The sequence below is a fragment of the Sanguibacter sp. Leaf3 genome (assembly GCF_001425965.1).
In the GTDB taxonomy this organism is placed as follows: domain Bacteria; phylum Actinomycetota; class Actinomycetes; order Actinomycetales; family Cellulomonadaceae; genus Sanguibacter; species Sanguibacter inulinus.
Genome location: NZ_LMRH01000003.1, coordinates 397,024 through 454,694, shown reverse-complemented (window position 1 = coordinate 454,694; position 57,671 = coordinate 397,024). Strand labels below are relative to the sequence as shown.

Here is a 57,671-nt window from a genome sequence, read left to right as displayed (position 1 = left end):
CTCCTCCTTGGCTCAGGATCCTCACGACCGCATGTTCTGCCTTGGAGAACGCATGACGGGCCGTAACTCCGCACACGCGAATCCGGAGCCCTCTCACAGCTGAGTTGCGAGAGGACCGCGCAGTTTGCCCGATTGCAGCCCCGAACGCCCAGTCTCCAGCCAAGTCGAGTACGACCCAACGCACAAGTGTGATCAGGACTAGCCTCCGGCTGACTTGTTGCGTATGATCCAGCCATGACGAGTGCGCCCAAACCGATATCGGCTATTGACCTATTTTGCGGGGCAGGCGGCCTGTCGCTTGGGCTAAAGCAAGCCGGAATCGAGGTTGCCGCAGGCTTCGATTTCGACGAATCCTGCAGGTTCCCGTACGAGGCAAATATTGGCGCACGCTTTGTGCATGCAGACATCGCAGAGGTCACCGCGGAGCACCTCGAGGAGATCTGGGATGGGGCTGAGACGCGTCTTTTGGCTGGCTGCGCCCCCTGCCAGCCATTCTCTAGCCACCGACGCGGCGCCGACACAAGCGAGGAAAGCAACTGGTCCCTCCTTGAACATTTCGGTCGATTGGTCAACGAAACAAAGCCGGAATTCGTAACAATGGAAAACGTCGTGCGTCTAATGCGCATGCCAGTGTTTGAGCAGTTTGTTCAAGGTCTAGAAGAACTAGGCTACACGGTTGATTACCGCACCGTCAATGGTCCACTTTTCGGCCTCGCTCAGACTCGTCGGCGCCTAATATTGGTCGCCTCTCGGCAGGGCGAGATCAATGTCCCAAAAGGCTTGGGAAACGGACCCGCAACGACAGTTCGGGATATTATTTCAGGTCTTCCTGTGCTCGAGAATGGGCAATCCGATCCGACGGACCCACTACACAGGGCGCGGTCGCTTAGTCCTCTCAATTTGAAGCGCATGCGCGCCTCAAAACCTGGCGGAACTTGGCGCGACTGGCCAGAAGCGCTCCTTGCGGCGTGTCACCGGAAGCCATCTGGTCAGAGCTTCCAGTCTTTCTATAGCCGCATGGAGTGGGATCGTCCGGCGCCAACCATTACGACCCAAGCCTACAACTTCGGCACAGGCAGATTTGGCCATCCGGACCAGGACCGGAGTTTAACGCTCCGGGAAGCGGCAATGCTACAAGGCTTCCCGGTCGACTATCAATTTGTGCCCACCGGAAGCAAGCCCACCCTTTCCAAAGTTGGAAAGTTGATTGGAAACGCTGTACCGCCCGCGTTCGGCAGGGCTGTCGGTCAAACTTTCATCAGAGCGCTAGCACAGTCCATCGAGCAGGGGGAACCAACGTGAGTCAACAAATCGAGCCAGAGAAGGTCGATCAGCCTTTTACCTTCTCAGTTGACCTGGCCGTAATTGAATCACTCGGAATAAATCTGTACAGCAATGCGGCAGCGGTCCTGTCGGAACTAGTCGCCAATGCATGGGACGCCGATGCAAACGAGGTCGACATTACGTGGGACGTGGCCAACGGTGAGGTGACCATTGAAGACGATGGCTCCGGCATGACCGCCAAGGAACTCGATGAGAGATACTTGACGGTGGCATATAAGAAGCGCGACAAGGAAGGGCACGTTTCACCAATCCATCAACGACCTTTCATGGGTCGAAAAGGCATTGGGAAGCTTTCCGTTTACTCTCTAGCAAATACAGTCAAGGTCTATTCGGCCAAAGGTGGACTTTCTGCTGGATTCGAGATATCGCTCAAGGCGCTTCGCACACACATCAGAGATAATAGTGGCTACCACCCAAGGCCGATTCCTGTCCCCGAGGACATGCCGGAACGCGGGACGCGGATCGTGCTCAGCGATCTCAACACGAAAAGAGCTGGCGTGACTAAGGCTGCGTTGCGAAAGCGCTTAGCCCGCCGATTCGATGTCCTAAAGTTCAGTGCAACTGATAGCGCACGCTTTGTGATCAAGATCGATGGCGACCCTATCACGTACGCGGATCGCGATGATCTGAAGCGATTGCAGTATATCTGGCACCTCGGCGCTAGCGAGATCCCTGCTACACACACCCCCAACGTGAAACGTTCATGGGTGATTCCTGAATCCGAAACCACGGTTGACATTTCACGTGGCTGGAAGATCGAGGGGTGGTTTGGAACGGTAAGTTCGCCATCGGACCTTGTCGACCAGGGAGACAAGCAGGAGTCTCTTCGAAACATTATCATCTTGGCACGGACGAGACCCATCCAGGAAGGAATTCTTGATCAGCTCGATTTCAACAAATTCTTCGGTAATTATGTCACAGGCCAGATCCGGGCAGAGTTTTTGGACACGGACGATGCCGACGACATTGCCACGAGCGACCGTCAGCGACTCGTCGAGGACGACGAGCGGGTCCAGCTGCTTCTCAAAAAGTTGCGTCAGATGTTCAACGATGCCGGCTCTCAGTGGTCCAAGGAAAGGCCAAAGGAAAAGTTCCGGCAAGCGACAGAAAAGTATCCGACTATTCGAGACTGGGTCGACAAGCGGCCGGATGGCCAGCGCGACGCAGCCAGAAATATGATCGGAACGATCGCATCTCTCCATTTGGACCGCGAAGTGGACCGGCCAGCGCTCTTTAAGGCCGGCGTTCTGGCTTTCGAGAGAATTGCGATTGAGGACACCGGAAAAGAGCTCGAGAAACTTTCGCAGGGACTCACAGCGAGCGACGTACTGCCACTACTCGCAACCTCCAGATCGTACGAAGACGCGCTCTATCTCCAGATTCTGCGTTCCCGGCTCGAGGCGATCGAGCGCCTAGAGCACCTGATCAATAAGGATGAGCTCGAGAAAGTCCTTCAGAAGCACCTCTTTGACAATTTGTGGCTTCTTGATCCCTCCTGGGAGGGAGCGGCGGGCGATTCGGACATGGAAATCGCACTTTCTAGGATCCGTAGCGGTGCACTATTCAGCAAAACCGAGGCTGAGAACCAGAAGCAAGGCCGTATCGACATACAATACAGATCTGCCGCCGGCGTCCACATGATTGTGGAACTGAAAAGATATGGACGGTCCTCGAAAATTGACGATCTTGTTGAGCAAGGAAACAAGTATCACGAGGCACTCAGGGAAGTTCTCGAGAAGCGCCAGCAAGCGCATAGCGGGATTAACGTCGTGTTCGTGCTGGGGCAGAAGCCGAAGGTCGGCTATCTAGGCGATCGAACTGAGTCTCAGTTTATTACCGAGAAGGTTCAGCATATCGATGGTCGCGTCCTCTACTATGACGAGCTGCTTCACAACGCGCAGCAGAGATACCGGGAGTACCGCGAAAAGAAACGCGAATCGACCGCCCTGGATCAGGTTCTGCAGTCGCTGGACGAACTGATCCCGGAGCCTAGTGGCGGCAAGTCCGCTGGTTCTACGGAGGATCAAAAAGGTTCATCTTCCGTATCGACCCCCACCCCGTCGATCATGGCAAAGAAGCGCTAGAGGCGGACTGTCCCAGTCGGCCTCCGCCAATCTTAGGTCCGCGCGGGGGTCGGCTGGGAATCACACGATAACCAATGTTCAGCGAGCGGCAAGGCGTCGCCCGCGGTCGGCCACGCTCCGTAGTTGTACAACGAGCGATGCTCTGATTGCGTGTTCACTTGTCATCAGCCTTCAGGTTTTCGATCGCCGCGTCGCTCTCCGCCGACTCGATGTTCTCCGCGACGGCTGCCTCTTCGTTGACCTCTTCCTCGGAGGCATCGCGAGGTTCGTCGGCGTGCGGGTTGACGTCCTGGTCTTCCTTGAGGTTCACGGGGACCAGGGGTACGGGGTAGCCGCCCTGTCCACCGAATGCGTTGGTCGTCATGGTGTCCTCCTCAGCGTCGTTGCGGATCGGTCCTCTCTCATCCTCGCTGACGGACAGGGTGCTCACATCTCGAGGACGACTCAGTCCTGTGGATGCGGAGCGTCAGGTACGGCAGATGGCGATGCTGCGACACCCGATCGATCCCCGTCCGCTCCCAGCCCACCCACCGCTACGGCACACCGTTGTGCCTACCCCGCATCACCCCCAGTGCTCATCCTCCCCACCCCAGCCCCACGCACATCGCCCCACGTGCTCAATCCCACCCCCACCACCCCTGAGCACCACGCCTCCAGCCGCACGGTGGATTCATCGCACGACACGACGGAGGTGGGAACGATGTACCAGCTGGGACGTGCTCAGACAGCACCGCTCCTCGCTGCCACAGGAGCCATGGCGACCGGGTACTACGCGGTGGGCGCGTGGACGTTGCTCGTCGCGGGGCTCGCGGCCCTCACGACGGGGCGTGTCCTCGCGCGCCGCTGGGCGGGACACTCGTGAGCCGGGGCCTGGGCGCGACCACGCCACGCGTGGTCGCGCTCGTGCCCGCGCACGACGAGGCGGACGCCCTCCCCGCGACCCTCGCGTCGCTGCGGGCCCAGACCCGTCCGGTCGACCGCGTGGTCGTCGTCTCGGACAACAGCACCGACGCGACGGTTGACGTCGCGCGCTCCCTCGGGGCGGACGTCATCTGCACAGTGGAGAACACCGGCCGCAAGGCCGGAGCGCTGAACCAGGCGCTCGCGCGGATCGAGGCGGAGAACGTGCTGGTCCTCGACGCTGACACGTCGATCGCCCCGACCTTCGTGGAGGAGGGGCTGGCGCTGCTCGACGCACGCCCAGCCCTCGGCGCTGTGGGCGGGGTGTTCCGGGGCACGGAGCCGACGTCGGTCCTCGAGCAGCTGCAGCACAACGAGTACGAGCGCTACGCCGTGCAGATCGACGTGACCGGCCGCACCGCGGTGCTCACCGGGACGGCGGCGCTCGTCCGGACGGAAGCCCTCGCTGCTGTCGCCCGGGCTCGCGGCGTGACCCTGCCCGGCCCACCGGGGGCGGTCTACGACCCTGGGGCGATCACGGAGGACTCGGAGCTGACGCTCGCGCTGCGCACGCTCGGGTACGAGCTCGCCTCGCCGCTGAGCATGTCGTGCACCACCGAGCTCATGCCGACGCCCCGTGACCTGCACCGTCAGCGGGTGCGCTGGTACAAGGGCATGCTCGACAACCTACGCGCGTACGGCCTGACGCGGGTCACCGCCCGGTACTACGGGCAGCAGGTCATGCTCGCCGTCAGCACGCTCATGCTCCTGAGCCTCGTACTGATCACAGCCCTGACCCTCGTCACCGGGACCTTCCAGCTGGTGCCGTTCTGGCTGGGCGTCGGCGCGGTGATCGTCACCGAACGACTCGTGACGGTGTGGCGCGGCGGCCCCCGCGGGCGTCTCCTGGCCGCTACTGTGCTGCCGGAGCTCAGCTACGACATGTTCCTCCAGCTCGCGTTCCTGCGGGCGTGCTGGCTCACCGCCACCTCGCGAGACGCCGGGTGGAACCACGTGCACCGGGAGACGCCGCCTCGCCCGACGGCAGAGCAGACGGCCGGCGACCTGGTCGGCTCGACGGTCTGACGGCTACGCCGCTCACCCCTCACACTTCTCGGCCCTTCGACCCGCCCAGGCCCGGCCTGACCCGGCGCCGTCCAGGCCGGTCCTGCGCGGTCCGGACCGGCGCAGTCCGGCCAGCCCACGCCTGCCTGGGAATGATCCCAACATCATGTCGGTATGATGCCAACAGCACGTCGGGAAATTGTTCACTCTCTGGAGGTCTCTGATGTTCCTCGCCCTGCGCGAGCTTGCCTTCGCGCGTACCCGCTTCGGCCTGATGGGTGCCGTGATCGCACTCATCGCGGTCTTGATGGTCCTGCTGTCGGGCCTGTCCTCAGGTCTCGTCGTCGACGGCGTCTCCGGTCTCATGCGGAGCCCTGTCGACGCCGTCGCCTTCTCCGAGGGCACCAAGACCGACTCCGCCTTCACCCGGTCCGAGGTCACGGCCGCCCAGGCGCAGACGTGGGCGGAGCAAGACGACGTCGCCGACGCCGAGCTGCTCGGCACCTCGATCGTCAACGCCAAGAACGACGACGGGTCCGCGCTCGACCTCACGCTGTTCGGCGTGGTGCCCGACGGTTTCGTCGTCCCCGAGGCCGCAGACGGCCGTGGGCTCACCACCCCGGGCGACGCCGTGCTCAGCTCCTCCGCCCGCGACGAGGGCGTGGAGATCGGCGACGTCATCACGCTCGACCGTCTGGGGACGACGCTCACGGTGGTGGGCTTCACCGCTGACCAGCGGACCTTCGGCCACGTCGACATCGCCTTCGTGCCGCTCAGCACCTGGCAGGAGGTCCACGCAGGGACGACGGCTGGTGAGCAGCCCGACCCCGCGGCCTACGACGTCGCGAGCGTCGTCGCGCTGCGCGGCGTGGACGGCCAGACCCCCGACCTCGCCGCGGGTGACGCCGCAGCCGGCACGTCCGCGCGGACCCTCGAGGCCGCCTTCGACTCCTCCCCCGGCTACAGCGCCGAGCTCATGACCATGGAGCTCATCAAGGCCTTCCTCTACGCGATCTCAGCCCTGGTGGTCGGAGCGTTCTTCACGCTCTGGACGGTCCAGCGCACCCGCGAGCTCGCCGTGATGCGCGCCATCGGCGCCTCGACCCGCTTCCTGCTGACCGACGGCGTGCTGCAGGCCGCCATCTTGCTGGTCGTCTCCCTGACCGTCGGCGTGAGCGTCGGCCTCGTCTTCGGCAGCCTCCTGGAAGGCACGGGCATGCCCTTCGCCCTGGAGACCGGCCCGATCCTCACCGGCGCCGGGCTGCTGCTCGGCCTCGGCCTGGCCGGCGCAGCGGTCGCGACCGTCCGCATCGCCTCGATCGACCCCGTCACGGCACTCGGAGAGAACCGATGAAGAGAGAACCGATGACCACCACCACGAACCGCACGCAGACCCGCACCGGTCTGAACCTCACCGACGTCATGCTGACCTACGGCGACGGCGACGACCAGGTGAGCGCCCTCGACCACGTCGACCTGGCTGTCGCGCCGGGTGAGCTCGTCGCGATCGTCGGCCCGTCAGGCGCCGGCAAGTCGAGCCTGCTGGCTGTCGCCGGAGGCCTGACCCAGCCCACCTCAGGGGCCGTGGTCGTCGACGGCACCGACCTCGTCGGACTCTCGTCCCGCGACCTCGCGACCTTCCGCCGCGAGCACGTCGGCTTCGTCTTCCAGTCCGGCAACCTCGTGCCCGCCCTGACCGCCCTCGACCAGCTGCGCCTGGTCGAGAAGATCACCGGCCGACGTGCGGGGACCCCGCCGCTCGAGCTGCTCCGATCCGTCGGCATGGAGCAGCACGCTCACCGCCGACCCGGGCGACTGTCGGGAGGTGAGCGCCAGCGCGTCGGGATCGCCCGTGCCCTGGTCGCCTCCCCCTCGGTGCTCCTCGTCGACGAGCCCACAGCGGCCCTCGACCGGCGACGCAGCCACGAGATCGTCGAGGTGCTCGCCGACCAGACGCACACCTTCGCCGTGGCGACAGTCATGGTCACCCACGACCACGACGTGCTCGAGCACTGCGACCGCGTCCTCGAGATGGTCGACGGTCAGCTCCGACCGCTCTGACCTGGACGAGGTCTCCCCGCTGACGCCTGGCGCCGCTGTGCGCTGGGCGTCAGCGGTCCGGCTCAGGGCCAGCGAGCCAGCGAGCCAGCGAGCCAGCGAGCCAGCGAGCCAGCGAGCCAGCGAGCCAGCGAGCCAGCGAGCCGAGGATAGCGGCGTCAGCCGAGCTCGAGCTCTCGCAGGTACGCATCCAGCACCGCAGCGGCTGCGGTGTAGGACCGTTCGAGGCCGCCGTCGTGCTCGACCCGGCGCGAGGCCGTGTTGAGCAACGCGTTCACCAGCTCGCTCGTGGTCTCCGGGTCCGGGGCTCCGAGCTCGACGAGCGCGTCGACGACAGGCGACAACAGCTGGTCGTGGAACTCCCGCGACCGACGGGCGAGGTCTTCCGACGGCGCCACGTCCGCGAGCGCTCGTGCCAGGGCGTGCTCGCCGTCCGCGACCAGCTCCAGATTCGCGCGGAGGAACGCGAGGATCCGGGTCCGCGGGCTGTCCGCCGCGGCCACCGCTGCGTTGAGCCGCTGCTGCCACCGCGGGAAGGAGTCCGCGACCACCGCGGCGAGCAAGTCATCACGCGACGCGTAGTACTGGTAGACGCTCGACCTGGAGAGCCCGGCCACCGCGCCGACCTCTGCGAGCGACGGCACCCGGCCCGGCTGCGCGGTGAGCAACCCGCGGGCGGCCTCCAGCAGGGCCTGCTCGCGGGCAGCCCTGTGCTCGACGACTGTCGGGGCATCGATCTTGGGCACGCCTTATCTTCTCAGGTCCGGCGGGCCGAGCCGGGAGGACGGCGAACCGCATCGGCCTCGAACACCGCGCCCGTGCCGGGCCGCGAGAGCACCAGTAGGTTCGTCTCATGGGACTACGACTCCAGGCAGACCTGTCGCCAGCGGCATGGATCGTCCGGTCGGCGGTCCCATCGGATCTCCTGGTGACGTGGGGACCAGAGAGCTTCAGCTCCTATGCCCGCCTGCGCTACATCCCCGACCCGGTGAGGCCGGGGCAGGACGAGGCGGACGTGACGCTCCCGGACGACCATGTGAGCGACCAGAGGCAGGCGCGTCGAGCGATCACGTTGCTCTCGAGCTTCACCTCGACACCCGGCCAGGCGTACTTCTGCTGGTGGGACGGTGACCCGGACTGCTCAGCTCCACCGGACCTTCCGCTGGTCACCCTGGAGCATCGTCGGTTCGCCCTGCTCAGCGGACGAGTGACCGATATCGACGCATGGCCGTCCTCATCAGGCGGGTCTCTCCCTGCGTTCGCCTGGCCGGAAGACCGAGCCTGGTGCTTCACGAGCGACGTGGACCCGCACTGGGCCGGGATCGCCGGGAGCGACGAGGCGATCAGCGCCTTGGTCGACGATCCCCACCTCGACGTCGTACGAGCCAGCTTCGGGGAAGCGGCTCCGTCGTACTACTGAGCCGCTCGGGGGCTCAGCGCACCCTTGTCTGACAGCGGGGACGCAGGCGAGCATCGTCGCCTGCCGAGGTACATCCAACGAGCGGAGGGGGCGTCGAACGGTGTCACGGACGGACGATCGGGCCCGCGTCCGCAAAGACGTCGTCCCTGTGGTGGCCGTTGTCGCATCAGTCCTGCTCTGCGTGATCGCGACGACCATCGCGATCGTGGCACCGCTGGCACCCGCACTGGGTTCGTCGTCGGGCAGCCTGTGCCACAACGTCACCGAGCCTGACGAGGTGTACGCCGATCATGGGGAGACGTCCGAGGGGACGACTCCGGAGATGCACCTGTCGATCGTCCCTTACGGACCTGCGTGCACGTGGGTCCTCTCGGACGGGCGCCACGTCACGCGTGATCCGGGGTGGGGATCGACGGTGATCGTCGCCGTCGCCGGCCTCGCGATCATGACCGCGGTCGTGACCTTCGTGTCGGACGCATCGCCCAGGTCACAGGAGACCAACCCGCCACGTTTGCCTTCGACGCCGCCGGCTCGCTGACGACCATGGGCGATGGGCAGTCGCTCACCTACGACGTAGCTCGCCACCAGCACCAGCGGGGCGACGACGTCGACCTTCACCTACGCCGCCCGCGGCAATCGCGCCACCAGCATCACAGACGACGGCCAGACCGCCGACACCATCACCCACACGTACAACCAGGCCAACCAGCTCGCCACCATCACCACCGCAGATCTGACCACCACCGCGTACACCTATGACTCAGCAGGTCTGCGCACCTCAGCCGAGACCACGTCCGGTACGGAAACCGTCGGTGAGCAGTACGCCTGGGACTCGCTCGCTGCGGTCCCACAGCTGCTCACCGACTCCACCCACGCCTACTTTTACGCGGAGACCGGCACACCCCTGGCGCAGTACGACCTCACCACCGGCGAGTCCGGCGACATGGTTGACAACTGCGCCGCCTCATATGCTTGGGGCGGATACACCAGCATGGCCGTCGAGATGGCGATTCCTGGTGCCGGGATGCTCAAAGCAACCCGGCACCTTGGGGATATCAATGAGCTTACCGACGCCACTAAGATTTACGGTCGCGCCGCTTCGGGTCGCGTCGACGATGTGCTCGGCGGACTGTCGAGAGGCAAGAATTCCCATGTTCAGACGGTCGGTTCAGATGCCAAGCTTGGTGAGATTTATTCCGCACTGACCCGTGGGGGTTCACTCCTCAGCAGACCCGGCTACCGCGGCTCGTGGATGCAGCGTACGGACGGCGTGCAGATCGGCATGCGAGAGAGTTCCAGGAGCGGGGGTCGAACGATCGATATCCTATTCCCCGACGGGACCACAAGGAAGGTGCATATCGAATGATACCGGCAGAGTCCGACAGAACGCTCACCGAGGAGTTGCTTTCATATGCAGCCCTTGACTGGGTTGACCCTGGAATGCTCATGACTATCGTCCGAGACGTCTCTGGCGTCCGTGATCCCGATACTCTCCGTGATCTCTCAGTCGGGCTGGTCGCTCGACTGATGGTAGAGGGCATGATCACGGTGGGCGACGTTCTCGAGGACGGCTTCCATGCATGGACCCTGTCGCCTGGCGAAGTGCTGATACGACTGGTCCGCGAGTGGACCGCCGAGCAGGATCCCTTCGCCCCTCCGGGCTCAGTCGCATGGTTCAATGCAACGCCCGCCGGGCAAGTGATCGGCGAGGCGAACTGGGACGCCAAGCAGGAGGACACCTGACGCAGCTGATCGTCAAGATCTCCGAGCAGCCAACCGAGCACACTCTGGCCATGTGCAGCAGGTCGTCGCGGCGCTTCGCAGCTGCCGTGTTGCTGGGAACGGACCTGAACCAATGTCCCTCGTCGGGTCGACTGGCGTCGGCGAAAGCGCTGTCTGAGAGGTCCTGGCAAGGCAGGCAGACGTCGTATCGGCGTCGACACCGACGAGGGGAAGACACGGCACGGCGCGTCTCACAACCATGTCGCGCAAGGGATCGGTGGTGGCTGCGTCGCGAACCTTGGTTGCGAGACGACGCGACGGCGTCGAACGGGATGCTCATCGGCTACGCGCGGATCTCAACCCGTAACCAGAACACCAGCCGCTAGGTGGTCCAGACCGGAGACCAGCGGCATGGTCTCCGGCCTAGCCTGGGAGGGACGCGCCCGAGGCTCGACGCCCTCCCACGTGTCAGGCCGCGATCCGACCGACCAGCTCCGCGAGCGCCTGGTCCCGCGCGAACACCGGGATGACGTCGAGCGGCGCGTCGACCTCGACCCACACCCCGCCGTCATACCGCTCCCCCGTCGCCAGCGACGTCCACGACGCCCCCGCCGGCAGGTACACCCGCCGCACCCTCGCCCCAGCCTCGAGCACCGGCGCCACGAGCAACGAAGGCCCGTACAAGAACTGGTCCGCCACATCCCAAGCCACCGCATCCTCCGGGAAGTCGTGGAACAGCCCCCGCATCACCGGCTGCCCGTCGACGTGCGCAGCCTCCATCAACCCCCGCGTGTACTCCCGCATCTCCTCGCGCAGGTGCACGTACCGCGACAAGATCCCGTACACCTCGTCCCCGTACGACCACAGCTCGTTGTCGGCCCCGGAGTTGCACCGCCGTGACCCGTCAGCCGCAAGCACCTCGTGCGACGGCCCCCGGTCTCCGTGCAGCCGCATCACCGGCATGAAGGTCCCCATCTGGAACCACCGCACCAACAGCTCGTGGAACGCCGGATCGTCGACCCGCCCTCCCCCGAAACCGCCGATGTCCGTGGTGAACCACGGGATCCCCGCGACCCCCATGTGGATCCCGGCCGTGACCTGCCGCCGCATCGACGGGAAGGACGAGTGGATGTCTCCCGACCATACGAGCGCCCCGTACCGCTGCGACCCAGCCCACGCGCAGCGGACCAAGTTCACCGGGTCGGACTGTCCGTCCTCGACCTGTCCGTCATACACAGCCCGTGAGAACAGCTGTGGATAGACGTTCCCCACCTCGAGCACCTGCCCGGCGTAGTACGAGTACGCGCCGAACTCGAAGAAGGCGTACTCCGGCTCGGCCTCGTCGAGCCAGAACAGCTTCACGCCCGGGTAGTTGACGCGCAGCTTCGCCCACAGCCACTCGCGCGCCGCGGGGTTGGTCACGTCGAGGAACCGGCTCGGTCCCTCGAAGCTCATCTGGATGTCCACACCCCGGTTCGACCGCACCAGGTACCCGAGGCGGTCGAGCTCGGCGAAGTTCTCGGACTCGAGGGACACCTGCGGCCAGACCGACACCATGAGCTCGATGCCCATCTGTGCCAGCTCGGCGACCATCGCCTCGGGGTCTGGCCAGAACTCGTCCTCGAACCTGAAGTCGCCCATCTTGGGCCAGTGGAAGAAGTCCGCGACGATCACGTCCATCGGCAGACCGCGCCGGTGGTGCTCGCGCGCCACAGTGAGCAGCTCCTCCTGGGAGGAGTACCGCAGCTTGCACTGCCAGAATCCGAGACCGTGCTCGGGCATCATCGGCGCGTGCCCGGTCGCGGTGGCGTAGTTCCGCGCGATGTCTGCGGGCGTCGCGCCGGCTGTCACCCAGTAGTCGATCTGGGTGGTGGACTCGGCCACCCACTCGGTGCGGTTGGTCGCGAAGGTCGCGCGCCCGATCGCCGGGTTGTGCCAGAGGAACCCGTAGCCCGCGCTCGACATGACAAACGGCACGGACACCTGCGAGTTGCGGTGCGCGAGCTCGACGGTCGAGCCCTTGAGGTCGAGCAGGTCTTGCTGGTACTGCCCCATGCCGTAGAGCTTCTCGTCGCGCGCACCGACCAGCGACACCCGCGCGCGGTGCGTCCCGCCGGGCAGCGCGTCGTAGTCACGAGCCCGCAGCTTGAGCGCCCCGCCGTCTTCCTCCTCCGCGAAGAGCAAGGTTCCACGTGAATCGAAGAACTCGAGCCGGCACCGCGACCGGCTGTATTGGGCCTGCCAGTCGTAGTACTCCCGCGCCGTCGCGACCACACGGATCTCGCCGTGGGTGAGCGTCGCGACGTCGCCGTCGACAGTCACGCTCACCCCGGACGAGGCCTCCTGCGGCAGCAGCGCCCAGTCGGTGTCGGTCACCGGGCCGCCGAGCGCGGCGCGCACGCGCACCGAGTCGGGTCCCCAGGGTTCGACCACGACGGTCTCGCCGCTCCCCCGCCAGACGAGACGGTCGGATTCGATGACGAACGCGTCAGACACGTGAGGTCTCCTTGCTGAGATCTGTGGTCGCACCCGCACCGTCGCGGGAGGTAGGAAGAGGAACCGCATCGGCCGACGCCCGCGGCAGCACGCCCGTCTGCCACACGTACCCGACGATCGCGAAGGCCGGGGCGACGACCCCGAACACGATCCCCAGACCGGGCAGCAGGTAGTACAGCCCGAGCGCGACAGCGAGCACAGCCGCGCACATGAGCGCGAGCACGGGCCGAGCGATCGTCAGCACGGCGCTGCGCCGCAAGATCCGCCCGGGGCTCTCCGCGAAGTGCGCGTGCAGCACGAACACCGTCGAGCTCATGACGAGCAGCAGCAGCGTGAGCAGCCACAGCACGCCCTGGAGCGCGGGCCCGGCGACGCCCATGTCGACGGCCCGGAGCAGCCGGTGGTCGTAGACGACCACCGCCCACCCCGCGGTGAGCACCAGGCCGATGACGTTGGCGCTCACCAGCTCGGAGCGCCACGCGTCGTGGAACTCTCGCCAGATCGACGGGCGGTCGGCCGCGCCGGCCCACCCGTCGGCCTCCATGCGGTCCCGGCGCAGCACGGCGAAGACCGCGGCGGTGGCCGGGTAGGCGCCGAAGACCACGGCGCCGAGCAGCGTGTGGACGATCCACAGCAGCTGGAGGTACGCGAAGCGTAGGCCGGCGTCGCCGATGCGGGTGTGCCACCCGAGGACCCGGTTCATCCCTTCACCGACCCGATCATGACGCCCTTCTCGAAGTACTTCTGCAAGAAGGGGTAGAGGATGATCACCGGCAGCGTGGAGACCACGATCACGCCGTACTTGATCTGGTCCGCGAACTGCTGGCCGTAGCCACCACCCGTGCCACCGGCCCCACCGGCACCGCCCGCGAAGGCGGTGTTCGAGATGAGGATGTCGCGCAGCACGATCTGCAAGGGCTGCTTGTCGTAGTCCCGGATGAAGATCAGACCCGTGAAGAAGTCGTTCCAGTGCTGGACGATGTAGTACAGCATGATGACCGACAAGATCGCCTTCGACAGCGGGATGGCCATCTTGAAGAAGAACTGGAAGTGGTTGGCCCCGTCGAGGGTCGCCGCCTCGTACAGCTCCTCCGGGAGGGAGTTCTCGTAGAACGCCCTCGCGATGATGAGGTTGTACACGTTGAGGGCCGACGGCAGGATGAAGACCCACATGTTGTTGAGCAGGCCGATCTCCTTGTACAGCATGTACGTGGGGATCAGACCGCCGTTGAAGAACATCGTGAAGGCGAAGAACAGCATGAGCGGACGCCGCGCCGCGAAGTCGCGACGCGACAGCGCGTAGGCCGCCGGGATCGTCACGAGCATGTTCACGGCCGTGCCGAGCACCGTGTAGATGAGCGTGTTCTTGTAGCCGTTCCAGATGCGGGCGTCGTTGAGGATCTGCTCGTACCCGAACCAGTTGATGCCCTTGGGGATGAACGACACGTCGCCCGCCTGCACCAGCGCGGGTGCGCTGACCGAGGCGATCATGACGAAGTAGATCGGGTACAGCGTCACGAAGACGATGACCACGAGCGAGACCGTGACGAGGACCGTGAAGGCGATGTCGCCGGGCGTGCGGCTCCGGAGCCGTGTGAGCGTGCTCATGGGTTTCCCTTCACCACAGGCTCGTGTTGGAGACGCGCTTCGCGATCTGGTTGGTGATCACGAGGAACGCGAAGTTGATGGCCGTGTTGAACAGCCCGATCGCCGTCGAATAGCTGAACTGCGAGCCGATGATGCCGATCTTGTACACGTAGGTCGAGATCACCTCGGAGACCGGCAGGTTCAGCGTGTTCTGCATGAGGAAGATCTTCTCGAAGCCCGCGTTGAGCACGCCGCCCATGTTGAGGATCAGCAGCACGACCATCGTCGGCACGAGCGCCGGGAAGTCGATGTGCCGGATCACCTGGAACCTGTTGGCCCCGTCGATCCGCGCCGCCTCGTACAGCTGGGTGTTCACGCCGGCCAGCGCCGCGAGATAGATGATCGAGTTCCACCCGCAGTGCTGCCACACCTCGGAGATCACGTACACCGGCACGAAGGTGCTCGTGCTCCCGAGGAAGTTGACCCCCTCGATGCCGAAGAACCCGAGGAACCGTGTGATGAGCCCCGTGCTCGGCGACAAGAACACCTGCAGCATGCCGACGATCACGACGATCGAGATGAAGTGCGGCAGGTACGTCGCGGTCTGCGTGAAGCGCTTGCGGCGTCGGCTGATCACCTGGTTGACGAGGATCGCGAGGATGATCGGCGCGATGAACCCGAACACCAGCGTGGTGAGGCTGATGGTCGCGGTGTTCCGCATGAGCGTCCAGAACTGGGGCGACTCGAAGAACTTGACGAAGTACTTCAGGCCGACCCACTCACCGCCGGTCAGGCCCTTGGTGAAGTCGAACTCCCGGAACGCCAGCTGGATCCCGTACATGGGCCCGTAGGCGAACAGCGCCGTGAATCCGATGGCGGGGATGAGCATGACCCACAGCTGCCACTGCCGGGAGAAGTGCCGCCTCATCCGGGGGCCAGCCCCGGTCGGCTTCCCGACGACCGTGATCTTCCCTGCCTTCGGGGGCTTGTCGAGCGTCAGTGCCATGACGCGCTCCTACTTCGACGCGATGTAGTCGTCGTAGTACTTCTGGTGCAGCTCGTCGTTCTGCGTCACGCCGAGGCCCTCGAGCTGGGTCACGTAGTCGTCCCACTGCTCTTCGACGCCACCGGAGGTGATCCACTCGGCGAACTTGGGCATGGCCACACCGAAGATCGCGGTGTTGTTGAGCGAGATGGTGCTGAGGTCCTCGGACGACATCTTGATGAACGGTCCGGGCCACACGTTCGCGTCGACGTCGAGGGCGTCGAAGGCGGGCTGGAGCGGCACGGCGTCCTCGACGGCCTCGGCGAGGTCAGCCGGGAGCTCGACCGTCGCGTCTTCGCGGATGTAGAACGCGCCGTTGTCCGCGAGGGACGAGGTCCACTTCCACGTCGACGGGTCGAGGTTCGTGTCAGCGGGCGGCAGCACCTTGTACTCGGTGTCCGAGACCTTCTCGACGTTGGGGCCGATGTCCCCGAAGAGCTCCTGCATGGAGGTGTCTTCGCTGTACAGCTCGTTGACGACGCGCAGCACGGCGTCCTTGTTGGCCGCCTGGGCGGACATCGTCAGGTGGTTGCGCGTGAGGTTCTCGTAGTCGTAGGACCACGACGGCGTCTCCGACTGGCCGGCCTCGGCCATGAGCGGTGCCATCGGCGCGTACTGCTCGTACACCCCGGGACCGAAGCGGTCCGAGCCGGACCAGCCCCACGAGAACCCGACCCGCGCCTCGTCACCCGTGCCGCGAGCGACCGACTGGTACGTCGAGTAGTCCTGCGTGAAGGCCTCTTCGCTGATGAGCCCGGCCTCCCAGCACTGGTTGAGGAAGGCCACGACGTCCTTGTAGCGCTCGTCGACGAAGAAGTTCGCGACCGTGCCGTCCTCGACGAAGATCCCCGAGCCGCCACCGCCCGAGATGGTCATGCCCGTGCTGCCGAGCAGCGCGGTCGGCTGGAAGTACCCGAAGCCCGTGGTGCCCACAGGCGAGAAGTCGAGGGGGATCTCGTCAGCCTGGCCGTTGCCGTTGGGGTCGCCCTCCTTGAAGGCGACGAGCACGTCGAAGAGCTCGTCCCAGGTGGTCGGCGTCTCGAGACCGAGCGTGTCGAGCCACTGCTGGTTGATGTACTGGTGGGTGATCGCCTGCGGCCAGAACCGCTTGTACGAGGGCAGCGAGTAGACCGGGCCCTCGAGGGAGGTGGCCATCGCCTCGGCGCCGTCGACCTCGTCGAACATCGCCTGCACGTTCGGCAGGGCGTCCATGTCGTCGCCGAGGTCTTCGAAGAGCGTGCCGAAGGTCGCGAGGTCGGAGTCGGTGATCGCGTTCGGGCCGATGATGAGGTCGGGCACGTCGCCTGCGGCCAGCAGCGGGTTCTTCTTCTGGTCCCAGTCGGCCGAGACCTCCTCCCAGCGGATCGTCACGTCCGCCTTCTCCTCGAGCTCGGTCACCCACGCCATCTCGCTCATCGGCTTGGTCAGCGGGTGCTTGGTCACGAGGATCGTCACCTCGTTGCCGTCGCCGCCCCCGGCGTCGGAGTCGCCGCCGCCTCCGCAGGCAGACAGGACGAGCGACGCTGTGGCCATGAACGCCACGGTGACCGCGGCCTTCCGCGACCGGGCGCTTCGGTGCTGGGACATGGGTCTCCTCCTTGAGACGCGCGCCGACGCTGGCGCGGGTGGGGGTGCAGCAGGGGTGGTGAGAAGCAGTGCGTGAGAGCAGCAGGTGAGAGCCGTACGAGCAGACGGGCTGTCCTGCGGAGGTGCGGACGTGCGGTGCACGGATGTGGTCCGTGCGGTCACGGAACCGGCCGGGTGGCCGGGCCCTCAGGTGGTCAGGTGGTCAGGTGCGGACGGGGAGCCACACCCGCATCGCGCCCGGAGCAGCGTTGCCCCAGGTCGAGAACGGGATGGCCGGGACGGTGAAGGTCGTGGCGTCAGGGGCCTGGCTTCCGGCCGCCCCCGAGGGGTAGAGCTCGCTCTCGGCCGCGGCCGACGTCACCGTGACGTGCAGCTCGCGCGGTCCAGCCTCGACGGCGGCGTCGCCGGTGAGCACGAGGTCGTCGACGACGGCACCCTCGGGCAGGCTGGCCTGCTCGATGCAGTACACGACGGGTCCTCGCTCGAGAGCGAGGCACCCGCGGATCGCGTCCACCTTGTGGTGACCGCGCGTCCACCGAGGCGAGACGTCGAGCTCGAGCGTGTACGTCGCGCCCTCGACGAGGTCGACATGCGCGTAGCCGTCGTCGCTCGCGGCGACTGCGCCACCCGGCGTAGCGAGCGTGCTCGCCGCCGACCAGCTCGGCACGCGGACGGCGAGCCGGGCGCCAGGCTCGACACGACCGTGCACGGTGATCTCGACGGTCGCCCCTGCCGGGTAGGTCGTCTCGACGCGCAGCACACCGTCGCCGAGGTGCTCGGGCAGGTCGATCTCGGCCGCGGCGATCTGGTGCAGCCACAGCTCGCCGCCGGGCTGGCCGCCCTCGGCGAGGGTGGTCGACGCGACGTAGGACGACATCTGCGCGACGGTCCGGGCGATGTTCGGCGGGCAGCACGCGCAGGCGTACCAGGGGGTGCGCTCGCGCGGGGCGTTCTCCTCGGAGAACCGGTCCGGGCGCTGCTGGAGCGGGTTGGAGTAGAAGAACTTGGTGCCCGTCGCGTCGACCGAGGCGGCGAGGGCGTTGTGCACCTCGCGCTCGATGGTCTCGGCGTAGCGCGCCGTGCCGGCCGCGCCGCCGGCGAGCAGCATGCGCCACGTCCAGTGCAGGTCGGCGATGGTCGCGCAGGTCTCGGCGTAGGCACGCTCGCTCGGCAGCTCGTAGTCGTCGCCGAAGGCCTCGTCGCGGTGCCGCGAGCCGAAGGCGCCGGAGAGGTACATCTTGCGCTCGTGCACGCTCGACCACTGGGCGTCCATCGCGGCCAGCAGCGTCGTGTCGCCGTTCTCGAGGTACGCGTCGGTGACACCGGCGTCGAGGTACAGCTGGCGGACGGCGTGGCCGACGGCGTCGGTCGCCTCGCGGACCGGCGCGTGGTCCTGGAAGTACCGGGCGCCGAGCCCGCCGACCTTCAGCAGCCCGGTGCCGCGCAGGTCGATCATCCGCTCGGCGAGCGTGAGGTACCGCTGCTCGCCGGTGTGGCGGTAGAGCTCGACGAGGGCGGTCTCGATCTCCGGGTGCCCGCAGATGCCGTCGTCGCGGCCAGGGCCGAAGCGGCGGTCGACGAGGTCGACAAACGCCCGGGCGATGTCGAGCAGGTCGTGGCGCCCGTTGGCGCGGTCGAGGGCGACGGCCGCCTGGACCATGTGCCCGAGGACGTACATCTCGTGCGTCCACTCGAGCTCGGCGAACTTCTTCTCGGGGTGCACGCCCTGGATCCAGCTCATGACGTAGCCGCTCGGCTCCTGCGCCCGGGCCACGAGGCCGATGACGCTGTCGAGCCAGGCGTCGTGCTCGGTCGTGCCGGTCCGGGCGATCTCCCACGCGACGGCTTCGATCACCTTGTACAGGTCCGAGTCGGCGAAGACGAAGCCCCGGTACTCGGCCCCTGACTCCCCGACCACGCGGCGCAGGTTGTCGATGACACCGGAGGTCTCGAGGTTCTCGATGCAGTGCGGGATGGTCGCGGCGGCGTTGAGGCTCTGCCAGTCGGCGAGGGTCCCGGTCGTCAGGCGCACGGAGCGCAGGTCGAGCGGGCGGTGCGCTGCGACGTCGGCGACCGGCACGGCCGGTGCTGCGGCCGCTCGGGGCGCAGTCGTGAGGGGAGCAGGGAGTGCTGTCACGGGTTCAGGTCCTTCATCGTTGAAGTGGCTGACTGGAGTCTGGACCCGATGGTTCAGCGTTGTCAACAGCGAGACAAGAACGAGATCTTGGCGTCACCAGATCGAGACCGGCTCCGCGCCAGCGCGCTCAGCGGGACGCGGTCGAGTCCCGGACCACGAGGTCCGCGCCGATCCGCACGTGCCGTCCCGGGCCCTGCAGCCCGCCGATCCGCTCGACGAGCATCGACACCGCGTGCTCGACCATCTCGGGCTTGCGCGGGCTGACCGAGGTGAGCGACGGGACGGTGAACTCGCCCTCGTCGGTCGCGTCGAAGCCCGTCACGGCGACGTCGTCGGGGACGCGTCGGCCGTGACTGCGCAGCGCGCGCAGGGCACCGACAGCGATCGCGTCGTTGACGCACAGTGCCGCGTCGAAGCGCACCCCCGAGCGCAGCAGCGCGACCATCGCCTCGTAGCCCGAGGTGCGGCGGTCCCAGTCGGACCCGCTCGCGTAGAGCGAGGGGTCGAGCTCGACGCCGAACTCCCCGATCGCCTGGCGGTAGCCGTCGTACCTGTCGCCGCTCGGCAGCTCGCCGTCAGGTGAGTTCCACACGAGCGCGATGCGCCGCCGACCGGACTCGAGCAGGTGGCGCGCCGCCAGGTAGGCACCCTCACGCTCACCCATGACCACGCAGTCGAGCCTGTCGACGGCCGCACCGCCCAGCTGGACGACGGGCCGGGTCAGCTCGACGCCCTCGATCATCGGCCCGACGAACTCGTGCGGGCAGATGATGACCCCGTCGACGTCCGGCGTGCTGGTCCCGAGCACCGCGGCGCGCTCGGCCTCGGCGTCGGCCGCGATGAGCAGGGTCGTGGAGAGGCCGTGCGCCTCGAGCGCGAGGATCGCCCGCTCGGCCATCTCCGCGAAGTACGGCTGGTAGAGCATCGGCACGACGACGGCGACGCGGCCGGTGCGCCCGGACACCAGCCCACGGCCCGCCTGGTTGACCACGTAGCCGACCTCGGCGACGGCCTGGTGGACCCGCTCGCGCGTCGCGGCCGAGACTCCGGGACGCTCGAGCAGCACGTTCGAGACGCTCTTGGCCGAGACGCCCGCGACAGCCGCGACGTCGGCGAGGGTCGGGCGCCTCATCGCAGGCCCGCCCCGAGCGTCGACTCCCGGCGGACCAGCTCGACGGGCGAGATGACGCGCCGCGCTGTCTCGCCGCCGGTCCCCGCGAGCCTGTCGGCGAGCAGCTCGACGGCCGCGCGGGCGAGCCGGGCGGCGCCGGGGTCGATCGTCGTGAGCGAGGGAGTCGAGAAGGTCGCGTCGTCGAGGTTGTCAAAACCGATGATCGCGACGTCGTCGGGGACCGCGACTCCGGCCTCGACGAGCGCGTAGAGCGCACCGAGGGCGAGCTCGTCGCTCCCGCACAGCAGCGCGTCGGTCTCCGGGGCGCTGGCCAAGATCTCGCGGGCCGCGCGGGCACCGTCGGCCCGACCGACCACACCGTCGACCCGCGGGACAGCGGGGTCGATGCCGGCTGCGGCAAGGGCGGCGGTCATCGCGTGGTTGCCCTGCAGGGTGCGGTCCTGCCCGACGAGCGCAGGCCGCGAGCGCCCCATGACCACGAGGTGGCGGGCGACGAGGGAGGCGGCCTCGACGAGGTCCGGGTCGACCGAGTCGACCGCGACGGTCGCCTCGTGCTGGACGAGGACCACGGGGTCGGTCGGCCGGAGTGCGGCGAGGGCGTCGGTCGGTTGGGCCGGGTCGACGCTCCCGCCCTGGGTGCCCTGGGTGCCCTGGGTGCCCTGGGTGCCCTGGGTGCCCTGGGTGCCCTGGGTGCCCTGGGTGCCCTGGGTGCCCTGGGTGCCCTGACCAGCGTGCGGGGTACTCAGGTCGACGGCTCCGGGGTGGCTCGCGGCCGGGCCGATGAGCACGAGCCCGTCGAAGAGCCGTCCTCGGGCGGCGAGCAGAGCGGCGAGGCGGTCGGGCTGGTCGTGCGTGGGCTCGACGGTCGCCTGGAGACCGCGGCGGGTGAGCTCGGAGACCACGGCCTCGGTGATCATCGACAGGTAGGGGCGGCGCAGCTCGGAGACGCCGACGCCGATGACGCCGGTCCGTCCGGTGCGCAGGGTGCGGGCGCTGCCGTTGGGGACCCACTCGAGCTCGGCGATGGCCGCACGGACGCGGCGGACCACCTCGGGGCGGGTGTGGGGCTCGAGGTTCACGACGCGCGACACAGTCTTGACGGACACCCCGGCCAACGCCGCAACATCGCGCATCGTCGCTGCCATGGGCACCATCGTAGGGCTGAGCAGGTGGGACGCAGGGCGCTGGGTGTGGGTGAGACCGCTCCCCGGGCGGGCCACGGGACCGTCGGCCGGGCGGGCTGTGGGACCGGCGGCCGGGCGAGGCGGGCATCGCGACCGGCCGGGGGCTCACCACGACAGCGAGAGGGGTGACACATCCGACCGGTGTTGTTAACGTTCACAGACCGCACCCCTCACGAGGAGCTCACGCATGGCAAAGACGCCGTCACCCCGCCCACCCCTGGGCTGGAACAGCTGGGACTGCTACGGGACCACCGTCACGGAGGCCGAGGTGCTCGCCAACGCCGAGCACATGGCGCAGCACCTGCTGCCCTTCGGCTGGGACACCGTGGTGGTCGACATCGACTGGTCCGACCCGACAGCCCGGTCCCACGGGTACAACGAGGGCGCACCGCTGCACCTCGACGACCTCGGGCGACTGATGCCCGACCCAGAGCGGTTCCCCAGCTCTGCTGGCGGGGCAGGTTTTGCGCCTCTCGCCGACAAGATCCACGGTCTCGGCCTGAAGTTCGGCATCCACGTGATGCGCGGGATCCCGCGGCGCGCGACGGCTGAGCGACTGCCTGTCGCGGGTGCTGGTGACGCGGCTGCTGGTGTCTCGGTTGGGACTGGCGCTAGTGCTGGCGCCGGGGCCTCGAGCGCGCCGGTGACGGCCGACCAGATCGCCGACGAGACCAACCGCTGTGAGTGGAACCCCCACATGGACGGCCTCCGCCACGACCACCCGGGTGCGCAGACGTACTACGACTCGGTCGTCGCGCTCTACGCGTCGTGGGGCGTCGACTTCATCAAGGCCGACGACATGCTCTGGCCCTACCAGGCCGCCGACATCGAGGCCTTCTCGCTGGCCATCGAGCGGTCCGGCCGGCCCATCGAGCTGTCGCTGTCCCCCGGGCGCGACCTCTCGCTCACCCGCCTCGACCACCTGCGCGAGCACGCGACCATGTGGCGCATCTGCGACGACCTGTGGGACGTGTGGGAGGACGTCGAGGCCAACTTCGCACGCTTCGCCCGCTGGGCACCCACCGCGAGCGAGCACGGCTGGCCCGACGGCGACATGCTCCCGCTCGGCCACATCGGCATCCGCGCCGAGCGCGGCGAACCCCGCGACTCCCGGCTGACGCCGGCGGAGCGAGTCACGCTCATGACGCTCTGGGTGATCGCCCGGTCACCGCTGATGATCGGCGGCGACCTGCCGACGTCGAGCCCGGAGACTCTCGCGCTGTTCACGAATGCTGACGTGCTCGCGGTGCTGGGGGCGGGCGGGTCCCGCGAGGTGTTCCGTGAGGGAGACCTCGTGCTGTGGACTGCGGACGGGGTTGCTGGCGCGTCCGGCTGGGTCGCGGCCTTCAACCTTGGGACTGAGCCGCTCAGCGTGGCGCTCGACGCTGGGGACGTCGGGGTCCCGGCCGACGAGGCCGTGCGGGTCCGCGAGCTGTGGACGGGCGAGGACGTCGCGACGCAGCGGGTGACCGTGCAGAGCGACGAGGCGCGCGGGGTCGCGCCAGGAAGCGTCGCGATCCCGGTGACGATCGAGGGTCACGGAGCACGGCTACTGCGGTGGGAGGCCTGACACCAGCAGAACCGGCAGCCCCTCGGACTCCCCAGTCCCCAGTCCCCGGTTCCCGGTTCCCCGAACTCCCGAACTCCCGAACTCCCGAACTCCCGAACTCCCGAACTCCCGAACTCCCGAACGATCATCGAGGTCGTACGGACACGCCAAGAACACCGTGCTGGGACACACTTTTGGCGTGTCCGTGCGACCTCGTCCGAGAGAGTGCGACCTCGGCGCAGCCCGTGCGACCTCGCCCCTACGAGTGCGACCTCGGCGGGGTCAATGCGACCTCGGTGCGGGCTGGCTCGCTGGCTAGCCGGCTGGCTCGCGGCTAGCCCGCTGGTCGACTCCGTCAGGCCAGCATCTCCCGCACCAGCGGCACGACCTTCGTCCCGTACAGCTCGAGGCTCTTCATGAGCTTGCCGTGCTCCATCGGGCCGTTGGCGTACTTGAAGTCGAAGCGGTCGAGGTCGAGGCCCTTCACCACGCGGACGATCTTCTTGGCGACGGTCTCGGGGGACCCGATGAAGTACGCACCGTCAGCCCCGACCTGCGCGCGGAACTGGCCCTCGCCCATGGCGCGGCCGCCGCGCTCGATCGCGATCTTCGAGAAGTACTTGCCGAACAGCGGCCACGAGTCCTCGAAGGCCTGCTCGTCGGTCTCGGCGACGTGCCCCGGTGCGTGCACGCCGACGGGCAGGACGGGCTGGCCGAGCTCGCCGAGGGCGCGGCGGTAGAGGTCGGTGAACTGCTTGAAGGCGAGGGGGTCGCCGCCGATGATCGCGAGCATGAGCGGCAAGCCGTGGCCGGCGGCGCGGATGACGCTCTGCGGGCTGCCGCCCACGGCGATCCACGCCGGCAGCAGGCCGTTCTCGACGTGCGGGAACACGTCCTGGTCGGTCAGCGAGCGGCGGGTGCTGCCCGACCACGTGACGGGGTTCTGCTCGCGCACCTTCATGAACAGGTCGAGCTTCTCCTCGAAGAGCTCTTCGTACTGCTGCAGGTCGTACCCGAACAGCGGGAAGGACTCGATGAAGGAGCCGCGCCCGAGGATCACCTCGGCGCGCCCGTTCGAGATCGCGTCGATGGTCGCGAAGCGCTGGAACACCCGGATCGGGTCGTCGCTCGACAGCACGGTGACCGCAGAACCGACGCGGATGCGCTCGGTCTTGGCGGCGATCGCAGTGAGGACGGTGTCGGGGGCGGAGATCGCGTAGTCGGGGCGGTGGTGCTCGCCGATGCCGATGAAGTCGAGACCGACCTGGTCGGCGAGGACGCCCTCCTCGACGACGTCGCGGATCACCTGGGCGTGGCTCTTGAGCTGCCCGTCCGGCCCGGGGGTGACGTCTCCGAAGGTGTCGATGCCGAATTCGAGTGCGCTGCTCATGTCCGTCTCCTGCTCGCCGCGGTGCCGACGACCAGCCGACACCTCGATGGTAGTTGATGATTCAACCAATCACGACTCGCACAACCTCACAGGGTCCGCGGTTGTTCCCGCGGGCGAGCGCTGGACCGCGATGACGCCGCTCCCCCTGAGCCGGCCCGCCGCCGGTCCGGCTGGCACGCCGGTCCACCACGCCGGCTCATCGGGTCGACTCAGCAGAGCGCCTCACCAGTCCAGCGCCCGAGCATCACGCCGACGCGACAGCCATGTGCCCACCGAGGAACCCGCCCACCCCGAGCGCTCCGCCCGCGACGAACCCGAGCAGCACCCCCGACGTCCGCTTCCCGCGCCGACGCTGCACGAGCGACGCCGTGTACAGCGTCAGAGCCGTCGCGTTCGCCGCGGCGTGCACGACGCCCACCCGCTGCGTCTTCTTCGGGGCCGACCCCCAGTCCGCCCACCCGGACAGCGCCGTCGGCACCGCCGTGGCGATCCCGAGCGCGACCAGTGCGTCGGCAGCCTTCGCGGACTTCTCGCCCTGGAGCACGTCGAGGGTGGTCGCGGAGGTCCAGAACCCGATCGGCAGGTCGGACATCACCGGGTGCAGCGCATGCCCGAGCCACACGCCCTGGAGCGCGGCTCGGCGCAGCGGACCGGCCGTCAGGCGCTGGGCCCACGGACGGGCGAGGTCGGCCGGACCGTCGAGGGCCTCGTTCTCCTCGAGAGCCCGGGCGACGCCGAGCAGCGGCGACACGGCGTCGTCGTGGTTGAAGGGCGGGGCGCCGCCGTCCTGGCGGTGGCGGGCGTCCGTGGCGTTCGCGTCGTCGATCACTGGGGGCTCCGATCGGTGGAGGGGAGGCCGGCGAGGGCCCTCGAGGATGATGCAGGCACGTGTCTCGACCTCGTCCCACCTTCGCAGCGCACCCGGCACCTCGCCACAGGTCGCGAGATGTCTCAGACCTGCGACATCGCCGCGACACCCCCGCGACCTGCAGCAGGCAGTACGTCGCTACCGTCGTCCTCATGACCTCGACGACGGTTCTGACGACACTCCGCGGCACCTGCGCCGCCCTCGCTCTCGCCGTGCTCCTCACAGGGTGCCAGGCCGACTCCGACCGCACCGCGACCCCGGTCCCGGCAGCGTCGGCGACCACAGCCGCTGCACCGACGCCCGACCCGACCGACGAGCCGTCGACCGACCCTGCAGACGACCAGACCACGGACCCGGCGTCGAGCACCACAGCAGTCGCCGGCTACGCACCCGGCGAGATCCCGCCCGTCCCGCTCATCACCATCCCGGACCTCTCCATGCTCGACGCCTCGCTGTCAGGCTTCACGCACGAGATCACCGAGCTCGTCGGCGACTACCCGGGGCTGACCGTCGCCCCGGCGTCCTGCGACGTCTCCGGGACGGTCCGCTCCGGCGCAGGCAGCATCTTGCTCTACGGCGACGGGTCGGGCGTGTACACGGGGCCCGACGGAACGACGGTCAACTACGGCGACGGCTCGGGGACCTACGTCGTCGACGGCGTCTCGGTCACGGTCTACGGCGACGGCTCAGGGGTCTTCGCGAGCGGCGACGTGTCGGTCTCCAACTACGGAGACGGGTCGGGCGTGTACGCAGACGCCGAGGTCTCGCTCGCGGTCTACGGCGACGGCTCGGGCACCCGGACCGACAGCACCGGGACCATCACCAACTACGGCGACGGCGGCGGCGTCTTCGCGGGGGCAGACGGCGTGACCATCACCAACTACGGCGACGGCTCAGGCCTGTACTCCGACGGCTCCGTGACCATCCAGAACGACGGTCAGGGCACAGCGACGGTGAACGGCGTCCCCGTCCCGGCAGAGCCCGTCCCGCCGGTCCCCGCGATGGGCGTGTTCCCGCCGATGGGCACCATCGAGCCGATCACGTCGTGCGGCACGACGATCTCGCTCTCCGACGCAGCGCTCTTCGACTTCGGCACGAGCGACCTGCGCCCCGAGTCCGAGCAGACCCTCGACTCTCTCGCCGCGGCGCTCGCCGAGACCGGCGCCCCGACGCTGCAGATCGGCGGGCACACGGACTCGATCAGCGACGAGGCCTTCAACCAGCAGCTCTCCGAGGACCGCGCCCAGGCCGTCGCCGACGCACTCGTCGAGCGAGGGGTGACCGCGACCCTCGAGACCACCGGCTACGGCGAGACCCGCCCTGTCGCCCCCGAGACGACGGCCGACGGCTCGGACAACCCGGCTGGTCGCCAGCTGAACCGCCGGGTCGAGATCTTCGTCCCGACCTTCTGACAGACTGCCTCTGGCTCGACGACACCCCACCCGACGCCGTGCACCCGAAGGAGCACAGATGACGCCCCGGCCCCAGACCGCGAGCGCGACGTCCCCTCACGGCCGCACCCGCCCGTCGGCCCTCGCGTGCCTCGCCGCTGCCACTGCGGCTGCGCTGCTGCTCGCCGGGTGCACGGTCGAGGTGGTCGACCGCCGCGACACCGCGAGCGCGTCGGACGACGCGAGCAGCCCCTCGAGCACGAGCACGACGTCGGGCACGTCCGCGCCGGAGGACGCGAGCACGACGGACGACGCAGCGACGGACGGCGGGCAGACCACGCCCGACAGCCCGGAGACCTCCGAGGGCGGTGACCCCTCGGACGACCCGGCGGCGTCTGCGCCCGACGAGGCCCCCGGTGGGCCAGGTGCCCATCCCTCGCCTGTCGCCACCCCGGCCCCGCCGACCACCACGGTCGGCTGCGGCGCGGACGGCACCCTGGACCTCTGGCGGGCGTCGCAGGCTGTCGAGCTCACGGAGGCCTGCGAGCACGTGACGATCTCTGCGGCGGACGTCCAGCTGACGGCTCGGGAGATCACGACGCTCGAGATCGCGGCGGCCGGTGTCGTCGTGCACGTGACGTCGGTCGGCACGGTCTCGGTCGCCGGCGCGGACAACACCGTGACGTGGGACGAGGGCTCCCCCGAGGTGTCGGACGAGGGCGCGGGCAACGTGCTGGTGGCATCGTGACAGGCCGTCCGACGGTCCTGCTCGTCGACGACGAAGAGGCGATCACTGCGGCGCTCGCACCGTTCTTGGAGCGGTCGGGCTTCGAGGTCCGCGTCGCAGAGGACGGTCAGGCGGCTCTGGAGACCCTCGACCTGTGGCACGCCGACGTGGTGGTCTCCGACGTGATGATGCCGCGCGTCGACGGACGCGAGCTCGTGCGCAGGCTGCGCACGCGCGACGACTGGACGCCCGTGGTCCTGCTCACCCAGGTCGGGGAGTCCTTCGAGCGGTCGGCGGCTCTCGACGAGGGGGCTGACGACTACCTCAACAAGCCTTTCAACCCGCAAGAGCTCGCCGCACGGATCCGTGCGGTCCTGCGGCGCCGGGCCCCGGGTGGTGAGAAGCCGTTGAGCACCGCAGAGCGTCTGGTGAGCGGTGACCTGGTGGTCGACAGGTCGGCCCGGCGGGTGTTCCTCGCCGGGAGCGAGGTGGTGCTCACCCCGCGCGCCTCGGTGCTGCTCGACTACCTCATGGCGCACCCCGGCGAGCTGCACACCCGGGACCGCCTGCTCCAGGCGCTCTGGGGCTTCGACCTCGTGCCGAGCACCCGCGCGGTCGACCACAGGGTCGCGGAGATCCGGCGTGTGCTGCGCGACGACGCCGGGGCGCCGCGGTTCGTGGAGACCGTCCCGAACCTCGGGTACAGGTTCTGCGGTCAGGTGAGGCGCGGGTGACCGGGTCCGTGCACCGAGGCGCTCGGGGGCGCGCCGGTTCGCCGTGGGCCAGCCCGTGGGTGATCGTCCCGGTCGCCGTCGGGCTGGTGGTCGCCGCTGTGCTGGTCGCCGCGGGCAACCCGAGCGGTCTGCGGTTCACCGTCCCGCTCGCGACAGCTGTCGCTGCTGCCGGGGTGGGCGCCGGGATCGTCGCGCTCCTCGTGCTGCTGCTCCGCCGGGCGGTCCGCCGGGCCGGTGAGGTGGGGGCAGCATCTGCGCGCCAGGAGGAGAAGGCCGCGCACCACAGGTTCCTGGCCCGCCTCGACCACGAGCTCAAGAACCCGCTGACTGCTATCCACGCCGCCGCCGCCTCGGTGTCGTCGACCAGCCTCGCCGACGGCTCGGGGCCAGGCTCCCCCGGCAGCACCGGAGCGGTCCACCTCTCCCCCGTGGCCGTGATCGACGCGCAGGCCGCGCGCATGGGCCGGCTCGTCGGCGACCTGCGCAAGATCTCTTCCCTGGACTCCCAGGAGATCGAGCAGGAGCCCGTCGACGTCGCCGACCTCACCGCCGAGGTGGTCGCCGCGCTGCACGAGGAGCTCGCCGTCACCCGGCCCGCCCGTGCTGGCACGGTCCCCGGTGCCCTGTCCGACGTGAGTGTCGCGTTCCCGCGTGTCCCGTGGCCGTTGCCGCCGGTGCGCGGGGATGTCGACCTGCTGTTCGTCGCGCTCTACAACATCGTGTCGAACGCCGTGAAGTTCTCGGCCGACGGTGCCCCGATCGAGGTCCGCGGCTTCGAGGAGGAGGGCGCTGTGGTGGTCGAGGTCGCCGACTCCGGAGCGGGCATCCCGGCCGACGAGCTCTCGCTCGTGTGGGACGAGCTCGCCCGCGGGTCGAACACGCTCGGGGTGCCGGGGTCGGGTCTCGGCCTCGCGACGGTCCACGCGATCGTCCGCAGGCACGGCGGCCAGGCCATGCTCACCTCCCGCCTGGGTCACGGGACGAGCGTGCGGCTCAGGCTCCCGACAGCACAGCCTGGTTGACCGGCTGCGGCTGCGGCTGCGGCTGCGGCTGCGGCTGCGGCTGCGGCGAGGATCACCCGGCAGGCTCCCCGAGCACACCCCCGACCGGCCCTACGATGCGAGTCGCATCTCCGCGCGTGGGCAGCTCGCGGGTCTGGCCCGGTGCTGCCCTCCTCACCGCGCGGCCGACCCCCTGGAAGAGCTGCCGATGTCTGCCCGTCTGCCTGCCCCCGCGTCCCGCGCCGCCGTTCCCGCCGGTCGTCACCCCGCGCGACCGACCTCCCGCGGCCTCCGCGGGACCGCCGCCGTCCTGCTCGCCGCCGTGCTGCTCGCCGGCTGCTCGGCCGAGGCCGACGAGGCCCGCCCGATGGCTGCCGCGACCACAGAGGCTCCCGAGCCGACCGAGGCGCCCGCACCGCTGCCGTCACCCGAGCTCGCCGAACCCGTCGACGTCGCGGCTGTCACCTCGACCGCGACCCCGCAGACAGCGCTCGCGACGGTGCCGCTCCTCGAGGTCAAGGGCCGCGCCCCCAAGACCGGGTATTCCCGCGACGCCTTCGGCGCGGCGTGGGCCGACGTCGACCGCAACGGCTGCGACACCCGCAACGACATCCTCGCCCGCGACCTCACCGACGTGACGTACAAGGACGGGACCAAGGACTGCGTGGTCCTCACCGGGACCTTCGCGGACCCCTACAGCGGCACGACCATCGCCTTCGAGCGCGGGGAGAAGACGTCGACCGCCGTGCAGATCGACCACGTCGTGGCCCTGTCGGACGCGTGGCAGAAGGGCGCCCAGGGCTGGGACGAGGCGAAGCGCACGGCCTTCGCCAACGACCCGCTCAACCTCTGGGCCGCCGACGGACCGCTCAACGGGCAGAAGAGCGACGGCGACACCGCGACGTGGCTGCCGCCGAACAAGGACTTCCGCTGCGAGTACGTCGCCCGCCAGGTCGGCGTGAAGTTCACCTACGGCCTGTGGGTGACCGACGCCGAGCAGGTCGCGATGGCCTCGGTGCTCAGCACCTGCCCGGACCAGCCGCTGCCCGAGGGCTCGGCCGTGCCCGAGATCCCCGCGCCCGAGCCGACCCCGGAACCCGAGCCGACGACCGCTCCTCCCGCACCGGCACCAGCCCCGGCGCCGGCTGTCGAGCCCGCCCCGGCGCCCGTCGTCGAGCAGGCACCCGCCCCGGCACCCGAACCTGTCGTCGTCCCGGAGCCCGCGCCAGCCCCGGTCGAGGTGTACTACGAGAACTGCGACGCGGCACGCGCCGCCGGAGCAGCCCCGGTCTACAGAGGCGACCCGGGCTACGCCAAGAAGCTCGACCGTGACGGAGACGGCGTCGGCTGCGAGTAGCCGCAGACCCACCTCCAGACGGCTGCGGGCCGGCACCCCTCGAAGGGTGCCGGCCCGCAGCCGTCTGTCGTATCTGTCACCAACCTCGCCGATCAGCCCACGTCCCGCCGCCGGAAGGTCACGAGCCCGACGGTGACCACCACGGCGAGCAGCACCACGAGACTGACCGCACCGTTCGTCAGCGAGACCGTCTTCCCGATCGACTCGCACATCGTGCCGGAGGCGTCGGTCGTGCAGTCGTCGACCCAGTACGTGGACTCGCCCTGCAGCACGGCCTCGACCTTGAGGGTGAGCAACCACGGCTTGAGGGCGTCGACCGCCGAGCCGATGATCCCCTCGACGACGATCACGTACCCGAGCAGCAGACCGATCGCGGCAGCGGTGCTGCGCACGACCATCGCGACGGCCGCGCCGAGCACTGCGACCCCGATAGCCGTGAGCGTCAGCCGCAGACCGCCCACGGCGAGGTCGGACCACAGCTCGCCGGTGACGTCGCCGAGCGTCCCCCACATCCTGAAGATCGCCCACGCTCCCCCGACCACGAGCACGGCGGCGAGGATCGCCGGGACGACGACCCCGAGGCCTGCCGCGGCCAGCTTCGAGGCGTAGACACGGGTCCTGCGGGGCTCGAAGGTCAGCCAGCTGCCCATCGACCCCGTCGCGAACTCGGCCGCCACAAAGCTCACGCCGACGAAGAACGCGTACAGCAGGACCGCGTACCCAATCCCTGTCAGGACAGACCCAGCCTGGTCGGTGAAGAGCTGGTCGGGCCAGAGGTACGTCTCGGACTGAGGCGCCCACGTCTCGCAGTCGAAGGACGCCGTCGGGTCTGCCTCCTGGGCGGCCTCCTCCTGCTCGTAGCAGTCGGCGAGCGTCGCCTCGCCGTTGACCTCCCAGTCGGCGAGGGCCTCCTCGTAGAACTGCTGCGAGAGCGCCTTCTCCTCCTCGCTCGCCGGCGCAGACGACTGCCAGACGGCGACGAGCGCGAGGACGACCACCCCGAGCAGCCCGATGCTCGCGACACGGGTGGTGCGACGGCTGAAGAACCTGTCGATCTCGACCCTGAGCAGACGCATCATCGGGAGCCTCCTCGGCGTGAGCGGCGGGTCGGTCTCCCGGACTCGTCGGCGCGCGTCCCGGGCCCTTCGCCTGCGGTGAGCTCGAGGAACACCGCTTCGAGCCCGGCCTTGATCGCGACGAGCTCGTGCACGTACTGACCGTGCTGGGCGAGCACCTGCGTGATGTCAGCGGGGTCGGCCGCACCGTCGACCAGCAGCGCCTCGTGGTCGGCGCGGACGGTCAGCCCGGCGCGCTCGAGGATCTCGCGCGCCTCGCCAGGCTGGCGGACGCCCACCCGGACCGTCGTGGCAGATCCCGCGACGATGTCCTCGACGCGGCCGCTGGCCAGCAGCCGTCCGTGCCCGATGATCGAGACCGTGTCGGCCACCTGCTCGACCTCCGCGAGGATGTGGCTGCTCACCAGGACAGTCTTGCCCTGGTCGGCGAGCGTCCGCATGGTCGTGCGGATCTCCCGGATGCCCGCGGGGTCGAGGCCGTTGGTCGGCTCGTCGAAGATCAGCAGGTCGGGGTCCTTGAGCAGCGTCGCGGCGATCGCCAGGCGCTGCTTCATGCCGAGCGAGTACGTCTTGTAGCGGTCGCCCGCGCGGTCGTCGAGGCCGACGGCCTCGAGGACCATCCCGACCTCGGACGCGGGGACACCGATGGCGCTCGCGAGCAGGTCGAGGTTCTTGCGCGCCGTGAAGGTCGGGAAGAACTTCGGCTGCTCGACGATCGCGCCGACCCTCCCGACGATGTCGGGCAGCGCCCGCGGCACCTCCTGCCCGAAGATCGCCATCGTGCCGGAGTCCGCGCGGACCAGGCCGAGAAGCATGCGGATCGACGTGGTCTTGCCCGAGCCGTTGGGCCCGAGGAAGCCGTGCACCCCACCGATCGGGACGTCGAGGTCGAGCCCTTGCACGGCGACGTGGCGACCGTGCCGGTTGCGGTAGGTCTTGCGCAACCCGCGCGTGCTGATCGCAAGCGACCGGGGATCGACGTCGGGCGGCGGGCTGGTGGTCTGGGCGTGTGCGGGCATCGGCTCCCCCTGCTGGCGGCACGGCGCCCCGCTGCGGGGCACCCTGACGGAGCGTAGCCAGTCGGAGACCTCCCCGTCTGTAGTCCTCTGGGTGGATATCGCCAGGTCACAGGGATCTGGTCGAGGTGTGAGGAGGGTGGTCAACCCTCGACAGGGCCCGAGGTCACACCGGCGAGTACCCGCCCGACCGCTGGACGGACAGACGGACAGACGGACGGACAGACGGACAGACCGACGACGGTCGAGGGGTCCGGCCACCTGGCCACTGACCAACTCCCTTGTTAACGTTCACAGTGCGCACCGACGCGCCCGCGCAGCCTGGCTGCGCCCGACGCCGCACCCTCGGAGGACGTGCTCGTGACCGAGAACAGCACCACCACACCCACCCCCACGAGCAGCACCGCCGCCGCTCCGGACTGGGCCGGGTACGTCATGGTCCACCACGACGACGCGACCCACGAGGTCCACGCCATGCTCTCCGACGGCGACGACCCGACGACGTGGCGCGCCCTCGACGGCGGTGCCGGGATCCTCGCCTCCACGATGGGCGAGCAGGGCCTGCGCGACCCGCACCTGCTGCGCTCGGCCGACGGATCGACCTTCTACCTGCTCGCGACAGACCTCGACATCCGCGTCACCGAGCGCCCGGGCGTGACGGGCAGCTTCTGGGACTGGCTCGGCCGCCACGGCAGCAGGTCCATCAACGTGTGGGAGTCCTCCGACCTCATGACGTGGGGCCCGCAGCGCCAGGTCGAGGTGTCCCCGCCGAGCGCCGGCATGGCCTGGGCACCCAAGGCCGTGTGGGACCCCGAGGCCGAGGCCTTCCTCGTGCTGTGGTCCGCCCGGCTCTACGCCGACGACGACCCCGAGCACACGGGCTCAGGTCACCACAGGCTGCTCGGCGCGCACACGACAGACTTCGCGACCTTCACCGAGGCCGTCGACCACGGGCACCCGACCCGGTCGGTGATCGACGCCCTCGTGGTGCCCGACCCCGACAGCGACGGCGGCTACGTGCGCTTCGTCAAGGACGAGGCCGCGGGCCTGGTGTTCTCCGAGCGGTCGACCGACCTCCACGCCGAGGTCTGGGACCCGGTCTCGGACAGCGTCACCACGGGCACGGAGGTGGGGATCGTCGAGGGTCCGCTCGCCTTCAGGTCCTTCACCGACGGCGAGTGGTACCTGTGGGTCGACGAGTACACGGGTGCGGACCGCGGCTACGTCCCCTTCCACGCGTCCTCGCTGACCGCCGAGCGCTGGGAGCCCGTCAAGGGATACACCTTCCCGGGCAAGATCAAGCACGGGACGGTCCTTCCCGTGACGGCGCAGGAGTACGCGCGGCTCGCGACGCGCCTCTGAGGACGACGAGCCTCGGCGCGGCGGGTCTGAGCACAGCGGGTCTGAGCACGGCGAGCAGCTCCTCACCGAGGCACGGCTCGCTACCTCACTGCGCCTGGCCTCCGGCCCTGGTGAGCGAGCGCAGCGTGCCGAGCACGGCGAGCACCGCCTCGGACGCGACGTCCGGCAGCATGGCTGCGCCGATGTCGCGGCGCGCCCCTGCGTCCGAGAGCGGCACCTGGACGCAGCCGGCCGGGGTCGTCGAGGTCTGCGGCGCGATCGCGACACCGAGGCCTGCGGCGACCAGACCTGTGAGGGTGTGCAGGTCTTCGCCCTCGAAGGCGATCGAGAGCGACACCCCCGCGTCGGCGAACAGCTCGTCGACCGACCCGCGCAGCCCGTAGCCGACCTTGAGCGTCACGAGGGGCTCGTCCGCGAGCGCAGCGACCGAGACCGCTCCCGCACCCCCAGCCGCGTGGCCCGCCGGGACGAGGAGCACGAGCCGCTGCTCGAAGAGCGGGACCACGCGAAGCCCGTCGGGCGCAGGGTCGAGCCGCGAGACGAGGGCGATGTCGGCCTCGCGGGCACGGAGCGACTCGAGGCACGAGGCGCGGGCACCCTGGCTCAGCACGAAGCGGACCGACGGGTCGTCGTCCCGGACGGTCCGGATGAGCTCGGGCACGAGCTGTTCGCCGAGGGAGGTCTGGAAGGCCAGACGGACCGTCGTCTGCGCACGGCGTTCCTCGGTCTCGACGGCGGCGAGGCCGTCGGTCAGCACGTCGAGGGCTCGCTGCGCGTAGGGGACGAGGGTGCGGGCGGCGGCGGTGAGCCGGACCCCGCGACCGTCGGGTTCGAGCAGGGGCGCCCCGATCTGGCGCTCGAGGCGTCGGACCGTGCGGCTGACCGTCGGTTGCGGGACACCGAGCATGGCGGCGGCGATGGTCACGTGCTCGACCTCGCCGAGCGCGACGAGCATCCGCAGGTGCGGCAGGAGGGCGGCGACAGGATCGTCTCTCATGTCGTGAGCGTATGAGAAGGAGCCGCCCGATGCATTAGAGGTATCAGACCCGCACGCCTAGCGTCGTCCGGGTGACCACGACAGCCACCCGTCCCACGGCTCTGACGTCCGCCCGCGAGCTCCCGCAGGTGATCGGCGAGCGCCGGCTCGCTGCTGCTCTGTGGTGTGCGGGCCTGGGCACCTTCGCGCTGCTCTACGCACCGCAGGGGCTGCTCACGGACGTCTCGGCGTCGCTCGCCGTCAGCCCGTCCCGCGCCGCCCTCCTCGTGTCGGGCGCAACCCTCGGCCTCGCGGCCTCGGTGATCCCCTGGGCATGGCTCTCGGACCGGATCGGCCGACCCGAGGCCATGCGCGTCGCAGCGGTCGCCTCGGCGATGCTCGCCGTCCTCGTGCCGTGGCTGCCCGGTTTCGAGATGCTCGTCGCCGGGAGGTTCCTCCAGGGCGCGGCGCTCGGCGGCATCCCGGCCCTCGCGATCGCCCTCGTGCACGACTGGTCGCTCCCGGCGAGAGCCGGTGCGCTGGCCGGCTCCTACGTCGCGGCGACCTCGGTCGGGGGCCTTGTCGGCCGGCTCGTCTCGGTCCCTGTGGCGCAGCACCTGGGCTGGCGGCTCGGGCTCGTCGCTGTCGGTGCGTGCCTCACCGCGGTGATGGCCCTGCTGGTGTTCCTGCTCCCACCCGGATCCCCTCGTGGTCGGCGTCCGCACCTGGAGGTCGGCGCGCGACGCCCGAGCCAGCTGACCCACCTGCGGGCGCACCTGCGCGACAGGACCCTCGTCGCGCTGTTCTGCGTCGGCGGTCTGCTGGTCGGTGGGCTGGCCGCCATCTTCAACTATCTGCCCTTCCGGCTGGAGGCCCCGCCCTACGGGCTCGCCCCGACCGTCGTCTCTCTCGTGTTCCTCACCTATCTCGCAGGGACCGTCGGATCACGTCTCGCCGGTGCGCTCAGCGACCGATGGAGCCCTCGGACGGTCTTGGTGATCGCGTGCTCCCTCATGGGCGTCGGCGCTGTGGTCACGATGGCCCGGCCGCTGCTCGTGGTCGTCGCGGGTGTCACCGTGCTGACCCTCGGGCTGTTCGTCGGGCACGCCGTCGCGGCCAGCCGGGTGGGCGCCCGGGCGACAACGGGCCGGGCGCAGGCGACAGCCCTCTACACGGTCGTCTACTACGCGGGCGCCAGCCTGTTCGGCTGGGTGGCCGGCCACGCCTGGGACCTGTGCGGATGGGTGGGCGTCGTCGGACTGGTGGTTGCTCTGGCCGCGGTGGCGCTCGCGCTGGTGCTGTCCGTGCCCACCGTCACACGAACATGTGCAGCGTCAGGTCCTGCCGGCTCGTGAAACCGAGCTTGTGCAGCAGGCTCGACATATGGTTCTCCACGGTCCGCACGCTCAGCGTGAACTCTGTCGCGATCTCACGGTTGGACAGCCCGTCACGAGCCAGCAGGGCGATCTGCCGCTCCCGGGTGGTGAGCAGCGGTGGGCCTTCTCCCGGGTCGCCGGGTTCTGCAGGTGCCAGCGCCGAACCGTCTCCGTGCCTGCCTCCCAGCATGGTCCACGCTGTCCGGCGGGGAGCGTCGTTGACGATGGTCGTCGTCGGACCAGCCAGCACCTCGAGCACCGCCAGGTCCCCTGCCGAGAGCGCCTCGTGGAGCCTCACGAGAGAGTCGAGCAGCGGCAAACGGCACCTGGCGTAGAGGTCACGGACCTGGCGCACGCGCTCTGGGCTGTGCGGTCCTGGATGCGCGAGCCAGCACCAGAGCGCTGGAAGCAGCAGACCGGCCTCGACGTGCCGCTCTCCGGCCGCCCAGAGCTCCTCCACCTTCTCCGGGTCGGGGTCCAGCGCCGTCCGGGCCACCTCGCCCATGGACTGCAGCAGAGGGCTGTACCCGCGAGGCGTGAGGTCGAGCTCGGTCGACAGAGCCCGCGCGAGATCACTGTCTCCCACCCGGGTCCTCAGCAGGGTGCCCAGGGCGAGCGACCTCCTGTAGTACGTGTTCTCGAGCGGACCAGGGCTCCCGAGGCGTAGGGACACCGTGAGCGTCCGCCAGGCATCCTCAGACTGACCGCGGGTCCCCAGGACCACGGCGAGTGCACAGGCGTTGACCCGGATCCCGAGCCCGTCCAGGGAGTCGAGGGCGCGCTCGAGAGCGGCACGAGCGTGATGCTCCGCCTCGCTGACACGGCCGAGCATGAGGAGGGACTCACTCTGGATCCCGTCGAGATAGTGCATCTGCTCAGTGCTCTCGACGGTCCCGTCGACTTGCTCGCACACGGCCAGCGCCAGATCAGGCCGCCCAGCCTCGAGGAGTGCGCTGGACTCCAGGACACGCGCCCAGCCGGCGACGGGCACACCCGCCGCGGCCTCCCGCGTCGTGGCACGGATGTCCTCGTCCTCGCCCGGGTGCGCGGCTGCCCGCTCGGCGGCGACCCGGGCGCGCTGGGCGGCGACGGGGCCGGGACGAGTCGTGGGGTCAGAGCCGACAGAGCTGTCGCTCCACACAGCCCACCGGGTCGCGAGCACGTCGAAGAGAGCCCGCGCCTCTCGGGTGTCGCCCTCGGTCTGCTCGGTGGCGGAGAAGATCGTCTCGACCTCGACAGGGTCGGCAGGACGGCGCAGCAGGACCGCGAGGAACGCGTTCGCGTGGTCGACCGTCGGCGCCAGCAACCATGTGGCGCGGTGGCGCGCGACCTCGTCCTCGGACCTGGCGTGCACCAGCACGGCGATCTCCGCAGCCCAGCGCGGGTACTCCTCGGCTGCCGCAGGCAGCGAGGCCGAGGCACGGGTCTGGACAGCGGAGCGGTCGAGGTGGTCGAGGCGCTCCGCACCAGGCCCCGCGACTCGGCCCGCGCAGCGTGCGCCCCCCTCGGTCGTGCGCACCCCGGAGCCCTCGCTCTGCGCGGACGAGACGCCCGAGAGCGCACGTGGACCGAGGGTCCCTGTCCGCAGTGCACGACCCAGCGCGGGCGGGGAGACGGCGACGACGGTGTGCGTGCCGTCGCACCTGTGCATGACGACCCGACCGCGCCGGACGAGCGCCGAGAGCACGTCGCCGCCGACCAGCAGGGCGGCGTCACGCTCGTCGAGGGTGCCGTGCTCGGCGAGCACGACGAGCGCCTCGAGCTGCTCGGCAGGGACCTGCGGCAGCAACCCGTGCGCGACCGAGTCGACCGCGATCGAGTCCATCGTCCCGGCCTTGACCCAGACACCGCCCTCGACACGCACCACGCCCTCGACCCTCGCGGCGTCGGCGAGCGCGAGCGCGACCCGCGGGTTGCCTGCGGACCGCGTGGCGATCGCCGAGACCACACCGATGCTCGCCGGCCCGCCCAGAGCCGAGGTCAGCAGCCGGGACGTCTCCGACAGCCCCATGGCCTCGACGCGGACCCGGGCAGGCGCACGCTCGGCGACGAGCAGTGCCGCCGGGGACGTGTACAGCGCGCGGACGTCTGTCCCCACGGTCGCGACCATCCGGGCGTCGACGACCGCCAGGAAGGTCCGGACGACCGCGACCGTCGCGTCGTCCACCCTGTCGAGGTCGTCGACGAGGAGGAGCGGACGTCGACCGGACAGCTCTTCGCGCATCCACGCGACCCAGGACTTCTCGGAGAGCTCCCCGCGGGGAGCGGAGTCGTGCGCACGGAAGGGTCCGAAGGGTCGCAGGGTGTGCTGCGCGCGGATCGAGAGGACCGAATAGCTCCCCCGGGCCGTGGCTGTCGTCGCGACGTCGCGCAGCGCCCAGCTCTTGCCGGCTCCGGCGTCACCGGTCAGCAGGACGTCTCGGCCGACCGCCAACCATCGCGCCGCTGCCGAGCTCGATGTGCTCATGAGGTGCTCCCCGTCGATCGAGGTGCGCCCCGGCGCTACGTCGCCGGGGTCGCACACGTGACCCTCACCCCTCGCGAACGCGTCGAGACTTCGCGAAAGGGATAGAACCGTACCTCGACAGCATCGCACGTCGACGGGGCAGCGAGTAGCCCCGTCCGCCAGCCTGTGGACGCTGCACCGGAGTCACCCCGCCCGGCGCCCTGGCCGGAACGGCAGGGGACGACCGGCGTCAACCTCGCCGGTCTCGTCGACGACCGGCCGTCCCCCGGTCCGGGCTCAGCGCATCTGCGTGAAGTCCGCCGTCGCCGGGTCGGCGCCCGTGCGGTTCCCGGCCTCGAGAGCGTCGATCTGGGCGATCTCGTCGGTGCTCAGCTCGAACCCGAACACGTCGAGGTTCGCGGCGATGCGCTCAGGGTTGTTCGACTTCGGGATGACGATGGTGTCCTGCTGCAGGTGCCAGCGGAGCACGACCTGCGCGGGGGTCACGCCGTGAGCCTGGGCGATCGTCGTGACCTCGTCGGACTCCAGGTCAGCGCCGCGGCCGAGCGGGCTGTAGGCCTCGACGGCGATCCCGGCCTCCCGCGAGACGCGGACCAGCTCGGACTGCTGGAAGGTGGGGTGCACCTCGATCTGGTTGACGGCGGGGACGACGTCGGTCTCCGCGAGGAGCTTCTCGAGGTGCTCGGGCAGGAAGTTCGACACCCCGATCGCCCTGACGGCTCCGTCCGCGAGAAGCTTCTCGAAGGCACGCCACGTCTCGACGTACAGGCCCTTGCTCGGGACCGGCCAGTGGATGAGGTAGAGGTCGACGTAGTCGATGTCGAGGGCAGCACGGGACGCCTCGAAGGCCGCGAGCGCCTCCTCGTAGCCCTGGTTGCCGTTGCGGAGCTTGGTCGTGACGAACACGTCCTCACGGGCCAGGCCGCTCGCACGGACGGCAGCACCGACGCCCGCCTCGTTGTAGTAGCCGGCGGCGGTGTCGATGTGACGGTAGCCCGTCTCGATCGCGGACTCGACGATGCGCTGGGTGTCGTCCTCGGCCACCTGGAAGGTGCCGAAGCCGAGCTGGGGGATGGTGACGCCGTTGTTGAGTGTGATGTCAGGGATCTGTGTCATCTCTCTTTCCTACCCCAGGGTGCCGGGCTTCTCATCCGGAGCGGTGTGGGCCTCCGCCCGTCACCCTCCTCCCCCTCCCGTCGGCTCTCCCGTGGGGCACCACCCGGGCTGTAGGTTGCTCCGTGTGAACGAGACCATCCCCACGACGACGACGTCGCAGCCCCGCTTCACCATCCGCCCCGCGCAGACCACGGACCCGGCCGAGGTCGACCGCCTGTACGACATCTGCCTGCGCACAGGTGCGTCGGGCGAGGACGCGTCGCCGCTGTCCGAGCGACCGCGCCTGCTGGGCGACGTCTACCTCGGCGCGTACCTGCGCCTCGAGCCCGAGCTGGCCTTCGTGCTGGTCGACGGATCGGTCGAGGGCCCCGAGGCCGTGGTCGGCTACGTGATCGGCACCCGTGACACCGCGGCCTTCGAGGAGACCCTCGAGCGCGAGTGGTGGCCCGAGGTCGAGCAGCGGTACCCGGCGGGCTCTGCGCCGGAGGGGTCCTACGACGCCGGGATCGTCAGCCGCGTCCACGACAGGTCACGCACCGACCCAGCCGTCGTCGCGGAGTTCCCCGCCCACCTGCACGTCGACCTCCTGCCGGAGGGGCAGGGCGGCGGCAACGGACGGCGCATGCTCGAGACGCTCTTCGACGCCCTGCGCGACCTCGGTGTACCGGGGGTGCACCTCGGCGTCGGCGCCGACAACACCCGCGCGATCGGCTTCTACGAGCACCTCGGCTTCCGCCGCCTCGGCGACGGCGGCTGGCAGCTCGGCCTGGACCTGCGGCGCTGAGCCTGGGCCGGGTCGAGCTGGGCCGGGCTGTTCTGAGCCGAGTCGAGTCGAGTCGAGTCGAGTCGAGTCGAGTCGAGTCGAGTCTGGTGAGGCTGAACCGGGCTGGGCTGGCTTACGTCGACGGGCGTCGCGCGACGGTCGCCGCAGCAGCAAGGACCGCGACGAAGACTCCCGCAGCCACAGCACCCCGCAGGCTCGGGTCCAGGCCGGCGAGCAGGACGGCTGCCGTGAGCGCGCCCGCGACCGAGGCTGCGAGCGGTGCGCCGACAGACCTCGCAGGACCGTGGCCGGGCGCGAAGACCACGACGGTCGCCGCCGCGAGCACGCTCGTGGCGCCCACGAGCAGGCCCGTCCCGCCCCAGAGCAGGACAGCCCAGGCAGCAAACCCGCCCGAGGCGTCGAGCAGCGCGAGCACGAACCCGACGACAGACCCGATGACGCCGCCAGCCCCGACCAGGCTGAGCCCGCGCGCGACGGTGCGCGACGGGACGACCGGCGTGGTGGACGGCTGGGGCCTGCGCATCGAGAGCATGGCGTCATCGTAGGTCTGCGCCGGACCGTCAGGAGCGCGGGGTAGGTTTCGGGGCAGGCATCCCTGCCCGGCGGAAAGGCCATCTGTGTTCTTGCGTGACGAGGTCCTCATCAGCAGCGCGACCGACCTGGCGGTCGCCGCCGAGTGCGAGCTCGCGCTGCTGACCGACATGGACGAGCGGCTCGGCCGCTCTCCGCGGACCGTCGCCCCCGACGCGATGCTGGAGCGCACGTCGAGCCTGGGGCTCGAGCACGAGGACCGGGTGCTCAGCGGCTATCTCTCGCGCCTGGCGGCTGCCGCAGCCGATGCAGCAGGCACAGAGGACTACGCCTCCACAGCGTCTGCCGTCCCCGGCTACGTCTCCTTCGTCGGGCAGGACTGGTCCACGCTCGACGACCTGCGCGCAGCCCACGACCGCACCGTCGCCGCCCTGCGCGACGGAGCGGCGCTCGTTTACCAGGGGGTGCTGTTCGACGGCCGGTTCCTCGGCCGTCCTGACTTCCTCGTCGACGATGCCGCGCTCGCCCGGGCCACGCCGGCCGACGGCGCGGAGAGCTCCCTGCTGAACGGTGAGGCACACGGGGAGGACGGCACCGACGAGCCCGGCAGCCCGGACTCCCCCGGCGGCACCACCTCCCCGCTGGTCACGGTCGTCGACACCAAGCTCGCCCGGCACGCCCGGGTCACGGCGCTGCTGCAGCTCGCCGCCTACGCCGACCAGCTCGAGCGCGCGGGGGTCCCCGTCGCACCGTCGCTGCGCCTCGTCCACGGCGACGGGTCGGAGTCCGAGCACCCGCTCGCCGACGTGCTGCCGGTGTACCGCGAGCGCCGCGCCCGGCTCGAGCAGGTGGTCGACGCGCACCTCGCCGACGAGGGACCTGTCGTCTGGGGTGACGAGAGGTTCTCCGCCTGCGGGCGCTGCACGGCCTGCACCCGGCACGTGGTCGCGCAGCGCGACCTGCTGCTCGTCGCAGGCCTCCGCACGACCCAGCGCACCCGCCTGCGCGCCGCCGGCATCTCGACGATCGACGCGCTGGCCTCGAGCACCGGTCCTGTCGAGGGCCTGCCGGACCGCATCCTGGCGGACCTGCGCGACCAGGCCGCGATGCAGGTCGCGCAGGACGCCCGGCCGCCGCTGCCCGACGGCCGCCCTGACGTGCGGGCCGCGGTCGTCTCGCCCGTCGCCCTCGAGGCTCTCGCGGTCCCGGACCCGGGTGACGTGTTCTTCGACTTCGAGGGCGACCCGCTGTGGACCTCCCCGGGGTCGACCGACTGGGGGCTGGAGTACCTCTTCGGTGTCGTCGAGGCACCGACCGAGCCCGGCGCCGAGCCTGTGTTCCGCGCCTTCTGGGCGCACGACCGCGCGCAGGAGAAGCAGGCGCTCCTCGACTTCTTCGCGTACCTGCGGGACCGCCGGGCGCAGTTCCCCGGCATGCACGTGTACCACTACGCCCCCTACGAGAAGACGGCGCTGGGCCGCCTGGTCGGCCGGCACGGGGTGGGCGAGGAGCAGCTCGACGACCTGCTGCGCCACGGTGTGCTCGTCGACCTCTACGCGACGGTCCGTCAGAGCGTGCGGGTGTCGCAGCCGTCGTACTCCCTCAAGAAGCTCGAGCCCTTGTACATGGGCGACCAGCTGCGCGACGCCGAGCTCGACAACGCCGCCGACTCGATCGCGCAGTACGCGCTGGCCTGCGCCGCGCGGGACGAGGGACGCAGTGACGAGGCCGCCGCGACCCTCCAGCTCATCGAGGGCTACAACCGCTACGACTGCGAGTCGACGCTGCGATTGCGGGACTGGCTGCGCACCCTCGCCACCAAGAACGGCGTCACGCTCCGGCAGGCCGACGACCCTGCAGACCTCGTCGACCTCGCTGACGTCGAGGACGAGCCGTCCGACCCGCTCGTCGACGCCCTGCACGCTGTCGCCGGAGATGCGCGCGACCTCCCAGCGGGTGAGCGCGGTCCTGACGACCAGGCCGTCCTGCTGCTCGCCGCGGCGCTCGGCTACCACCACCGCGAGGACAAGCCGTTCTGGTGGGCGCACTTCGACAGGCTGACCTCGCCGCCCGACGAGTGGGCCTCGAGCCGCGACGTTCTCGTCGCCGACGAGGCCACGGTGCTGCGCGACTGGTTCAAGGAGGGTTCACAACGGTCGCTGCGCCGGGAGCTGAGGTTCGTCGGCGCCCTCGCGACAGGCAGTGCGCTCGGCGTCGGCTCGGGCGTCTGGTGCATCTACGACGCGCCTCTCCCCGAGGGGCTCACGCCCCCGATCGGCGGTGTCCGCCAGGTGAGCGGCACGTCGACAGTGCTGTCGGTCGAGACCGATGCGCTGGGTCGTGACGTGGTCGTCGTCGAAGAGGTCCTCAAGAAGGGCCTCGAGCCGTACCCCGAGGTCCCGATGGGTGTGGGACCGGGGAGCCCGGTGCCGACAGGACTCGTCGAGGGAGCCGTGCGCGAGGTCGCGGAGCACGCCGTGCGTTCCCTCGACGGTGGCGCCGGACGCTTCCCCGCCCAGCCCGCGCTCGACGTCCTGCGCCGTCTACCCCCGCAGCTCAAGGCCGACGAGCGCGCCGAGGTCTCGGCCGACGTCGACGGCTCCGACCTCGGCCTGCCGCCCGTCGGCAGCGGCAAGGGTGCGTACATCTCGGCGATCACCGACGCCGTGCGACGCCTCGACCGCTCCTATCTCGCCGTGCAGGGACCGCCTGGGACGGGCAAGACCTACGTCGCCGCCCGCGTGATCGAGCGGCTGGTGCGGAGCGGGTGGCACGTGGGTGTCGTCGCGCCGTCGCACGCCGTGGTCGAGCACCTGCTCGACAAGGTCGTCGAGGCCGGCGTCCCCGCCTACCGCGTGGGCAAGAAGCCGCAGGGCTCGGGCGAGCACACCAAGGCCTGGACGGCGATCGGCGACAAGAAGCAGGGCAAGTTCCTCGGCGAGCACAAGGACCACGGCTGCGTGATCGGCGGGACAGCCTGGGACTTCGCGAACGCGAACAAGATCGGGCGCCGGGCGCTCGACCTCCTCGTGGTCGACGAGGCCAGTCAGTTCTCGCTCGCCAACACTGTCGCGGTGTCCGTCGCCGCGGAGAACCTGCTGCTCCTCGGTGACCCCCAGCAGCTGCCGCAGGTGAGCCAGGGCACGCACCCCGAGCCCGTCGACGGATCGGCCCTCGGCTGGGTCGCAGACGGCCACGACGCACTCCCCGCCGACCTCGGGTACTTCCTCGAGCGCACCTGGCGTCTGCACCCCGAGCTCTGCGCACCGGTCTCGCGCCTGAGCTACGAGGGACGCCTGCACTCGGAGGAGGAGGCCACGACAGCACGGCGGCTCGACGGCGTCGCGCCGGGCGTGCACGTCGTCGAGGTCGAGCACCGCGGCAACGCTGTCTCGTCGGTCGAGGAGGCCGCCGTCGTCGTCGAGCAGGTGCAGGGTCTGCTGGGCCGGACGTGGCACGACGGTGACCACGAGCGTCCGCTCGCCCCCGAGGACCTGCTCGTCGTCGCCGCGTACAACGCCCAGCGTGCCCTCGTCGAGGCCCACCTGCGGCGAGCCGGGATCGAGGGTGTCAAGGTCGGGACCGTCGACAAGTTCCAGGGCCAGGAGGCCGCTGTGGTCCTCGTGACGATGGCCGCCTCGTCGGTCGAGGAGGTGCCGCGCGGCATGGGGTTCCTGCTGTCCCGGAACCGCGTCAACGTGGCTGTCTCCCGAGGTCAGTGGGCTGCGGTGATCGTACGGTCCCCCGCCCTGACGGGCTACGTGCCGACGACACCCGAGGCGCTCTGCGAGCTCGGGGCCTTCATCGGTCTGTGCGCCTCCGGTGGAGATTCGTCGACCCTGGGTCTAGCCACGACGCCCTCGACCCTGTAGTGTCGTTCTTGAAGTTGCAGTGCCTCTCATGTCTTTGCCGCACCGGGCCACATGCCCACGCGGATCTTGTTCTTTCAAGAGTTGACGACGGAACACCGTGACGAGCGTCCTCCACACGGGAGGGCGTCCGACAACTCTTGAAGGAGTATCGAAATGACTGTTGGAACTGTGAAGTGGTTCAACGCTGAAAAGGGCTTCGGCTTCATTGCACCCGAGGACGGCTCGGCTGACGTGTTCGCGCACTACTCCGCGATCGCCTCCTCCGGCTACCGCTCGCTCGACGAGAACCAGAAGGTCGAGTTCGACGTCACCCAGGGCCCGAAGGGCCCGCAGGCTGAGAACATCCGCCCCCTCTGATTCTGGATCTGCTGACCTCAGCCCTCGGCTGACGGTCGCTGCCTGAATCTTTGACGAGTGCCCCGGGTCCATCGGACCCGGGGCACTCGTGCGTCCGGAGCCAGGAGTGCGGCGCCGCACCGCGGGCTGGCCGTCGGCTGGAGCCGGACGGAGAGTCCCTGACCCGCCCGGCCTCCCCGCGAAGCCCGGAGCGTCGACCTGCACCGGATCACCCCACGGCCCCACCTCCACGCCCAGCGAGACAGGGGCCCGAGCGGCTAGCCTCGTCAAGAGAGAGTCACCCGCTCACCAGCGGGTCCCCGAGCACAGCGAGGAGCCGCCCGTGTCCACCCCCGTGAGCACCCAGGTCGACACTGCCCAGGGAACGGTCCGTGGCACGACCACACCGACAGGCCTGCGAGCCTTCCGCGCGATCCCCTACGCGGCTCCCCCTGTCGGCAACCTACGCTTCCGCGCGCCGCAGCCCCCTGCCCCGTGGACGGGTGTCCGCAACGCGATGCACCACGGTCCCGTCGCGCCGCAGCGCGTCTCGCAGGCCTTCTCGGCCGCCGGTCCGGACACCGACCAGTCCGAAGACTGCCTCACCCTCAACGTGCTCGCCCCGGCCGAGCCCTCTGACACGCTGCGGCCCGTGATCGTCTGGTTCCACGGCGGCGCGTTCTCCCAGGGCTCCGCCTCCGCCCCCGCCTACGCCGGCGACTCCCTCGTCGAGCGCGGGGACGTCCTGGTCGTCACGGTCACCTACAGGCTGGGGGCGCTCGGCTTCCTCGACTTCAGCCAGTTCTCGACGCCCACCCGGACCTTCGAGTCGAACCTGGGCCTGCGCGACCAGATCGCAGCCCTCGAGTGGGTCCAGCAGAACATCGCAGCCTTCGGTGGGGACCCCGACGCCGTGACCATCGCGGGGCAGTCGGCCGGAGCCACCTCGGTCACGACGCTCATGTGCATCCCGTCGGCCGCCGGGCTGTTCCACCGCGCGATCGCGCAGAGCCCAGCCCTCGGCGCCGCCTACGGCCCGGAGCGCGCGGCCGGCTGGGCCCGCGACTTCATCACCTGGCTCAAGACCACCGAGAGCCTCGCCGTCGATGCGCTGCTCTCGGCACCGCCCGAAGAGCTCGTCTCCGCGGGCGCCCGCCTCGTCGCGCTCTCCCACCGGGAGGCGCCCGGTGCTCTGTGCATGAGCCCCGTCGTCGACGGCGACCTGATCCCCGAGCACCCCAGCGACGTCTTCGCGTCGGGGCGCGCGGCAGCGGTCCCGCTGCTCGTCGGCTCGACCAAGCACGAGGGCGCAGCCTTCGGCGCGCACGGCTCGCTGCTGCCCACCAGCTCAGAGTCCATCAACCTCATGTTCGAGATCACCGACCCCGGCGCCCAGCTCAAGGTGCTGTCGGCCTACCCCGGCTACCCGAGCCACCGCGCCCGGGCACAGCTGGTCGGCGACGCCACGTTCTGGGTCCCTGCGGTCCAGGCCGCGCAGCACCACTCCCGCACAGCGCCGACCTTCGTGTACCGCTACGACTTCACGACGCCCATCCTCAACCTGCAGGGGCAGGGCGCGTCCCACGGGACCGACATGCTCGCGGTCCTGGGCTCTCTCGACTCCTCGCGCGCCCGCTCGGCGACCCTCCTCGGCGGAGCAGAGGAGCTCGCGGCCCTCAGCGGACGCATGCAGGAGCACTGGCTGGCCTTCGCCCGCTCGGGTGACGCCGGCTGGCCGGCCTACGACGACGACGACCGCCCCACCAAGATCTTCGCCGCCCACGACCGCGTCATCAGCGACCCGGGTCGTGAGCGTCGCCGCGCCTGGGAGGGCGTGGCGCGGTACCGCTGACCTGTGCGGGCAATCTGGCCTCTCTGACCTGGGCAGACACCACTCAGACGGTGTTCGCTGCCCCCTGGTGGACGGCGGGGCGACGAGCGTGTGCTAAGGACAGCCACTCAGAGCACCGCACAAGTTCTCCACAAGGTCTAGCCTCCGCGCCGGAGATGTGGCTAAAGTAGGCCGCGAAGTTGCAGTGCCTCGCACGTCTTACCTGCACCGACGCGAGTCGGGGTAGTTCTTGGTCTTCAGGAGTGGACGACGAACACCGTGACGAGCGGCCTCCACAGGGGAGGCCGTCCGACAACTCTTGAAGGAGTATCGAGATGGCAGTTGGGACCGTGAAGTGGTTCAACGCAGAAAAGGGCTTCGGCTTCATCGCACCGGAGGACGGCAGCGCTGACGTGTTCGCCCACTACTCTGCGATCCAGAGCTCGGGTTACCGTTCGCTCGACGAGAACCAGAAGGTCGAGTTCGACATCACCCAGGGCCCGAAGGGCCCGCAGGCGGAGAACATCCGCCCGCTCTGATCGCCACGCGGTGATCTAGACATCTGACGTGGGGCCCTCGCCGGGACGGCGAGGGCCCTTCGCCGTCTCGGCAGTCCCGGCACGAGCCGTCTGGCCCCAGACCTGCAGGACCCGACAGACCCGTGCTCGGCTCGCCCGGCAGCCCGGCAGCCCTGCTCAGCGTCACGACGACCCGGGCCACGCCGCCCGCGATATTGATCTCGGTCGGAATCCGCGAAGTTCCGCCGTTCGTCACCTCTCATGGGTAGAAGTACCCATGCAGAGCACCCCATCAGCCGTTGAGGGTCACGACAGGTCGTCCTACTGTCGCAGTGTGATCAGGCAGACACTCTCCACCACCGACGCGGCACCCGCGACGCTCGTCTCGCTCGCGCGCGCCGGCTTCGCCGGCCTCCGGCTGGCCGAGCTCCGCGTCCCGGCCGCCCTGGTGCCTCCGGGCCAGCTGGTCCTGCCCCACGCGGGACCGCTCCCCCGTCGCCCCTCACGCCGCTCCACCTCACGCCGCTCCACCTCCGCCACAGCCTGACGGCCGGCACACCCCCACGCTCGTCGCACGGTCGTCAACGACGCCGGCTGTGCGGCGGAACACCAGCGCGCTCGATCACCGTCGTGCGGTGCCCAGCTCTGCGGCACCCCACCCGCTAGTCTCCCTGGATGGGATCCCGACCTGTGCCGCTGGACGCGCACTACACCGACCCCCTCCTCGTCTCCCTCTACGACGCAGAGAACTCGGGGCGTGACGACACCGACTTCTACCTCCGGCTCGCCGCACAGCTCGAGGCACGCACCGTCGTCGACATCGGGTGCGGGACCGGTGTCCTGGCTGTCGACCTCGCACGCGACGGTCGGGCTGTCGTCGGCGTCGACCCCGCAGGCGCGATGCTCGACGTCGCCCGAGCGCGACCTGACGGCGACCTCGTCACCTGGGTCGAGGGGACAACCGACGATCTCGTCGGGCTCGTGCCACAGGGATCGGTCGACCTCGTCGTCATGACGGGCCACGTCGCGCAGGTGTTCCTCACCGACGACGACTGGGCGCAGGTCCTCGAGGCCGCGGCCCGCCTGCTCAGCCCCGGAGGTCACCTCGCCTTCGAGACGCGCGACCCCGCCGCCGCGGCCTGGGAGCGCTGGACACCCGAGCTCACGCACGAGCGGGTGGTCACCGACGACGGCAGCACGAGCACCTCGTGGGTCGAGGTCACGTCGGTCGACGGTGGCCTCGTCACCTTCGACGGGCACACGGTGCTCGAGGACGGCGTGGACAGGGTCAGCACGAGCACGCTGAGGTTCCGGGACCAGCGCGACGTGCTCGGCTCCGTCGAGCGCGCGGGGTTCGAGCAGGCCACCGTGCACGGCGGCTGGGCCGGAGAGCCGGTGGGCCCGGGCACCACGGAGCTCGTGGTCGTCGCGACCGCACCGCGACAGGCCTGACGCTCCGGTCCGCACCCGCCGGTCCTGCAGTCAGCACCCGAGCAGCAGCCAGCCTTGCAGCAACCGGTCCTGCAGCCGGCAGCGGCGCACCCGCCGGTCCCGCATCCCCCGGTCCCGCAGCCAGCAGCCCTGGGCGTCAGCCCCGCTCGACGATCCCCCGGACGTACGCGGCCTGGCCCACGTGCTCGAGGTCGTCGGCCAAGATGCTCAGCACCCGGACGCCGACAGTCACCGGCGGGTCGTAGGACTCGTCGATCACCCGCGCGAGATCGGCCTCGCTGAGGCCTGCGAGGATCGCCCGGGTCCGCTCGAAGGTCGCGTCCTGGTACCCGACGAGCTGCTCCGGGGTGATGCCCCGCACGGCTGCCACCTGGTCGTGGTCGTGACCGTAGCCCGTGTCGGAGGGGTCGAGGGAGAGCCCGAAGGAGTCGACCCAGCCCTCCGTGGGCCAGACCTCCTCGGACTCGGCGAGCGCTGCCATCTGGGCGTCCTGCACGCGCGAGGTGTGCCAGAGCAGCCAGCCGATCGAGTTCGCGTCCTCGTCGGGGCGCGCCTCGAGCTGCTCGGCCGACAGCCCGTCGGCGGCCTCGCGCACACCGTCACGGACCCGCTCGAATCCTTTGGTCAGCACGTCGAGAGCAGTCATGGAGGTCCTCCGAGAAGTTCGGTCCTGGGGGTCGAGCACCGGTCCGGTGCGGCACCCGCTGTCCTCTTCACCCTCGCACAGGCACCTGCTCAGAGCACGCCGGTGTGCTCCAGCACGATCGACGTGCCGATGCCGATGAGCACCAGCCCTCCGAAGATCTCCGCAGGCCGCCCGACCCGCGCACCGACGCGTCGGCCCACCACCACACCGACGAAGGCCAGCGCGGCCGTGGTCACGCCGATGAGCGCCGCCGCACCGACGATCGGCACGTCGAGGAAGGCGAGGCTGATGCCGACCGCGAGGGCGTCGATGCTCGTCGCGACGGCGAGGAGCCCGAGCTCGCGCAGGTCGAGAGAGTCTGTGTCGACGGCGTCGTCCTCACCCGGACGGACTGCCTCCCAGATCATCTTGGCTCCGATGATCGCGAGCAGACCGAAGGCGACCCAGTGGTCGACGCTGACGATCGAGTCGGCGAACCGGGTCCCCAGCGCCCAGCCGAGCACCGGCATGACAGCCTGGGCCAGACCGAAGGCCACGGCGATCACGACGGCGTGACGCAGGTTGAAGGTCTTCATGTGAAGGCCTTTTCCGAGGGCCACCGCAAAGGCGTCCGCGGAGACGCCGAGCGCGACGAGAACGAGCGTCCAGAAGCTCATCGGAGGAGGGCCTTTCGTGGGCGCGCGGCAGGTTCTCAGGCATTCTGCGGCGCGACACGAGGACGTGCCTGCAGCCCAGGACGACACGAGCCGTGGCGGGGAGATCGGGGGGAGGACGGACGTCGTCGCTGGTCCGGAGACGGTCCAGCGGCTCCCGACGGTGCGGCACCGTCGCGTCCGAGAACCGACACTATCGCGCTGGGGAGGCCCCGGAGGAGCTCAGCCGTGTGAGGCTGATCTCCGAAGAATGCAGTGGCGGGAAGCACCCGAAGAATGCACCCGCACCACGGAAAGAGAAGTTCGGGCAGGCGAATCCCAGCCCCGCCCGGGCAGTTGTTCAGCCCCAGACGGCGACATTCTTGCGGCGCGGCGCGACACCCGTGTTGGTCGCGAAGAGCTCGGGCGAGTGCCGCCTGACGCTCTCGATGTCGTCGAACACGCCCCGCAGGTGCTCGCGGAGCAGCGCACGGGCCTCGTCGTGACGGTTCTCCAGGACGGCGTCGAAGATCCCGCGGTGCTCGTCGAGGAAGCCCTGCGTGGTGGCCTTCTCCTGGAGCCCGAGGTGGCGCGCCCTGTCGAGGTGCCCCTTGGCCGCGGAGACCGTCGGCCAGGTGCGCTCGTGCCCGGCGAGCCGCAGCAGGTCGTGGTGGAACGCCTCGTCGAGCTCGAAGAACCTGTCCATGTCGCCGCCGGCCTCCTGCTGCTCCTGCAGGTTGGCGCGCATGCGCTCGACGACGTCGGCGTCCGGTGTGTCGGGGAGGTCGTCGAGGGAGGCGAGCTCGACGGCCTCACGGAGGAACTGCGCGTCCGAGACCCGTGCCGGGTCGACCCGCGAGACGAAGGACCCGACCTTGGGGAACACCTGCACGAGGCCCTCCTGCTGCAGCAGGATCAGGCTCTCCCGGACCGGGGTCCGCGAGACACCGAGCGCGGCCGACAGCTCGTTCTCCGACAACGGCTCCCCGGGCGCGAGGTCGAGCGTGATGATGCGCCGACGCAGCTCGTCGTAGACGGCTCTGCGGCTGGAGGTGCGGGGAGGTGCGGCGGGCATGGACCCATCGTAGTGAACAGCGCTGGTCGACATCTGGGACTTGACGGTTCTGGCATGCATGGTCTTACATACAAGAGATGTATCGCAGACTTCCGCGGTGCTGACGCCGATGACGCCGTCCGAGGAGACACACACCATGAGCACGATCGAACGCGCCGAGGTCTTCGTGGCCGGACCGGGCCGCAACTTCGTCACCCTGCGCATCACCACCTCCGACGGGGTCACCGGGATCGGAGACGCGACCCTCAACGGGCGCGAGCTCTCGGTCGCCAGCTACCTCCAGGACCACCTCGTGCCGCTGCTGGTCGGCCGCGACCCCGCGCGCATCGACGACATGTGGCAGTACCTCTACCGTGGCGCGTACTGGCGCCGGGGCCCCGTCACCATGACGGCGATCTCCGCGGTCGACACGGCGCTCTGGGACATCAAGGGCAAGGTCGCCGGGATGCCGGTCTACCAGCTGCTCGGCGGGCGCTCCCGCGACGGCGTCATGGTCTACAGCCACGCGAGCGGCCGCGACACCGCCGAGCTGCTCGACGACGTCACCCGGTTCCAGGAGCTCGGCTACAAGGCGATCCGCGCCCAGGCGGCGGTCCCCGGCGTCGGCGGCTCCTACGGGGTCCGCAAGGGTGCGATCTACGAGCCCGCCGCGACCTCGCTCCCCGACGAGCAGCCGTGGTCGACCGAGGCCTACCTGCGCTTCGCCCCGACCTATCTCGAGGCAGTCCGCGAGCACGCCGGACCCGAGCTGCACCTGCTGCACGACGTGCACCACCGCCTCACGCCGATCGAGGCTGCGGCCTTCGGCAAGAGCGTCGAGGCTGTCCGCCTGTTCTGGATGGAAGACCCGACACCTGCCGAGAACCAGGACGCCTTCAGACTCATCCGCCAGCACACGACGACCCCGATCGCCGTGGGCGAGGTGCTCAACAGCATCTGGGACGTCAAGGACCTCATGACGAACCAGCTCGTCGACTACGTGCGGACGACGGTCGTGCACGCCGGCGGCATCAGCCACCTGCGGCGGATCTTCGACCTCGCCGCCCTCTACCAGGTGCGCACGGGCTCCCACGGTGCGACGGACCTCTCACCGGTGACCCTCGCAGCAGCCGTCCACCTCGACCTCACGGTGCCCAACTTCGGCATCCAGGAGTACATGGAGCACGCCCCCGAGACCATGGAGGTGTTCCGCAGCGGCGTCACCCTCGCCGACGGCATGCTCAACCCGAGCGAGGCCCCCGGCCTCGGGGTCGAGTACGACGAGAAGGCCGCAGCGCGCTTCCCCTACGACCCCCGCTACCTGCCCGTGGCCCGGCGCCTCGACGGCTCCGTCCACGACTGGTGACCAGCCCCCGACCGGCGACCGCCTCTCGGTCGGCGACCACCTCCCTCTGAAGCACCCCTCGGCTCCCCAGGTCTCCGCCGACCTGGGCCCCCCACCCGCGCGCCGACGCGGACCCCCTGCGCAGCATCGTTCCGCCCACGCGGAGCAAAGGAGCACACGATGACGCACGACAAGCCCACGACCGAGAAGCCCGGACCCGTGACCCGCACGACGGGTGACCTCAAGCGCGCCGCCGTCTCCGGCTGGCTCGGCACAGCCATGGAGTTCATGGACTTCCAGCTGTACTCCCTGGCCGCAGCGATCGTCTTCAACGAGATCTTCTTCCCCGACGTCAGCCCGGCGATCGGCCTCATCGCCGCGATGGGCACCTACGGTGTCGGTTACGTCGCGCGCCTCGTCGGCGCCGTGTACTTCGGTCGCATGGGTGACCGCATCGGTCGCAAGCAGGTCCTCTTCATCACCATCGCGCTCATGGGTGCCTCGACCACCCTCATCGGCGTCCTGCCCACCTACGCGCAGATCGGCATCGCCGCCCCGGCGCTGCTCGTGGTCCTGCGGCTCGTCCAGGGTTTCGGCGCCGGCGCCGAGATCGCCGGCGCGACGACCATGCTCGCCGAGTACGCCCCCGCCAAGCGCCGCGGTGTCATCGCCTCCCTCGTGAGCCTCGGCACCAACTCCGGGACGCTGGCCGCGACAGGCCTGTGGGCCATCCTCATCGCGGTGCTCTCCGAGGAGCAGCTGCTCTCGTGGGGCTGGCGCCTGCCGTTCCTGCTGAGCTTCTTCCTCATGATCCTCGCGGTCTGGATCCGCCGGAACCTCAAGGAGAGCCCGGTCTTCGAAGACCGCGCCGACCTCGACGAAGACGGTGTCGCCCTCAGCCGCGAGCAGATCGCCGCCCAGGCCGCGACGAGCGAGGAGAAGAGCGTCCTCGACGCGGCGCTCAAGCAGCGCAAGGGCAAGGCCTTCTTCATCGCGCTCGGTCTGCGCTTCGGCCAGGCCGGCAACTCGGGCCTCATCCAGACCTTCCTCGTCGGCTTCCTCGCCACGACCCTGCTGCTCGACCGCAGCATCGCGACCAACGCCCTGCTCATCAGCTCGGCTGTCGGCTTCGCGACGGTTCCCCTCGTCGGGCTCATCAGCGACCGTGTCGGTCGCCGCCCGGTCTACATGGCGCTCACCGTGATCTCGGGCATCCTCGCCTTCCCGCTCATGCACCTCATCGCCCAGGGGCACACGGTCGCGGTGACCATCTCGATGATCCTGCTGCACAACCTCGCGGTCCTCGGTCTGTTCTCCCTCGAGTCCGTGACGATGGCCGAGCTGTTCGGCGCCCGCACCCGGTTCACCCAGCTCGCCCTCGCCAAGGAGATCGGCGGCATCCTCGCGACGGCGATCGGCCCGCTGCTCGCCGCGACGCTCACCGCCGCGACAGGGTCCTGGTGGCCCATCGCCGCGATGCTCGTCGCGTACTCGGGCATCACGCTGATCTCCGCGATCGTCTCCCCCGAGGTCCAGGGCCGCGACCTCGTCCTGCTCGAGGACGCAGCATGAGGGCCGTCGTCGTCCACGGCGCCGGAGACCTGCGCGTCGACGAGGTCGCCGACCCCGTCGCGGGCCCGGGCGAGGTGGTCGTCGCGATGGAGTGGGGCGGCATCTGCGGCTCCGACCTCGCGTACTGGAAGCACGGCAGGTCGGGCACGGCTGAGCTCCGCCACCCGATGGTCCTCGGCCACGAGGTCGCCGGGCGCATCACCGCCCTGGGTCAGGGTGTGCGCGGGCTCGAGACCGGGCAGGCTGTCACCTTCCAGCCCGCCCAGCTGGTCGGCGACGGGATCATGCCCGAGCGCCTCGCCGGACGCACGAACCTCTACCCCCAGGTGCGGTACTTCGGCTCGGCGGCCTTCGACCCGCACACCGACGGCGGCTTCAGCGAGCTCCGCGCCGTCCGGGCGGAGCAGGTCCGACCGCTGCCCGACTCGGTCTCCACCCGCCGTGGTGCTCTCGCCGAGCCGCTCGCCGTCGCGCTGCACGCTGTCGGCCGGGCACCGAGCCTCACCGGTCGGACCGTGCTGGTCAACGGGGCGGGCCCCATCGGGTCCCTCGTCGTGGCCGCCGCGAAGCACGCCGGGGCGGCCCACGTGATCGCCGCAGACCTCGCCCCGGCCTCCCTCGAGGTAGCGCGCGCGATGGGCGCGGACTCGACGGTCGACCTGACGACAGGCACGCTCCCCGACGACGTCGAGCTCGTCTTCGAGGCCTCCGGTGCACCGGCCGCGATCGGGGCCGTGCTGCGCGCGACCGCGAAGGGCGGGACCGTCGTCCAGGTCGGCAACCTGCCCGGGACCGCCGCCGAGGTCACCCTCGGCGACCTCGTCACCCGCGAGCTCACGTGGATCGGGTCGTACAGGTTCTCCGAAGAGGTCGACGACGCGATCCTCGCGCTCGCCGACGGCCTCGACGTCGACCCGCTGATGACCCACACCTTCGGCATCGAGGACGCGGGCGAGGCGCTGCGGACCGCGGCCGACAGGACGTCCGGGAGCAGCAAGGTCATGCTGCGGCTCGGCGGCGACCAGGGCTGACGCCGCGGGGATCACCTCGGAGGGGCGGGCCCACCCCCACGGCGGCGGGCCCGCCCCTCGGCAGCGCCGAGACCACGCGGCGGAGCACCGCCGGCTCGCCGCGCGTAGGTTGCTCGGTCTGCCTCTCGCCTCGCGGCCCTCGTGAGCCTGGAGTATCTTTTACTCCTTTGTGCCCGCGCCATGACTCACCGTCGACGGTGCGGGGACCTCACGACGTGGCCCGCCACCGAGGGCCACGTCACGATCTGCCAGGACGGACCACTCCCCCATGCGTCAGTCACGGAAGCCCCCTGCGTCACCGACGGACCACACCCCGACCGAGGAGCACCGTCAGGGCCGAGGCCCGACGGCCGGCCCCCTCGACCGCGCCAAGAGCATGACCCGCACCCTGCGCACCAAGACCCGCGACGAGCCCGTGCACCCGGCGCTCATCCCCGGCATCGGCGTCGACAAGACGGGTCGTTCCTTCACCATCAACCGGACGGTCCTCGCGGTCGCCGGGGCCCTCACGGCGGCGGTGGTCGTCTGGGGCTTCGCGGCCCCCGGGTCGCTCTCCGACACAGGCACCACGGCGCTCGCCTGGGTCATGGCCAACTTCAGCTGGCTGTTCGGCAGCCTCGCGATCGTCGTCGCGATCTTCATGCTCGTCGTGGGCTACGGCCCCACTGCTGGCATCACGCTCGGCGAAGACGACGAGAAGCCCGAGTTCTCGATGATCAGCTGGATCGCGATGCTCTTCTCGGCGGGCATCGGCATCGGGCTGCTGTTCTACGGACCGTACGAGCCGCTCACGTACTTCCTCGAGCCGCCGCACGGCTTCGACGACGCCCCGGGCAGCGCCGACGCCATGCAGACAGCGCTCGCGCAGACCATGCTCCACTGGGGCCCGGTCGCCTGGGCCATGTACGCCCTCGTGGGCGGCGCCATCGCGTACAGCTCGTACAGGCGCGGACGGCCCCCGTTGATCTCCGCGATCTTCGAGCCGGTCTTCGGCCCCGGACGCCGCAACCCCCTCGGCGCGACCATCGACATCTTCGCGATCATCGTGACGCTCTTCGGCACCGCGGTGTCGCTCGGCATCGGAGTCCTGCAGATCAGCCGCGGCTTCCAGGTGGTCTCGGGCGCCGGACCCGTCGGCAACGGGTTCCTCGTGGGGCTCATCGCCGGGCTCACCGCACTCTTCGTCCTTTCCGCGGTCTCCGGGGTCAAGCGCGGCATCCGGGCCCTCTCGAACGTCAACATGGCACTCGCGGGGGCGCTCGCGCTGTTCGTCTTCGTGGTGGGACCGACGGTGTTCTTGCTCAACCTCCTGCCCTCGGCTGGAGTCGCCTTCGTCGACGAGCTCGGCACGATGCTGGCCCGCAACCCCGACCAGGGCGAGGACGCTGCCGCGTTCATGTCGGCGTGGACCACGTACTACTGGGCGTGGTGGGTGTCGTGGACCCCGTTCGTGGGGCTCTTCATCGCCCGGATCTCGCGCGGGCGGACGCTGCGTCAGTTCGTCACCGTCGTCATCATGGTCCCCTCGGCCGTCTGCCTCGTGTGGTTCACGATCGTCGGCGGCACGTCGATGTGGATGGAGTCCCGCGGCGACGGCATCAGCGAGGCGGGCAGCCCCGAGGCCATGCTCTTCGAGGTCCTCGGCAACCTGCCCTTCGGCGGGGTGCTGTCGGTGATCGCGATGGTCTCGATCATCATCTTCTTCGTCACGTCGGCCGACTCTGCGTCGATCGTCATGGCGTCGCTCAGCCAGAACGGGAAGCCGCTGCCGTCCAAGCGCGTGACGATCATGTGGGGCGTGGCTCTCGGGCTCGTGGCCTGCTCGCTGCTGCTCGCCGGCGGCCAGGACGCGCTCTCCGGGCTCCAGGCGATCATGGTGGTCTCGGCGCTGCCCTTCGCG

Annotated in this window: 49 protein-coding genes (1 of these 49 running past the window's edge); 28 read left to right on the top strand and 21 right to left on the bottom strand. The window is 69.7% G+C overall.

The features are described from left to right. Positions 1-234: 234 nt before the first annotated feature. On the top strand, positions 235-1,302 hold the full coding sequence (locus tag ASG53_RS19625) for a DNA cytosine methyltransferase (RefSeq protein WP_082544106.1): 1,068 nt from the start codon (positions 235-237) through the stop codon (positions 1,300-1,302). Next, positions 1,299-3,428, top strand: a complete 2,130-nt coding sequence (locus ASG53_RS19620; protein WP_082544105.1) for a BbrUII/HgiDII family restriction enzyme — start codon at positions 1,299-1,301, stop codon at positions 3,426-3,428. The genes ASG53_RS19625 and ASG53_RS19620 overlap by 4 nt, the downstream gene beginning before the upstream one ends. Before the next feature lie 154 nt (positions 3,429-3,582). Here ASG53_RS19620 and ASG53_RS15425 read toward each other — a convergent pair whose 3' ends face one another. Continuing rightward, positions 3,583-3,792, bottom strand: coding sequence for a hypothetical protein (locus tag ASG53_RS15425; RefSeq protein ID WP_156382840.1), 210 nt, complete (start codon positions 3,790-3,792; stop codon positions 3,583-3,585). Between the two features lie 336 nt (positions 3,793-4,128). On the opposite strand from ASG53_RS15425, the gene ASG53_RS20015 reads away from it, so the two are divergent. The 4 genes from ASG53_RS20015 to ASG53_RS15410 all read left to right on the top strand — a co-directional run bounded on the left by ASG53_RS20015 (position 4,129) and on the right by ASG53_RS15410 (position 7,454). Further along, the gene (locus ASG53_RS20015; protein ID WP_162246159.1) at positions 4,129-4,290 is read left to right on the top strand and encodes a hypothetical protein; all 162 of its coding nucleotides are present in this window, start codon (positions 4,129-4,131) and stop codon (positions 4,288-4,290) included. Further along, positions 4,287-5,414, top strand: coding sequence for a glycosyltransferase family 2 protein (locus ASG53_RS15420; protein ID WP_162246158.1), 1,128 nt, complete (start codon positions 4,287-4,289; stop codon positions 5,412-5,414). The genes ASG53_RS20015 and ASG53_RS15420 overlap by 4 nt, the downstream gene beginning before the upstream one ends. Positions 5,415-5,616: 202 nt before the next feature. Next, positions 5,617-6,747: an ABC transporter permease gene (locus ASG53_RS15415; RefSeq protein ID WP_056135372.1), complete on the top strand. Its 1,131-nt coding sequence runs from the start codon at positions 5,617-5,619 to the stop codon at positions 6,745-6,747. A gap of 11 nt (positions 6,748-6,758) precedes the next feature. Further along, complete coding sequence (locus tag ASG53_RS15410) at positions 6,759-7,454, top strand: ABC transporter ATP-binding protein (RefSeq protein ID WP_056135369.1); 696 nt, start codon at positions 6,759-6,761, stop codon at positions 7,452-7,454. A 155-nt stretch (positions 7,455-7,609) separates the two neighbouring features. Here the strand turns inward: ASG53_RS15410 and ASG53_RS15405 are convergent, their stop codons facing one another. Then, positions 7,610-8,197, bottom strand: a complete 588-nt coding sequence (locus ASG53_RS15405; protein ID WP_056135366.1) for a TetR/AcrR family transcriptional regulator — start codon at positions 8,195-8,197, stop codon at positions 7,610-7,612. 855 nt (positions 8,198-9,052) lie between these two features. On the opposite strand from ASG53_RS15405, the gene ASG53_RS15395 reads away from it, so the two are divergent. From ASG53_RS15395 to ASG53_RS15390, 3 genes are all read left to right on the top strand, one after another. Beyond that, positions 9,053-9,409 carry a hypothetical protein gene (locus ASG53_RS15395; RefSeq protein WP_156382839.1) on the top strand — a complete coding sequence of 119 codons (357 nt, stop codon included), beginning with the start codon at positions 9,053-9,055 and terminating at the stop codon, positions 9,407-9,409. A 453-nt stretch (positions 9,410-9,862) separates the two neighbouring features. Then, positions 9,863-10,237 carry a hypothetical protein gene (locus ASG53_RS20400; RefSeq protein WP_235533963.1) on the top strand — a complete coding sequence of 125 codons (375 nt, stop codon included), beginning with the start codon at positions 9,863-9,865 and terminating at the stop codon, positions 10,235-10,237. Then, positions 10,234-10,614, top strand: coding sequence for a hypothetical protein (locus tag ASG53_RS15390; RefSeq protein WP_056135358.1), 381 nt, complete (start codon positions 10,234-10,236; stop codon positions 10,612-10,614). The genes ASG53_RS20400 and ASG53_RS15390 overlap by 4 nt, the downstream gene beginning before the upstream one ends. Positions 10,615-11,061: 447 nt before the next feature. On the opposite strand, the gene ASG53_RS15385 is transcribed toward ASG53_RS15390, so the two are convergent. The 8 genes from ASG53_RS15385 to ASG53_RS20395 form a co-directional block, all read right to left on the bottom strand. Further along, the gene (locus tag ASG53_RS15385) at positions 11,062-13,089 is read right to left on the bottom strand and encodes a glycoside hydrolase family 31 protein (RefSeq protein ID WP_056135355.1); all 2,028 of its coding nucleotides are present in this window, start codon (positions 13,087-13,089) and stop codon (positions 11,062-11,064) included. After that, positions 13,082-13,792, bottom strand: a complete 711-nt coding sequence (locus ASG53_RS15380) for a YesL family protein (RefSeq protein ID WP_056135353.1) — start codon at positions 13,790-13,792, stop codon at positions 13,082-13,084. Before ASG53_RS15380 ends, ASG53_RS15385 begins: the two co-directional genes overlap by 8 nt. Then, positions 13,789-14,697, bottom strand: coding sequence for a carbohydrate ABC transporter permease (locus ASG53_RS15375; protein WP_056135349.1), 909 nt, complete (start codon positions 14,695-14,697; stop codon positions 13,789-13,791). Before ASG53_RS15375 ends, ASG53_RS15380 begins: the two co-directional genes overlap by 4 nt. Before the next feature lie 10 nt (positions 14,698-14,707). Next, on the bottom strand, positions 14,708-15,682 hold the full coding sequence (locus ASG53_RS15370) for an ABC transporter permease (RefSeq protein ID WP_056135347.1): 975 nt from the start codon (positions 15,680-15,682) through the stop codon (positions 14,708-14,710). Positions 15,683-15,691: 9 nt separating this feature from the next. Then, on the bottom strand, positions 15,692-17,308 hold the full coding sequence (locus ASG53_RS15365) for an ABC transporter substrate-binding protein (RefSeq protein WP_056135344.1): 1,617 nt from the start codon (positions 17,306-17,308) through the stop codon (positions 15,692-15,694). Between the two features lie 202 nt (positions 17,309-17,510). Then, entirely contained in the window at positions 17,511-19,445 is a 1,935-nt protein-coding gene (locus tag ASG53_RS15360) for a glycoside hydrolase family 127 protein (protein ID WP_056135341.1), read from the bottom strand. Between the two features lie 127 nt (positions 19,446-19,572). Further along, positions 19,573-20,577 carry a LacI family DNA-binding transcriptional regulator gene (locus ASG53_RS15355; RefSeq protein WP_056135338.1) on the bottom strand — a complete coding sequence of 335 codons (1,005 nt, stop codon included), beginning with the start codon at positions 20,575-20,577 and terminating at the stop codon, positions 19,573-19,575. Then, complete coding sequence (locus ASG53_RS20395) at positions 20,574-21,722, bottom strand: LacI family DNA-binding transcriptional regulator (protein WP_056135334.1); 1,149 nt, start codon at positions 21,720-21,722, stop codon at positions 20,574-20,576. Before ASG53_RS20395 ends, ASG53_RS15355 begins: the two co-directional genes overlap by 4 nt. A gap of 226 nt (positions 21,723-21,948) precedes the next feature. Between ASG53_RS20395 and ASG53_RS15345 the strand changes: the two genes are divergently transcribed. Further along, the gene (locus ASG53_RS15345) at positions 21,949-23,331 is read left to right on the top strand and encodes a glycoside hydrolase family 27 protein (protein ID WP_056135331.1); all 1,383 of its coding nucleotides are present in this window, start codon (positions 21,949-21,951) and stop codon (positions 23,329-23,331) included. Between the two features lie 334 nt (positions 23,332-23,665). On the opposite strand, the gene ASG53_RS15340 is transcribed toward ASG53_RS15345, so the two are convergent. Both ASG53_RS15340 and ASG53_RS15335 read right to left on the bottom strand, forming a co-directional pair. Next, the gene (locus ASG53_RS15340; RefSeq protein WP_056135327.1) at positions 23,666-24,700 is read right to left on the bottom strand and encodes an LLM class flavin-dependent oxidoreductase; all 1,035 of its coding nucleotides are present in this window, start codon (positions 24,698-24,700) and stop codon (positions 23,666-23,668) included. A 244-nt stretch (positions 24,701-24,944) separates the two neighbouring features. Further along, the gene (locus ASG53_RS15335) at positions 24,945-25,529 is read right to left on the bottom strand and encodes a DUF2231 domain-containing protein (RefSeq protein WP_235533962.1); all 585 of its coding nucleotides are present in this window, start codon (positions 25,527-25,529) and stop codon (positions 24,945-24,947) included. A 191-nt stretch (positions 25,530-25,720) separates the two neighbouring features. Between ASG53_RS15335 and ASG53_RS15330 the strand changes: the two genes are divergently transcribed. The 5 genes from ASG53_RS15330 to ASG53_RS15310 all read left to right on the top strand — a co-directional run bounded on the left by ASG53_RS15330 (position 25,721) and on the right by ASG53_RS15310 (position 30,778). Further along, on the top strand, positions 25,721-26,980 hold the full coding sequence (locus ASG53_RS15330; protein ID WP_056135324.1) for an OmpA family protein: 1,260 nt from the start codon (positions 25,721-25,723) through the stop codon (positions 26,978-26,980). A 58-nt stretch (positions 26,981-27,038) separates the two neighbouring features. Beyond that, entirely contained in the window at positions 27,039-27,707 is a 669-nt protein-coding gene (locus ASG53_RS15325) for a DUF3060 domain-containing protein (RefSeq protein WP_056135321.1), read from the top strand. Beyond that, the gene (locus tag ASG53_RS15320) at positions 27,704-28,420 is read left to right on the top strand and encodes a response regulator transcription factor (RefSeq protein ID WP_056135318.1); all 717 of its coding nucleotides are present in this window, start codon (positions 27,704-27,706) and stop codon (positions 28,418-28,420) included. The genes ASG53_RS15325 and ASG53_RS15320 overlap by 4 nt, the downstream gene beginning before the upstream one ends. Beyond that, positions 28,417-29,442, top strand: coding sequence for a sensor histidine kinase (locus ASG53_RS15315; protein ID WP_056135315.1), 1,026 nt, complete (start codon positions 28,417-28,419; stop codon positions 29,440-29,442). The genes ASG53_RS15320 and ASG53_RS15315 overlap by 4 nt, the downstream gene beginning before the upstream one ends. A 187-nt stretch (positions 29,443-29,629) precedes the next feature. Next, complete coding sequence (locus ASG53_RS15310; protein ID WP_056135312.1) at positions 29,630-30,778, top strand: GmrSD restriction endonuclease domain-containing protein; 1,149 nt, start codon at positions 29,630-29,632, stop codon at positions 30,776-30,778. 92 nt (positions 30,779-30,870) lie between these two features. Here ASG53_RS15310 and ASG53_RS15305 read toward each other — a convergent pair whose 3' ends face one another. Next, positions 30,871-31,857 (bottom strand): ABC transporter permease subunit, encoded by a 987-nt coding sequence (locus ASG53_RS15305; protein ID WP_056135309.1) that lies wholly within the window; start codon positions 31,855-31,857, stop codon positions 30,871-30,873. Next, complete coding sequence (locus ASG53_RS15300) at positions 31,854-32,873, bottom strand: ABC transporter ATP-binding protein (RefSeq protein ID WP_056135306.1); 1,020 nt, start codon at positions 32,871-32,873, stop codon at positions 31,854-31,856. Before ASG53_RS15300 ends, ASG53_RS15305 begins: the two co-directional genes overlap by 4 nt. 357 nt (positions 32,874-33,230) lie before the next feature. Between ASG53_RS15300 and ASG53_RS15295 the strand changes: the two genes are divergently transcribed. After that, positions 33,231-34,232: a glycoside hydrolase family 43 protein gene (locus tag ASG53_RS15295; RefSeq protein ID WP_156382838.1), complete on the top strand. Its 1,002-nt coding sequence runs from the start codon at positions 33,231-33,233 to the stop codon at positions 34,230-34,232. A gap of 85 nt (positions 34,233-34,317) precedes the next feature. On the opposite strand, the gene ASG53_RS15290 is transcribed toward ASG53_RS15295, so the two are convergent. Then, positions 34,318-35,229, bottom strand: a complete 912-nt coding sequence (locus tag ASG53_RS15290) for a LysR family transcriptional regulator (RefSeq protein ID WP_056135297.1) — start codon at positions 35,227-35,229, stop codon at positions 34,318-34,320. A gap of 71 nt (positions 35,230-35,300) precedes the next feature. Between ASG53_RS15290 and ASG53_RS15285 the strand changes: the two genes are divergently transcribed. Continuing rightward, complete coding sequence (locus tag ASG53_RS15285; RefSeq protein ID WP_082544103.1) at positions 35,301-36,563, top strand: MFS transporter; 1,263 nt, start codon at positions 35,301-35,303, stop codon at positions 36,561-36,563. Here ASG53_RS15285 and ASG53_RS15280 read toward each other — a convergent pair. Beyond that, positions 36,523-39,051 carry a helix-turn-helix transcriptional regulator gene (locus tag ASG53_RS15280; protein WP_156382837.1) on the bottom strand — a complete coding sequence of 843 codons (2,529 nt, stop codon included), beginning with the start codon at positions 39,049-39,051 and terminating at the stop codon, positions 36,523-36,525. The genes ASG53_RS15285 and ASG53_RS15280 overlap by 41 nt on opposite strands. Before the next feature lie 276 nt (positions 39,052-39,327). Next, the gene (locus ASG53_RS15275; RefSeq protein ID WP_056135290.1) at positions 39,328-40,167 is read right to left on the bottom strand and encodes an aldo/keto reductase; all 840 of its coding nucleotides are present in this window, start codon (positions 40,165-40,167) and stop codon (positions 39,328-39,330) included. A gap of 124 nt (positions 40,168-40,291) precedes the next feature. Between ASG53_RS15275 and ASG53_RS15270 the strand changes: the two genes are divergently transcribed. After that, complete coding sequence (locus ASG53_RS15270) at positions 40,292-40,951, top strand: GNAT family N-acetyltransferase (protein ID WP_056135287.1); 660 nt, start codon at positions 40,292-40,294, stop codon at positions 40,949-40,951. Positions 40,952-41,063: 112 nt separating this feature from the next. Here the strand turns inward: ASG53_RS15270 and ASG53_RS15265 are convergent, their stop codons facing one another. Next, complete coding sequence (locus ASG53_RS15265; RefSeq protein ID WP_056135286.1) at positions 41,064-41,483, bottom strand: hypothetical protein; 420 nt, start codon at positions 41,481-41,483, stop codon at positions 41,064-41,066. An 85-nt stretch (positions 41,484-41,568) separates the two neighbouring features. On the opposite strand from ASG53_RS15265, the gene ASG53_RS15260 reads away from it, so the two are divergent. The 6 genes from ASG53_RS15260 to ASG53_RS15235 all read left to right on the top strand — a co-directional run bounded on the left by ASG53_RS15260 (position 41,569) and on the right by ASG53_RS15235 (position 49,491). After that, positions 41,569-45,354, top strand: coding sequence for a TM0106 family RecB-like putative nuclease (locus tag ASG53_RS15260; protein WP_056135283.1), 3,786 nt, complete (start codon positions 41,569-41,571; stop codon positions 45,352-45,354). 153 nt (positions 45,355-45,507) lie between these two features. Beyond that, entirely contained in the window at positions 45,508-45,711 is a 204-nt protein-coding gene (locus ASG53_RS15255) for a cold-shock protein (RefSeq protein ID WP_042437666.1), read from the top strand. A 322-nt stretch (positions 45,712-46,033) separates the two neighbouring features. After that, on the top strand, positions 46,034-47,542 hold the full coding sequence (locus ASG53_RS15250; protein ID WP_056135280.1) for a carboxylesterase/lipase family protein: 1,509 nt from the start codon (positions 46,034-46,036) through the stop codon (positions 47,540-47,542). 314 nt (positions 47,543-47,856) lie between these two features. Then, entirely contained in the window at positions 47,857-48,060 is a 204-nt protein-coding gene (locus ASG53_RS15245; RefSeq protein WP_012865286.1) for a cold-shock protein, read from the top strand. 313 nt (positions 48,061-48,373) lie between these two features. Further along, positions 48,374-48,586: a hypothetical protein gene (locus ASG53_RS15240; protein ID WP_056135276.1), complete on the top strand. Its 213-nt coding sequence runs from the start codon at positions 48,374-48,376 to the stop codon at positions 48,584-48,586. A 128-nt stretch (positions 48,587-48,714) separates the two neighbouring features. Continuing rightward, positions 48,715-49,491 carry a class I SAM-dependent DNA methyltransferase gene (locus ASG53_RS15235; RefSeq protein ID WP_082544102.1) on the top strand — a complete coding sequence of 259 codons (777 nt, stop codon included), beginning with the start codon at positions 48,715-48,717 and terminating at the stop codon, positions 49,489-49,491. A gap of 136 nt (positions 49,492-49,627) precedes the next feature. Here ASG53_RS15235 and ASG53_RS15230 read toward each other — a convergent pair whose 3' ends face one another. The 3 genes from ASG53_RS15230 to ASG53_RS15220 all read right to left on the bottom strand — a co-directional run bounded on the left by ASG53_RS15230 (position 49,628) and on the right by ASG53_RS15220 (position 51,844). Beyond that, positions 49,628-50,137 carry a mycothiol transferase gene (locus tag ASG53_RS15230; RefSeq protein WP_056135270.1) on the bottom strand — a complete coding sequence of 170 codons (510 nt, stop codon included), beginning with the start codon at positions 50,135-50,137 and terminating at the stop codon, positions 49,628-49,630. Between the two features lie 89 nt (positions 50,138-50,226). Then, positions 50,227-50,793 (bottom strand): manganese efflux pump MntP, encoded by a 567-nt coding sequence (locus ASG53_RS15225; RefSeq protein WP_056135267.1) that lies wholly within the window; start codon positions 50,791-50,793, stop codon positions 50,227-50,229. A gap of 337 nt (positions 50,794-51,130) precedes the next feature. Beyond that, positions 51,131-51,844, bottom strand: coding sequence for a GntR family transcriptional regulator (locus tag ASG53_RS15220; protein ID WP_056135265.1), 714 nt, complete (start codon positions 51,842-51,844; stop codon positions 51,131-51,133). 136 nt (positions 51,845-51,980) lie between these two features. Between ASG53_RS15220 and manD the strand changes: the two genes are divergently transcribed. From manD to ASG53_RS15200, 4 genes are all read left to right on the top strand, one after another. Continuing rightward, a complete protein-coding gene (manD, locus tag ASG53_RS15215) occupies positions 51,981-53,189 on the top strand; it encodes a D-mannonate dehydratase ManD (protein WP_056135263.1) in 1,209 nt (402 codons plus the stop codon). 159 nt (positions 53,190-53,348) lie between these two features. Continuing rightward, positions 53,349-54,740, top strand: coding sequence for an MFS transporter (locus ASG53_RS15210; RefSeq protein ID WP_056135261.1), 1,392 nt, complete (start codon positions 53,349-53,351; stop codon positions 54,738-54,740). Further along, on the top strand, positions 54,737-55,771 hold the full coding sequence (locus ASG53_RS15205) for an L-idonate 5-dehydrogenase (protein WP_056135258.1): 1,035 nt from the start codon (positions 54,737-54,739) through the stop codon (positions 55,769-55,771). The genes ASG53_RS15210 and ASG53_RS15205 overlap by 4 nt, the downstream gene beginning before the upstream one ends. Positions 55,772-56,039: 268 nt before the next feature. Further along, positions 56,040-57,671, top strand: partial view of a BCCT family transporter gene (locus tag ASG53_RS15200; RefSeq protein WP_056135255.1) — the 5' portion only. 366 nt of this gene lie beyond the right edge of the window; 1,632 of the gene's 1,998 nt are visible here — the first part of the coding sequence; the start codon lies at positions 56,040-56,042; its stop codon lies off the right edge, out of view.

Bases quoted from the DNA above. Each gene is read 5' to 3' on its own strand.
- ASG53_RS19625 (WP_082544106.1), top strand. From the start codon at position 235: ATGACGAGTGCGCCCAAACCGATATCGGCTATTGACCTATTTTGCGGG.
- ASG53_RS15425 (WP_156382840.1), bottom strand. From the start codon at position 3,792: ATGACGACCAACGCATTCGGTGGACAGGGCGGCTACCCCGTACCCCTG.
- ASG53_RS20015 (WP_162246159.1), top strand. From the start codon at position 4,129: ATGTACCAGCTGGGACGTGCTCAGACAGCACCGCTCCTCGCTGCCACA.
- ASG53_RS15415 (WP_056135372.1), top strand. From the start codon at position 5,617: ATGTTCCTCGCCCTGCGCGAGCTTGCCTTCGCGCGTACCCGCTTCGGC.
- ASG53_RS15410 (WP_056135369.1), top strand. From the start codon at position 6,759: ATGACCACCACCACGAACCGCACGCAGACCCGCACCGGTCTGAACCTC.
- ASG53_RS20400 (WP_235533963.1), top strand. From the start codon at position 9,863: ATGGCCGTCGAGATGGCGATTCCTGGTGCCGGGATGCTCAAAGCAACC.
- ASG53_RS15390 (WP_056135358.1), top strand. From the start codon at position 10,234: ATGATACCGGCAGAGTCCGACAGAACGCTCACCGAGGAGTTGCTTTCA.
- ASG53_RS15380 (WP_056135353.1), bottom strand. From the start codon at position 13,792: ATGAACCGGGTCCTCGGGTGGCACACCCGCATCGGCGACGCCGGCCTA.
- ASG53_RS15375 (WP_056135349.1), bottom strand. From the start codon at position 14,697: ATGAGCACGCTCACACGGCTCCGGAGCCGCACGCCCGGCGACATCGCC.
- ASG53_RS15370 (WP_056135347.1), bottom strand. From the start codon at position 15,682: ATGGCACTGACGCTCGACAAGCCCCCGAAGGCAGGGAAGATCACGGTC.
- ASG53_RS15365 (WP_056135344.1), bottom strand. From the start codon at position 17,308: ATGTCCCAGCACCGAAGCGCCCGGTCGCGGAAGGCCGCGGTCACCGTG.
- ASG53_RS15355 (WP_056135338.1), bottom strand. From the start codon at position 20,577: ATGAGGCGCCCGACCCTCGCCGACGTCGCGGCTGTCGCGGGCGTCTCG.
- ASG53_RS20395 (WP_056135334.1), bottom strand. From the start codon at position 21,722: ATGGCAGCGACGATGCGCGATGTTGCGGCGTTGGCCGGGGTGTCCGTC.
- ASG53_RS15345 (WP_056135331.1), top strand. From the start codon at position 21,949: ATGGCAAAGACGCCGTCACCCCGCCCACCCCTGGGCTGGAACAGCTGG.
- ASG53_RS15340 (WP_056135327.1), bottom strand. From the start codon at position 24,700: ATGAGCAGCGCACTCGAATTCGGCATCGACACCTTCGGAGACGTCACC.
- ASG53_RS15330 (WP_056135324.1), top strand. From the start codon at position 25,721: ATGACCTCGACGACGGTTCTGACGACACTCCGCGGCACCTGCGCCGCC.
- ASG53_RS15325 (WP_056135321.1), top strand. From the start codon at position 27,039: ATGACGCCCCGGCCCCAGACCGCGAGCGCGACGTCCCCTCACGGCCGC.
- ASG53_RS15310 (WP_056135312.1), top strand. From the start codon at position 29,630: ATGTCTGCCCGTCTGCCTGCCCCCGCGTCCCGCGCCGCCGTTCCCGCC.
- ASG53_RS15305 (WP_056135309.1), bottom strand. From the start codon at position 31,857: ATGATGCGTCTGCTCAGGGTCGAGATCGACAGGTTCTTCAGCCGTCGC.
- ASG53_RS15300 (WP_056135306.1), bottom strand. From the start codon at position 32,873: ATGCCCGCACACGCCCAGACCACCAGCCCGCCGCCCGACGTCGATCCC.
- ASG53_RS15290 (WP_056135297.1), bottom strand. From the start codon at position 35,229: ATGAGAGACGATCCTGTCGCCGCCCTCCTGCCGCACCTGCGGATGCTC.
- ASG53_RS15280 (WP_156382837.1), bottom strand. From the start codon at position 39,051: ATGAGCACATCGAGCTCGGCAGCGGCGCGATGGTTGGCGGTCGGCCGA.
- ASG53_RS15275 (WP_056135290.1), bottom strand. From the start codon at position 40,167: ATGACACAGATCCCTGACATCACACTCAACAACGGCGTCACCATCCCC.
- ASG53_RS15265 (WP_056135286.1), bottom strand. From the start codon at position 41,483: ATGCTCTCGATGCGCAGGCCCCAGCCGTCCACCACGCCGGTCGTCCCG.
- ASG53_RS15255 (WP_042437666.1), top strand. From the start codon at position 45,508: ATGACTGTTGGAACTGTGAAGTGGTTCAACGCTGAAAAGGGCTTCGGC.
- ASG53_RS15245 (WP_012865286.1), top strand. From the start codon at position 47,857: ATGGCAGTTGGGACCGTGAAGTGGTTCAACGCAGAAAAGGGCTTCGGC.
- ASG53_RS15235 (WP_082544102.1), top strand. From the start codon at position 48,715: ATGGGATCCCGACCTGTGCCGCTGGACGCGCACTACACCGACCCCCTC.
- ASG53_RS15230 (WP_056135270.1), bottom strand. From the start codon at position 50,137: ATGACTGCTCTCGACGTGCTGACCAAAGGATTCGAGCGGGTCCGTGAC.
- ASG53_RS15225 (WP_056135267.1), bottom strand. From the start codon at position 50,793: ATGAGCTTCTGGACGCTCGTTCTCGTCGCGCTCGGCGTCTCCGCGGAC.
- ASG53_RS15220 (WP_056135265.1), bottom strand. From the start codon at position 51,844: ATGCCCGCCGCACCTCCCCGCACCTCCAGCCGCAGAGCCGTCTACGAC.
- manD (WP_056135263.1), top strand. From the start codon at position 51,981: ATGAGCACGATCGAACGCGCCGAGGTCTTCGTGGCCGGACCGGGCCGC.
- ASG53_RS15210 (WP_056135261.1), top strand. From the start codon at position 53,349: ATGACGCACGACAAGCCCACGACCGAGAAGCCCGGACCCGTGACCCGC.
- ASG53_RS15205 (WP_056135258.1), top strand. From the start codon at position 54,737: ATGAGGGCCGTCGTCGTCCACGGCGCCGGAGACCTGCGCGTCGACGAG.